The organism is Streptomyces sp. SM10 (genome assembly GCF_002910915.1).
Lineage (GTDB): Bacteria > Actinomycetota > Actinomycetes > Streptomycetales > Streptomycetaceae > Streptomyces.
The window spans coordinates 414-58,084 of sequence record NZ_NEUF01000153.1; the positions used below are offsets into that span (position 1 = coordinate 414).

The 57,671-nt window shown below is 71.3% G+C and carries 40 protein-coding genes and 1 riboswitch (1 of these 41 only partly in view); of the genes, 14 read left to right on the forward strand and 26 right to left on the reverse strand.

What is annotated here, in order from left to right:
• The 9 genes from B9S57_RS24100 to B9S57_RS24145 all read right to left on the reverse strand — a co-directional run.
• Positions 1-1,463, reverse strand: a 1,463-nt coding sequence (locus B9S57_RS24100; RefSeq protein WP_374935980.1) for a type I polyketide synthase, incomplete at its 3' end; no start/stop codon positions are given.
• 237 nt (positions 1,464-1,700) lie between these two features.
• Positions 1,701-2,591, reverse strand: coding sequence for an ROK family protein (locus B9S57_RS24105; protein ID WP_103517695.1), 891 nt, complete (start codon positions 2,589-2,591; stop codon positions 1,701-1,703).
• Positions 2,588-3,127, reverse strand: coding sequence for a YceI family protein (locus tag B9S57_RS24110; protein ID WP_103517696.1), 540 nt, complete (start codon positions 3,125-3,127; stop codon positions 2,588-2,590). The genes B9S57_RS24105 and B9S57_RS24110 overlap by 4 nt, the downstream gene beginning before the upstream one ends.
• 45 nt (positions 3,128-3,172) lie before the next feature.
• Positions 3,173-6,025 (reverse strand): LuxR family transcriptional regulator, encoded by a 2,853-nt coding sequence (locus B9S57_RS24115; protein ID WP_103517697.1) that lies wholly within the window; start codon positions 6,023-6,025, stop codon positions 3,173-3,175.
• Between the two features lie 62 nt (positions 6,026-6,087).
• Positions 6,088-6,981 carry a cyclopropane-fatty-acyl-phospholipid synthase family protein gene (locus B9S57_RS24120; RefSeq protein ID WP_103517698.1) on the reverse strand — a complete coding sequence of 298 codons (894 nt, stop codon included), beginning with the start codon at positions 6,979-6,981 and terminating at the stop codon, positions 6,088-6,090.
• A 34-nt stretch (positions 6,982-7,015) separates the two neighbouring features.
• Entirely contained in the window at positions 7,016-8,635 is a 1,620-nt protein-coding gene (locus tag B9S57_RS24125) for a bifunctional 3-(3-hydroxy-phenyl)propionate/3-hydroxycinnamic acid hydroxylase (RefSeq protein ID WP_103517699.1), read from the reverse strand.
• A gap of 43 nt (positions 8,636-8,678) precedes the next feature.
• On the reverse strand, positions 8,679-21,869 hold the full coding sequence (locus B9S57_RS35740) for a type I polyketide synthase (RefSeq protein ID WP_103517700.1): 13,191 nt from the start codon (positions 21,867-21,869) through the stop codon (positions 8,679-8,681).
• Between the two features lie 283 nt (positions 21,870-22,152).
• The gene (locus B9S57_RS36275) at positions 22,153-23,937 is read right to left on the reverse strand and encodes an HAD-IA family hydrolase (protein ID WP_308457416.1); all 1,785 of its coding nucleotides are present in this window, start codon (positions 23,935-23,937) and stop codon (positions 22,153-22,155) included.
• The gene (locus B9S57_RS24145; protein WP_103517701.1) at positions 23,934-25,097 is read right to left on the reverse strand and encodes a DegT/DnrJ/EryC1/StrS family aminotransferase; all 1,164 of its coding nucleotides are present in this window, start codon (positions 25,095-25,097) and stop codon (positions 23,934-23,936) included. Before B9S57_RS24145 ends, B9S57_RS36275 begins: the two co-directional genes overlap by 4 nt.
• 297 nt (positions 25,098-25,394) lie before the next feature.
• Between B9S57_RS24145 and B9S57_RS24150 the strand changes: the two genes are divergently transcribed.
• The 5 genes from B9S57_RS24150 to B9S57_RS24170 all read left to right on the forward strand — a co-directional run bounded on the left by B9S57_RS24150 (position 25,395) and on the right by B9S57_RS24170 (position 29,881).
• Positions 25,395-25,667 (forward strand): hypothetical protein, encoded by a 273-nt coding sequence (locus B9S57_RS24150; RefSeq protein WP_103517702.1) that lies wholly within the window; start codon positions 25,395-25,397, stop codon positions 25,665-25,667.
• 705 nt (positions 25,668-26,372) lie between these two features.
• The gene (locus B9S57_RS24155; RefSeq protein ID WP_181011449.1) at positions 26,373-27,278 is read left to right on the forward strand and encodes a DUF692 family multinuclear iron-containing protein; all 906 of its coding nucleotides are present in this window, start codon (positions 26,373-26,375) and stop codon (positions 27,276-27,278) included.
• Positions 27,272-28,090 carry a DUF692 family multinuclear iron-containing protein gene (locus B9S57_RS24160; RefSeq protein ID WP_103517704.1) on the forward strand — a complete coding sequence of 273 codons (819 nt, stop codon included), beginning with the start codon at positions 27,272-27,274 and terminating at the stop codon, positions 28,088-28,090. Before B9S57_RS24155 ends, B9S57_RS24160 begins: the two co-directional genes overlap by 7 nt.
• Positions 28,041-28,571 (forward strand): hypothetical protein, encoded by a 531-nt coding sequence (locus B9S57_RS24165; RefSeq protein WP_103517705.1) that lies wholly within the window; start codon positions 28,041-28,043, stop codon positions 28,569-28,571. The genes B9S57_RS24160 and B9S57_RS24165 overlap by 50 nt, the downstream gene beginning before the upstream one ends.
• Positions 28,556-29,881: an MATE family efflux transporter gene (locus B9S57_RS24170; protein ID WP_103517706.1), complete on the forward strand. Its 1,326-nt coding sequence runs from the start codon at positions 28,556-28,558 to the stop codon at positions 29,879-29,881. Before B9S57_RS24165 ends, B9S57_RS24170 begins: the two co-directional genes overlap by 16 nt.
• A gap of 256 nt (positions 29,882-30,137) precedes the next feature.
• On the opposite strand, the gene B9S57_RS24175 is transcribed toward B9S57_RS24170, so the two are convergent.
• Together B9S57_RS24175 and B9S57_RS24180 are read right to left on the reverse strand one after the other, a co-directional pair.
• Entirely contained in the window at positions 30,138-31,334 is a 1,197-nt protein-coding gene (locus tag B9S57_RS24175) for an MBL fold metallo-hydrolase (protein ID WP_103517707.1), read from the reverse strand.
• Positions 31,335-31,457: 123 nt separating this feature from the next.
• Positions 31,458-31,898 (reverse strand): PPOX class F420-dependent oxidoreductase, encoded by a 441-nt coding sequence (locus tag B9S57_RS24180; protein ID WP_103517708.1) that lies wholly within the window; start codon positions 31,896-31,898, stop codon positions 31,458-31,460.
• 157 nt (positions 31,899-32,055) lie between these two features.
• On the opposite strand from B9S57_RS24180, the gene B9S57_RS24185 reads away from it, so the two are divergent.
• Positions 32,056-33,255 carry a Glu/Leu/Phe/Val dehydrogenase dimerization domain-containing protein gene (locus B9S57_RS24185; RefSeq protein ID WP_103517709.1) on the forward strand — a complete coding sequence of 400 codons (1,200 nt, stop codon included), beginning with the start codon at positions 32,056-32,058 and terminating at the stop codon, positions 33,253-33,255.
• Between the two features lie 69 nt (positions 33,256-33,324).
• Positions 33,325-33,915 carry a TetR/AcrR family transcriptional regulator gene (locus B9S57_RS24190; RefSeq protein ID WP_103517710.1) on the forward strand — a complete coding sequence of 197 codons (591 nt, stop codon included), beginning with the start codon at positions 33,325-33,327 and terminating at the stop codon, positions 33,913-33,915.
• 68 nt (positions 33,916-33,983) lie between these two features.
• Here the strand turns inward: B9S57_RS24190 and B9S57_RS24195 are convergent, their stop codons facing one another.
• Together B9S57_RS24195 and B9S57_RS24200 are read right to left on the reverse strand one after the other, a co-directional pair.
• Positions 33,984-34,985, reverse strand: coding sequence for a DUF6745 domain-containing protein (locus tag B9S57_RS24195; RefSeq protein WP_103517711.1), 1,002 nt, complete (start codon positions 34,983-34,985; stop codon positions 33,984-33,986).
• A gap of 82 nt (positions 34,986-35,067) precedes the next feature.
• A complete protein-coding gene (locus B9S57_RS24200) occupies positions 35,068-35,394 on the reverse strand; it encodes a hypothetical protein (RefSeq protein WP_103517712.1) in 327 nt (108 codons plus the stop codon).
• 228 nt (positions 35,395-35,622) lie between these two features.
• Here B9S57_RS24200 and B9S57_RS24205 point away from each other — a divergent pair, with 228 nt between their 5' ends.
• Genes B9S57_RS24205 through B9S57_RS24230 form a run of 6 tightly spaced genes read left to right on the forward strand, consistent with a single transcriptional unit; the run spans position 35,623 to position 41,883 of the window.
• Positions 35,623-36,582 carry an STM4015 family protein gene (locus tag B9S57_RS24205; RefSeq protein ID WP_103517713.1) on the forward strand — a complete coding sequence of 320 codons (960 nt, stop codon included), beginning with the start codon at positions 35,623-35,625 and terminating at the stop codon, positions 36,580-36,582.
• A gap of 7 nt (positions 36,583-36,589) precedes the next feature.
• On the forward strand, positions 36,590-37,552 hold the full coding sequence (locus B9S57_RS24210; protein WP_103517714.1) for an STM4015 family protein: 963 nt from the start codon (positions 36,590-36,592) through the stop codon (positions 37,550-37,552).
• The gene (locus tag B9S57_RS24215) at positions 37,533-38,741 is read left to right on the forward strand and encodes an STM4014 family protein (RefSeq protein WP_103517715.1); all 1,209 of its coding nucleotides are present in this window, start codon (positions 37,533-37,535) and stop codon (positions 38,739-38,741) included. The genes B9S57_RS24210 and B9S57_RS24215 overlap by 20 nt, the downstream gene beginning before the upstream one ends.
• A 37-nt stretch (positions 38,742-38,778) precedes the next feature.
• Positions 38,779-39,591 (forward strand): STM4013/SEN3800 family hydrolase, encoded by an 813-nt coding sequence (locus B9S57_RS24220; protein WP_103517716.1) that lies wholly within the window; start codon positions 38,779-38,781, stop codon positions 39,589-39,591.
• Entirely contained in the window at positions 39,588-40,952 is a 1,365-nt protein-coding gene (locus B9S57_RS24225) for an STM4012 family radical SAM protein (protein ID WP_103517717.1), read from the forward strand. Before B9S57_RS24220 ends, B9S57_RS24225 begins: the two co-directional genes overlap by 4 nt.
• 13 nt (positions 40,953-40,965) lie before the next feature.
• On the forward strand, positions 40,966-41,883 hold the full coding sequence (locus B9S57_RS24230; protein WP_103517718.1) for an STM4011 family radical SAM protein: 918 nt from the start codon (positions 40,966-40,968) through the stop codon (positions 41,881-41,883).
• 36 nt (positions 41,884-41,919) lie between these two features.
• Here B9S57_RS24230 and B9S57_RS24235 read toward each other — a convergent pair whose 3' ends face one another.
• Positions 41,920-42,747: an SGNH/GDSL hydrolase family protein gene (locus B9S57_RS24235; RefSeq protein ID WP_103517719.1), complete on the reverse strand. Its 828-nt coding sequence runs from the start codon at positions 42,745-42,747 to the stop codon at positions 41,920-41,922.
• A gap of 163 nt (positions 42,748-42,910) precedes the next feature.
• A complete protein-coding gene (locus B9S57_RS24240; RefSeq protein WP_103517720.1) occupies positions 42,911-43,813 on the reverse strand; it encodes a LysM peptidoglycan-binding domain-containing M23 family metallopeptidase in 903 nt (300 codons plus the stop codon).
• Between the two features lie 5 nt (positions 43,814-43,818).
• Positions 43,819-43,977: riboswitch (cyclic di-AMP (ydaO/yuaA leader) on the reverse strand.
• 415 nt (positions 43,978-44,392) lie between these two features.
• On the opposite strand from B9S57_RS24240, the gene B9S57_RS24245 reads away from it, so the two are divergent.
• Positions 44,393-45,217, forward strand: coding sequence for a tyrosine-protein phosphatase (locus B9S57_RS24245; protein WP_103517721.1), 825 nt, complete (start codon positions 44,393-44,395; stop codon positions 45,215-45,217).
• 41 nt (positions 45,218-45,258) lie between these two features.
• Here the strand turns inward: B9S57_RS24245 and B9S57_RS34595 are convergent, their stop codons facing one another.
• From B9S57_RS34595 to hpnC, 11 genes are all read right to left on the reverse strand, one after another.
• Positions 45,259-45,432, reverse strand: coding sequence for a DUF6126 family protein (locus B9S57_RS34595; protein WP_181011450.1), 174 nt, complete (start codon positions 45,430-45,432; stop codon positions 45,259-45,261).
• Positions 45,433-45,531: 99 nt separating this feature from the next.
• Positions 45,532-46,152 (reverse strand): helix-turn-helix domain-containing protein, encoded by a 621-nt coding sequence (locus B9S57_RS24250; protein ID WP_103517722.1) that lies wholly within the window; start codon positions 46,150-46,152, stop codon positions 45,532-45,534.
• Positions 46,153-46,216: 64 nt separating this feature from the next.
• Positions 46,217-47,611: an aspartate aminotransferase family protein gene (locus tag B9S57_RS24255; RefSeq protein WP_103517723.1), complete on the reverse strand. Its 1,395-nt coding sequence runs from the start codon at positions 47,609-47,611 to the stop codon at positions 46,217-46,219.
• Entirely contained in the window at positions 47,608-49,518 is a 1,911-nt protein-coding gene (gene dxs / locus B9S57_RS24260; protein WP_103517724.1) for a 1-deoxy-D-xylulose-5-phosphate synthase, read from the reverse strand. Before dxs ends, B9S57_RS24255 begins: the two co-directional genes overlap by 4 nt.
• A 189-nt stretch (positions 49,519-49,707) precedes the next feature.
• Positions 49,708-50,727, reverse strand: a complete 1,020-nt coding sequence (gene hpnH / locus B9S57_RS24265; protein ID WP_103517725.1) for an adenosyl-hopene transferase HpnH — start codon at positions 50,725-50,727, stop codon at positions 49,708-49,710.
• A gap of 6 nt (positions 50,728-50,733) precedes the next feature.
• Entirely contained in the window at positions 50,734-51,393 is a 660-nt protein-coding gene (locus B9S57_RS24270) for a 1-hydroxy-2-methyl-2-butenyl 4-diphosphate reductase (RefSeq protein ID WP_103517726.1), read from the reverse strand.
• A 4-nt stretch (positions 51,394-51,397) separates the two neighbouring features.
• Complete coding sequence (gene shc / locus B9S57_RS24275; protein WP_103517727.1) at positions 51,398-53,404, reverse strand: squalene--hopene cyclase; 2,007 nt, start codon at positions 53,402-53,404, stop codon at positions 51,398-51,400.
• Between the two features lie 104 nt (positions 53,405-53,508).
• Positions 53,509-54,612, reverse strand: coding sequence for a polyprenyl synthetase family protein (locus B9S57_RS24280; RefSeq protein WP_181011451.1), 1,104 nt, complete (start codon positions 54,610-54,612; stop codon positions 53,509-53,511).
• Positions 54,609-55,997, reverse strand: a complete 1,389-nt coding sequence (gene hpnE / locus B9S57_RS24285; protein ID WP_103517729.1) for a hydroxysqualene dehydroxylase HpnE — start codon at positions 55,995-55,997, stop codon at positions 54,609-54,611. Before hpnE ends, B9S57_RS24280 begins: the two co-directional genes overlap by 4 nt.
• 109 nt (positions 55,998-56,106) lie before the next feature.
• Positions 56,107-57,027 carry a presqualene diphosphate synthase HpnD gene (gene hpnD, locus B9S57_RS24290; protein ID WP_181011452.1) on the reverse strand — a complete coding sequence of 307 codons (921 nt, stop codon included), beginning with the start codon at positions 57,025-57,027 and terminating at the stop codon, positions 56,107-56,109.
• A gap of 29 nt (positions 57,028-57,056) precedes the next feature.
• Positions 57,057-57,671: the 3' portion of a squalene synthase HpnC gene (gene hpnC / locus B9S57_RS24295; protein ID WP_103517730.1), read on the reverse strand. The gene runs 306 nt beyond the window's last position; only the last 615 of its 921 coding nucleotides appear in the window; its start codon lies off the right edge, out of view — the gene reads right to left on this strand; the stop codon is at positions 57,057-57,059.

Below are 57,671 nucleotides of genomic sequence, written 5' to 3' on the forward strand. Positions count from 1 at the left end.
GCCTCGGCCGTCTTCGCCGACACCACCCACGGCACCACCGGCACCACGACGGGGCCCGAGGAAGCCACCTTCTCCGCTAGAGGCGCCTGCTCGAGGATCACGTGTGCATTCGTGCCGCTCACGCCGAACGACGAGACACCCGCCCGCCGACGCTCACCGGTCTCCGGCCACGCCACCTGCTCCGTCAGCAGCCGGACGTCACCGGATTCCCAGTCCACCTGAGGCGTCGGCTCGTCCACGTGCAGCGTCTGCGGCAGCACACCGTGCCGCATCGCCATCACCATCTTGATCACACCGGCCACACCGGCCGCGGCCTGGGTGTGACCGATGTTCGACTTGATCGACCCGAGCCACAGAGGCAAGTCGTCCGGACGTTCCTGCCCGTAGGTCTCCAGCAGCGCCTGCGCCTCGATCGGGTCACCCAGCGTCGTCCCCGTACCGTGCGCCTCCACCGCGTCGACTTGTGAGGCGTTCAGGCCCGCACTCGTCAATGCCTGCCGGATCACCCGCTGCTGGGACGGACCGTTCGGCGCGGTCAGACCGTTCGACGCACCGTCCTGGTTGATCGCAGAACCACGTACCACCGCCAGGACCTCATGGCCGTTGCGCCGTGCATCCGCCAACCGCTCCACCACCAGGACGCCGACACCCTCCGACCAGCCGGTCCCGTCGGCGGCCGACGAGAACGACTTGCATCGTCCGTCGCCTGCGAGGCCGCGCTGGCGGCTGAAGTCCACGAAGGTGCCTGGTGTCGCCATCACCGTCACACCACCGGCCAGGGCCATCGTGCACTCGCCCTTGCGCAGCGACTGCACCGCCAGGTGCAGGGCGACCAGTGACGACGAGCACGCCGTGTCAACCGTGACGGCGGGGCCCTCGAGTCCGAAGGTGTAGGCCACTCGGCCCGATACGACGCTGCCTGAGTTCCCGACGCCCAGGAACGCTTCCACGCCCTCGGGCACCGCCGCGAGACGGGCCGCGTAATCGTGGTACATCAGCCCGGCGAACACGCCCGTGCGGCTGCCGCGCAGCTCAGCGGGGTCGATGCCGGCCCGCTCGAACGCCTCCCACGAGGTCTCGAGCAGGAGTCGTTGCTGGGGGTCCATCGCCAGCGCCTCACGCGGCGAGATGCCGAAGAACCCGGCGTCGAACTCACCCGCGTCGTGGAGGAATCCGCCTTCTTCCGTGGCGGATTTGCCGTCCTGGCCGGAGTCGGCGTCATAAAGATTTCCGAGATCCCAGCCACGGTCGGCCGGGAATGCGGAGATGCTGTCGGTGCCGGCGGCCACGAGCTGCCAGAGGTCTTCGGGGCTCGCCACTCCACCTGGATACCGACAGCTCATTCCCACTATCGCAATGGGCTGCTGATCCTGGGCCTCGATGTCCCGGAGGCGCTGGCGCGTTCGGCGCAGATCTGCGGTCGTCCGCTTCAGGTACTCACGGAGCTTCTCTTCGTTGTCCACTCAACCCAACCCGTCGCGGCGGTCAGCAGGTGAATTTCGACCCACCGTCAAAGGTCCGTCAACACGGAAAATCGGCTCAGCAGTCAGCGCGTTTTCCTTACGGTTGATTCGCGGTGCCGCTACTCCGAAGCACTCCGCAGCATTCGAATTGTTTCCCCTTACTCGGGGAATCTACGGGGGGTCTGCAGAACCGGACAACCCCTAGGGGGTTGGCTCAGCCCCCTACCGCGAAGCCCCCTACCCGGGGTGTGTGCCCCGAGCGAGGAGTACGGCGCCGCGCAGGGAGGACAGGCCGCCGAGTGACGCGGCGCGTACGTGGGCAACGGGGTGTCCCGGCCTGGCGAGCGCGTGCGCTCTTCCGGCCACCGTGTCGACGAATCCGGGGAGCCCGTCGGCGAATCCGCCACCGATCAGGACCAGTGCGGGACGGACGAGTTCGTTGAGGTTGACGATCGCCACCGCGAGAGCGTCGCAGCTCTCTCCGATCGCTGTGACGGCCCAGTCCCGTTCGTGACGCAGGCCGTCCGCGAGCTGGGCGAACGTCACGGGCTCGCCTCGCAGGCGGCCGGCCCGGCGCAGGGTCGCAGGACCGGAGGCGACGGCTTGTACGCAGCCGCGCCGTCCGCAGTCGCACCGCGGGCCCTTGGGGTCGACGATCACATGGCCGACCTCGCACGAGCCTCGGGCTGTCCCGGGGCAGAGACGCCCGTCGAGGACGATGCCGCCGCCGACACCGGTGCCGACGCCGAGGTAGACGACGTCCTGGCAGTCCGCTTCGTCCGCCTCCGCGAGGGCCGCAAGGTCTCCGTCGTCCGCCCAGAGCACCGAGCTTCGGGGGAAGAGACAGCACAGCGCGGCTCGAAGGTCCAGTCCGGTCCAGCTGGGGCGGCCGGGCCAGGTGGTGACGAGGCCCTCCGGGCCGACGGTCGCAGGCATGGCGACGCCGACCGCCCGGACGGACTGCGTGGTGTCGTCGAGCAGCGCACGGACGTTCCTGGTGAGAGTCTCCAGGTCGTCCGCGACGCTGCTGGTCCGCGGCCACGGGAATACCGCGCTGCGTGGCGTTGCACCGCCGTCGGTCTGCAGGGCGACCTTCGTGCCACCGACGTCGATTCCCAGGTAGGTCACGCCGTCGAGGCGACGATGTCGAGCGTGAGGGTCAGGTAGCGGGCGGTCATGCCCTTGTCGGCGGTGATGCCGAAGGCGTACCGGTCGATCTTCGTGGTGGCCCGGAAGCTGATCTCTTCCGCCCCGCTCCTCGCCTCGCTCCTTGCCTCTTCGATGAGGAGTTCCACCGGCCGGGTCGTGGCACGGACGGTCAGTTCGCCGTGCAGGCTGTACGAGCCCTGCGACTCGCGTACTGCGTCCGAGGTGAACGAGATGTGGGGGTGTGCTGCGGTGGCCAGGTACTTGTCGGAGCGTACGACGTTGTCCCGTGTGTCGTTGCCCGTGGTGAAGCTGGCGGCGTCGATGACGGCCGTCGCGTCGGATTCCGCGGCCTCGGCCGCGATCCGGATCCGGCCGCTGAGGACGGAGAAGGAGCCGTCGACACCCGCGAGGCCGAAGACGTGCCGGGTTCGGAAGGTGATGGTGCTGCGGCCGGGGTCGATGGTGTAGGTGCCGGGGGCCGGCACGGTCAGGGAGTTCGCCGCTGTCTGTGACACGTTGCTACCTCTGTCGGGGGGCGGGGGCGTGCGGGGGAACGGAAGTCACCCGCAGTCGAGTTGGGCTCGTTCAGTCTTGACCAGATCACTGCGGAGATCCACAGGCAGGTCCTTCCGGCGTTTCACCTTGAGCTTCCGGTAGACGCGGGTGAGATGCTGCTCTACCGTGCTCGCGGTGATGTGGAGCTTGCTCGCGATCTCGCGGTTGGTGCAGCCCATGACGGCCAGCGAGGCGACGCGCCGTTCCGATCCGGTGAGTGAGGGGATCCCGTCGGTGCTGCCGGAAGCCGTGTCCGGGTTGTTGCAGTCACCGGACGCCGCGAGGAGTTCCTTCGCCAGCGGGCCGGCGTCGCACAGGTCGGCCACGTGCCACGCCCTTCGGAAGACCATGCGGGCCCGCCGGTACTCCTCGAGTTGGTAGTAGCTCCGGTTGAGGTCGACGAGGGCTCTCGCCTGCTCGTAGCGGTCGCCGCAGTCCTCCAGCAGATCGAGCGCCTCGGTGAGCAGGTCGGGGCGTCTGGCCATCGGGCCCGTCGCCGCGAGCAGGCGCAGCGCGGAGCCTCGGATGCGCGGCCTGTCCGCCCCCGCTGAGGTCAGCTGGTCGTGGAGGAGCCGCTTGGCCTGGTCCCGGTTGCCGAGCCGTAGCCAGGCTTCGGCCGCGCCGGTCCGCCAGGGCACGAGGGCTGCTGCGTCGAGGCCCCAGCTGCGCATGAGTTCGCCGCAGGAGATGAAGTCGGCGAGGGCGGCGTGCGGGTGATCGGTGGCGAGGTAGTAGTGGCCGCGGGCGTGGAGGTAGTGCAGCCCGTAGCGGCTCTGGAACATGCCGTCGGTCGCGGAGTACGTGAGGTGCTTCGCGGCTTCCTCGTAATCGCCCATCCTCGTCACGGCGAGGATGAGGCTGCCCAGCGGGAAGCCGATCGCGACGCCCCACGCCTGAGGTGGCAGCTGGGCCAGTGCCTGCCGGGCATATGCGGCTCCAGCCGCCAGGTCGCCCTGCCTGACAGCGATCTCCGCACGCGTCGCGGAGGCCATCGCCGACCAGACGGGGGCCTCCCGCGTGTCTGCCTCGGCCAGGAGCTTCTCGCACTGGTCGGCCGCGCTGCGCAGGCGTCCCGCACAGATCAGGCCGAGCAGGGCCAGCTGTACGGCTTCCTCGGTCCAGGGAGACGTACGGCCCAGGCCGAGACCGAGGCCGTCCAGGACTCGTTCCGCACGGTCCGCGGCGGGGTCGCCAGGCCCGTCGGTCAGCAGCCCTGCCAGTTCGGCGGCCGACCGCAACCACGGATCGCCGTGAGGATCGGCGAGGGTGGGTGGTCCTTCGCCGGCGGACGCGGGTCCCTGGTGTCTGCGGGCGAGCTGGGGGTGGGTGGCGGCCAGCCACAGTTCGGTGTTCCGCGTCGGTACGACGTGCGCGATCTCGCGCGTTTCGGTCCGGGCGTCACGGATTCGTTCGAGAACGGGTCTCGCCTCGCTCGTACGGCCGTGCCAGAGCAGGTGCCGGAGCAGGACCAGCAGGTCGCCGTGGGCCAGCTGGCCGGTGTCCGCCGCCGCGGCCAGCGGAGTGAGGTGCCGAGCGGCCGCGGAGGGGTTGAGTTCCCATTCGGCCTGGGCCAGCCGCGCCCTGATGCCCGGCCGTTCCTGCTCGTTGCCGCAGGATCTGTGGGCGAGCGCGAGGCATTCCGTCGCGAACCAGGTCCTGCCCCCGAGCAACGCCTGATCGGCGGCCTCCAGAAGCACCTGGACCGCCCACTGGCCCTGCGTGTGCTTGGACTCCACCAGGTGGTGGGCAACGGTCATGACAGCTGCGCCCCGTGCGTGCATGAGCTGTGCTGCGCGGCGGTGCAGGGCCGCCCGGTCCGGGGCCTGCAGGCCGTCGAGAATGGCCGAGCGGGCCACCGGATGGCGGAACACGCCGTTGTCGGTCAGACCGGCCGCTTCCATGTCGTGAAGGGCGCGGCCGACCGCCTCCGTATCGGTTCCGGCCAGTTGGGCCAGCGCCTTGACGTCTCCCTCCTGGTCGAGCACCGCCAGGGCGCGCGCCACGTAGGTGATGACGGGCTTGTCCCGGTACAGGCAGTTGAGCAGGGCCAACCCGTAGCCCTGGGGCCTTGCCTCTCCGGCGAGGTGGTGGTCCTCGATGAGGGCGTGCAGGAGCAGGGGGTTGCCGCCGCTGATCCGGAAGAAGTCGTCGACGCGCCAAGGGGCGGCCGGGCTGTCCGGCTGCTGCGGTGGCCCGTCCCCCAGCTCGACGGACGGGCCGGAGGGACGGTCACGGAGCACCTCGGCGACCCCCGCCCGGGTGAGCGGTGCGAGGCGCAGCCGGTGGAACTGCGACTGTCGCCGCAGTTCGGCGCGGAACGGGGAGTGCTGCGCTCCGAACTCCGCGTCCTCGGTCAGAACCGCCAGGATCCGCGCGGATCCGATCCTGCGCACGATGTGGAGCAGACAGTGCAGGGACGAGTCGTCGGCATGCTGCACGTCGTCGACGGCGATGAGCACCGGTGACTCCGAGGCGAGGTCGAGCAGTACGGCTCCGAGGCCCTGGAACAGCTGGACGGCTTCCGGCTCGACGGTGTCGTGGTGGGTCCGGGGCAGAGCGTCCGATGCGGCGCCCTCCTTCAGCAGCTGTGCCGCCCGGTCGGCGATGTCCAGGGGCAGGCTGGCGCTGTGCAGCAGCTGGGTGAGGACTCCGAGGGGCAGGGCGCGTTCCGCGCGCGAGCAGGTCGCGCGGAGCACGACGACGTCCGTCGAGGCACGCTCGGTGAACACGCGCAGAAGCTCTGTCTTGCCCGTGGTGACCGGGCCGTCGAGCACGACGACGTGTCCCCGTCTTCCACGGCACTCGTCCAGCAGCCCGTCCAGAGACCGCACGTGCTCGTCACGCTCGACCAAACGCACCCTTCCACCCCTGCCCTTGCACGGTTGTCACTGGCCCGGATGGTCCCGCATCCGGGTCATGCTCAGATCGTCGGCTTCTTGGCGACCGCGATCACGTAATCGATGGTGTCCAGCTCTTTCTTCAGTAGTTCCTGGTCACTCCAGTTCTGGCTTATTCCCTTGTACTGGGTGGGGGTGATCAGGTTCTTGTATTCGGTGCTCGCGATCTTCTCCACCATGAACGTGCGGTACTGCTCCCACACCCGGTCCCGGATCGAATCGACCCGGTTCTCCTCGAAGCCCGCCTTGGCCAGCTTGTCGGCGTAGACCCCCGAGGTGTACCAGTTCTCCTCGTCGTAACTGAGGAGAATCCAGCTGAGTGCGCGGGACTTGAGTTCCTTGCGCACCACTGTGTCGTGCGTCGGGAGGACGTCCGCGACGGCGAGTACACCGCCGGGCCGCAGCACTCTGAAGGCTTCTTCGAAGAACGCACTGCGCGGGTAGAAGTGGAATGCGGATTCGAGGGCGACGACTTTGTCGAAGGTGTTGTCCGGGAAAGGGATGTCCGTGGCGGAGCCCTGCTGGAATTCGAGTCGGTCCTCGAGCCCTTCCCTCTTGGCGCGAGCCTGTGCGGCCTCTATCTGGTGCGGGGTGATGTTCAGGCCGTGGATCTTCTTGGGCTGCCGGTTGCGGATCCAGGAGAAGTCCTGATCGCCGTAGCCGAAGCCCAGGTCCAGCACCGTGTCCCCGGCCTCGATGCCGGCTGCGGCACCCAGCCGGGTGGCGAGCTCCTCGGCGGCCTCGTCGAGGCTGTCGCATCCGTCGTTCCAGTAACCGAAGTTGCAGTACGTGGTGGTGCGGTCGACGAACTCGAAGCTGGGGGGCATGAACTGGTAGAGGCGCCGGGTCCGCTTGACGGGGTCACCCGTCGAGATCATCTGGATGAGCTTCCCGAACTGTTTGGCCGCTTCCAACATGGCGGTACTGCCTTTCGTGAGGTGGTGTAGGGGTTCAGAGCGTGGTACGGCCGAGACGGCCGCGCAGGTCGTCGATGAGCGCGGCCAGGTCGTCGGGACCATGTGCGGCTCCGAAGAGGTAGAAGTCCGGGCGTACGAGCATCCCGACGGCCCCGTCCGGTCCTGGGCCGGGCAGCCCGGCCAGATAGGGCAGGTACAGGTCCTCGGCGTCGACGACCGCGTGCCCCCCCGCCTTCTCCGGCGCGGTCTCCGCAGGCAGTACGTGCACGAGGTGGCACCCGAGGGTGTCGAGGAAGTCCAGGTCCGCCGAGTCGAGGAGCAGGCGCGGGTCCTCGGTGCAGAGCAGGGTGAAGCCGGTGCCGACGACGTCGTCGAGGAGTCCCCGGGAGCCGCCGCGTACCACCTCCGCCTGCGGTACGAGCTGGCCGGCCGACCGTGTCCCGTCGTCGGCGGCTGCGCCGGTACGGAGGAAACCGCCGCTGAGGGAGTCGGCCAGTTTGGGCCCGTCGGGGGTGGCCTGGTCCCGGCCGCCGCGGGCGCGCATACGGGCGGCGAGCATGAAGGCGTCGCGCCCGGCCGCGGCGGCGCGGTCGGTCTGGCAGATGACGTTGCCGAGCGCGATCGACGTCTCGATGGCAGGCCGTACGTGTGCGCTGCGTTCGACGGCGTAGGTGTCGAGTAGTTCCTCGTCCGCGAGGCCGCCCAGGACGAGGTTCAGCTTCCACGCCAGGTTGGCCGCGTCGCGGAAGCCCGAGCACATGCCCTGCCCTACGAAAGGCGGCATGACGTGTGCGGCGTCGCCCGCGACCAGCAGTCTTCCGGAGCGCCACTGGTCGGCGCAGGTGCCCCGCGTGGTGTAGACGGCGTGCCTCTCCAGAGTGGCGTTGTCCGGGGTGAGGTCGAACAGCCCCAGCAGCCGCCATACGGTCGCCTTCTGACCGAGTTCCTCGATCGTCTCACCGGGCATCCGCATGAACTCCCAGCGCCGGTGCCCCGGGCCTGCGGAGACGGCGGTCCTGGGCCGGGCGGGGTCGCAGATCTGCAGGTTGTTGGGCGTGTACTCGCGCTTGTCATGAGTCACGACGTCACAGATGAGCCAGTCGTGCGCGAACCCGTAGTCGGTGACGGTCGACTGGATGTGCCGTCCGACGAAGCTGTTGGCACCGTCGCAGCCGATGACCCAGCGGGCCCCGTACGTGTGCCGGTTGCCGTCCACGTCCTCCGCGACCACTTCGACGCGGTCCTCGTAGCGGGTCAGCTCGACCGCCGTCCGGCCGCGGTGCACGGTCACCCCGGGGAGTTCGGCGCCACGTGCGGCGAGGGCGGCCTCCAGACCGGGCTGGTACATCGAGGTCGACTCGGGCCAGCCCGAAGGGCTCTTCCCCGGCACCTCCATGTGGATGAGGGTCTGTCCGCGGGCGTTCTCCCAGACGTACTCACCGGTTGGTTCCCGGACGTCCTCGAGGCGGTCGGCGACACCCACGGCGGCGAGGATGCGGGCGGCCTCGCCGTCGTACGCGACTGCGCGGGGCATCGGATAGGGCTGCGGCCAGCGCTCGACCACGGTGACCGTGCGGCCGTGCTGGGCCAGCAGGATCGTCGCCAGTTGGCCGACCGGGCCGTATCCGACGATCAGCACATCGGAGTTCACCACGTCTGTATCTCCCTGAACTCTGCGGCGGGGACCCGAACGGTGTTCAGGACGACCCCAGTTCCTTGTCGATGAGTCCGAAGATCTCGTCGTCGGAGGCCGTATCGAAGTCGAATGCGTCCTCCTCGTCATCGATGCGGCCCGCGGGCCCCCAGGAGGCGGTCAGTGCTTCCAGCCTCGACAGCCGTGACATGAGATCCGCGCGCAGCGCCTCGTCGGGGTCCGCGTGTGCGAAGGCGGCTTCCAGCCGGTCGAGTTCGGTGGCCAGCACCAACGGCTGCGGGCCGGCGGCCCGCGCGTCGGCCGGTTCCGGGCGGAGCCGCTCGGCCAGGCAGCCCGCCAGCGCCAGGGGGGTCGGGTAGTCGAAGATCAACGTCGCCGGCAGCCGGACCCCGGTGGCGGCGACGAGACGGTTCCGGAGCTCGACGGCCGTGAGGGAGTCGAATCCGACGTCTTTGAACGCCTGCTCGGAGTCGACGCTGCCGGCGGTTCCGTGACCGAGCACGGTCGCCGCCTCGACGCGTACCAACTCCAGCAGCGCGGCCTCGCGCTCCGGCTCCTTCAAGCCGGCCAGCGCCTGTGCCGGCAGGTGCGCCGCGGGGGAGGCACTGCCTCGCGCGCTCGTACGGGTGACCCGGATCAGGCCGCGCAGCAGCGGGGGTACGGCCGCGGATTCCGTGCCGTACGTGCCGAGGCCGAGCTTGGCGGGCATCAGCTTCGCGTGTCCCAAACGCAGCGCGGTGTCCAGCAGTTCCATGCCCTCGCGTGAGCTCAGGGCGTCCATGCCGCCGCGCCGGCCGCGCTCCAGTTCCGCACTGCCGAGGCTGCCGGTCATGGCGGAGGCCTCGGCCCACAGTCCCCAGGCGAGGGACGTCGCGGGCAGCCCGTGGGTACGCCGGTGTGCGGCCAGACCGTCCAGGAATGCGTTGGAGGCGGCGTAGTTGGCCTGGCCGGGGGTCCCGAAGAGGCCGGAGGCCGACGAGAACAGCAGGAAGACGGCCAGGTCGGTGTCCCGGGTCAGCTCGTGCAGGTGCCAGGCCGCGTCGGCCTTGGGGCGCAGCACGGTGTCCAGACGCTCGGGGGTCAGAGCAGGAAGCACACCGTCGTCCAGCACACCCGCGGCGTGTACGACACCGGTGAGGGGCCGTTCGGCGGGGATCGTGTCGAGAACGGCGGCGAGCGCCCCGCGGTCGGCGACGTCGCAGGCGGCGAACGTCACGTCCGCGCCCAGTCCCGTCAGTTCGGCCTCGATGGCGCGGGCCCTGGTGCTTTCTCCCCCACTGCGGCTGACCAGCAGCACGCCGCGTACGCCGTGCTCGGCGACCAGGTGCCGGGCGACCAGTGCGCCCAGCGTTCCGGTACCGCCGGTGATCAGTACGGTGCCCTCCCGGTCCAGTGGCCTTCCCTCGGCCGGCGCCTCGGCGGGGACACGTGCCAGCCTCGGTACCCGCGCCTCACCGGCCCGGATGGCGAGCTGCGGCTCACCCGAGGCGACCGCCCGCGGCAGGGCGCGTCGTGATTCCTCCTCGGCGTCGATGTCGGCGAGGACGATGCGGTCCGGGTTCTCCGACTGAGCGGCACGCACCAGACCCCACACGGCGGCGGCCGCCGGATCGGTTCCGGGCAGGCACGCGTCACGTGTGAGTACCACCAGCCGTGCGGTGGCGGGCCGGTCCTCCTCCAGCCAGGACCGCACCGCGTGCAGGGCCCGGCCGAGCAGGTCCCGTACCCGGGCCGGGCCTTCCGCGTGCGACGCGCCGGTCAGGTCCGCGTACTCCACCTGCTGGGATCGGTCCGGGTGATCAGGCAGAGCGACGGCAGGCCAGTCCAGGTGGAACAGCTGGTCGTACGTCGCGGGCCCGGTCTGCAGCTGGTCGGCCGACACCGGGCGGAAGGCAAGGGACTCGACGGACATCACCGGTGCGCCGTCCGCGTCGGTGGCCTCGAGTGCAAAGGCGTCCGGGCCTGCCGGGGTCACCTTGACGCGCAGGGCGCAGGCGCCCGAAGCGTGCAGGGTGACGCCGGCCCACGCGAACGGCAGGAGGAGCTTCCCCTGTCCCATGCCGCCCAGGGCTCCGAAGCTCGCGGCGTGCAGCGCCGCGTCCAGCAGGGCGGGGTGGAGCCCGAACTGCCGTGCCTCGTGCTCGTGTTCCTCGGGCAGCGCGACCTCGGCGAAGATGTCCTCACCGCGGGTCCACACGGCCCTCAGGCCTCTGAAGACCGGACCGTACTCATAGCCCGCCTCCGACATGGAGGGGTAGAAGTGGTCGGAGTCGACCCGCCGGGCGCCGTGTGGCGGCCATGCCCCGGATCCGGGCAGCGGCGCGGTACCGCCGGCGGCCAGCAGGCCTCCCGCGTGCCTGGTCCAGGGCGCGTCGGGGTCCGTGCCGGCAGGACGGGAGTGGATGCCCACAGGGCGGCGGCCGGTCGCGTCCGGCGCGGACACGGCTACCTGCAGCTGTACGGCGGCGTGGCCGGGCAGTACCAGGGGGGCTTCGATGACGAGTTCGTCGAGGACCGGGTACCCGGCCTCGTCGCCCGCCCGCACGACCGCCTCCACGAGCGCGGTACCCGGCACCAGCACCTGCCCGCCCACCGTGTGGTCGGCGAGCCAGCCGTGGGTGGCCACGGACAGCCTGCCGGTGGCGAGCACCCCGTCGCTGTCCGGCAGTGTGACGGTGCCGCGCAGCAGCGGGTGAGCGGCATCGGTGAGACCGGCCGCACCCGCGTCCGCGGTCGTACCGGTCGGGTCCAGCCAGTAGCGCCGACGCTGGAAGGCGTACGTGGGCAGGTCGACCTTCTGTGAGCCGCTGCCCTCGAACAGGGCCGCCCAGTCCGCCGGGACGCCCCGGACATGGAGCCGCGCGAGCGCGGAGACGACCGCTTGCGGTTCGGATCTGTCACGTCGCAAGGTCGGGACGGCGGCGATGGTCTGCGCGACGTCGCTGAGGCAGTCCTGCACCATCGCGGTCAGGACACCGCCCGGGCCCAGCTCGAGGAAAGTGCTGACGCCCTGACTGTGCAGGGTGCGTACCGCGTCGTGGAACCGCACGGGCCGCCGCACCTGTTCGGTCCAGTGGTCCGGGCTGCGCAGCACGTCGGCGCCGACCGCTTCGGGGTCGCTGGTCGACACGACGTGGATGCGCGGCGCCCGGAAGTCGAGCTGCTCCACCACGGCGCGGAACGCGCCGAGCATCGGGTCCATGAGCGGGGAGTGGAAGGCGTGGCTGACCCGGAGCCGCCTGGTCTCGGTGCCTCGCCCGGCGAACTCCGCGGCAAGCTCCTGAACGGCCTGCTCGTCACCCGAGAGCACCACGGCGGCCGGTCCGTTGACTGCCGCGATGCTGACCCGGTCCTCCAAGCCGGCGAGCAGGGGCAGCACCTCCTCCTCGGACGAGGCGACGGCGATCATGGAGCCTCCCGCGGGCAGGGCCTGCATGAGTGCGCCACGGGCGGCGACCAGCGTGCAGGCGTCGGCCAGCGACAGCACTCCGGCGACGTGCGCGGCGGCGATCTCACCGACCGAGTGTCCGGCGACGGCGTCGGGCCGTACGCCCCAGGACTCCATCAGACGGAACAGGGCCACCTCGACGCTGAACAGGGCCGCCTGGGCCATCGCCGTCTGCTCGAGCGGTGCGGGGTCGCTGCCCAGGAGCACGCTGTGCAGGGACCGCCCCAGGCGCGGGTCGAGTTCCGCGCACACCGTGTCGAAGGCTTCTGCGAACACGGGGTAGCAGTCGTACAGTTCGCGCCCCATGCCGAGGCGCTGCGCACCCTGGCCGGTGAACAGGACGGCGGTCCGGCCGCCCGCGCGTGTGCCTTGCACGAGGGTGGCGGCTGCCTCGCCGTGCGCGAGGGCGCGCAATCCCGTCAGCGGGTCCTCGCCGTCCCCGGTGACGAGGACCGCGCGGTGTTCCAGGTTCGACCGTGCGGTGAGGGAGTACGCGACGTCGGCGGGCCCGGGGCCGTCCGACCGCTCCAGGACGGCCACAAGGCGGGCGGCCTGGGCGGACAGCGCCTCCGGGGTGCGTGCGGAGAGGAGCCACGGGACGGCGGGCGGGGTCCTGCGCGCCTCGGGAGCGACAGGCCCGTCGAGGGGCGGTTGCTCGAGGATGACGTGGCCGTTGGTGCCACTGATCCCGAAGGACGACACCCCGGCACGCCGGGGCCGGTCCAGGGCGGGCCAGTCCCGGGCCTCGGTCAGCAGCTCCACCGCGCCCGACGCCCAGTCGATGTGGGGAGAGGGTTCGTCGACGTGCAGGGTCCGGGGCAGCACGCCGTGGCGCATCGCCATCACCATCTTGATCACACCGGCCACACCGGCTGCGGCCTGAGTGTGACCGATGTTGGACTTGAGGGAGCCCAGCCACAGCGGCCTGTCCTCCGGCCGGTTGCGGCCGTAGGCCGCCAGCACCGCGTGTGCCTCGATCGGGTCGCCCAATACCGTGCCCGTGCCGTGGGCCTCCACGACGTCCACGTCCGGCGCGGTGAGGCCTGCGTCGGCGAGGGCCTGACGGATGACCCGTTGCTGGGACGTCCCGTTGGGCGCGGTCAGTCCGTTGCTCGCACCGTCCTGGTTGATCGCGGTGCCGCGCACGACGGCCAGGACGGGGTGTCCGTTGCGGCGGGCGTCGGACAGCCTCTCGACCAGCAGGAGCCCGGCCCCTTCGGACCAGCCGGTACCGTCCGCGGAGGCCGCGAAGGCACGGCATCTGCCGTCCGTCGAGAGTCCGCGCTGGCGGGAGAACTCGACGAAGCCGTCAGGAGTGGCCATCACGGTCACTCCGCCGGCCATCGCCAGGTCGCATTCCCCGGAGCGCAGTGCCTGGGCGGCCATGTGGAGAGCGACCAGCGAGGAGGAGCAAGCGGTGTCCACGGTGACGGCAGGGCCTTCGAGGCCGAGGCTGTAGGCGACCCGCCCGGACAGCACGCTGGAGGCGTTTCCGGTGACGAAGTACCCCTCGGCTCCGCGACGGGCGGGGCTCTGCCCCGTGCCGTAGTCCTGGTGCATGGCGCCGACGAAGACACCTGTGCGGGTGCCGTGCAGGGTGGCGGCGTCGATGCCTGCCCGCTCCACGACCTCCCAGGCCGTCTCCAGCAGGACGCGTTGCTGCGGGTCCATGGCCAGCGCCTCGCGCGGCGAGATCCCGAAGAACGCGGCGTCGAAGTCCCCGGCGTCGTACAGGAAGCTGCCGTGCCGCACGTAGGACTTGCCGGTCTGCTCAGGGTCCGGGTCGAAGAGGTTCTCGACGTCCCAGCCACGGTCGGTGGGGAAGCCGGACACCGCGTCGACGCCGTCCTCGACGAGTCTCCACAGGTCTTCCGGCGAGGCGACGCCACCCGGCAGCCGGGCACTCATGGCGACGATCACGATCGGGTCGTCATCGCGTGCGGCGCCGTGGACGGGTGCCGAGGTGACGGCCTGTTCCCCGAGCAGCAGGCCGCGCAGACGGACGGCGAGGGCGGTGGGGGTGGGATGGTCGAAGACGATCGTGGACGGCAGTGCGACGCCGGCCTCGGCGGCCAGGCGGTTGCGAAGGTCGAGTGCGGTCATGGAGTCGAAGCCCTGGTCACGGAAGGCGCGGGTCGCATCGACCGCGGCTGCCCCTGAGTGACCGAGCACGGCGGCGGACTGGGCCAGGACCAGGTCGAGCAGGATCCTGTCGCACTCGGGGCCGTCGAGCCCGACGAGACGCCCGGCCGGTGCCGGGACGTCGGACTTCTCCTCCCCGTCCGCCCCCGCGGCCCGGACCCCGGGGACCTCGGCGATGAGCGGGCTGGGGCGGGCCATGGTGAACGCGGCACCGAACCGCTGCCAGTCCATGCGCGTCACCGACACGCAGGTGTCGTCGTGCTCGACGGCTCGTATCAGCGCCGAGACGGCGGTACCGGGCTCCATCTCGAGTACGCCCGCCCGGCGGAGCCGTTCGGACGCCCCTTCGCGCGCTCCGAGTCCGATACCGCCGCCCCAGGCGCCCCAGGCGACGGAGGTCGCCGTGCGGCCTCGGGCACGGCGCCGCTCCGCGAGGGCGTCCAGGTAGGCGTTCGCCGCGGCATAGGCGCTCTGCCCGCCGCCGCCCCAGACCCCGGAGTTGGACGACATCAGGACGAACGCGTCCAGGTCTGCGTCTCCGAGGAGTTCGTCGAGATGCGCGGCGCCGGCCGCCTTGCCCGCGAGGATGCCGGCGAACTCGTCGGGTGCGGTGTCCGCCAGCAGGCTGTTCTGTCCCACGCCCGCGGCGTGCACCACCGCGGTGAGCGGCCCCGGCAGTGACGCGAGGAGATCGCGCACCGCCTCCCGGTCGGCGACGTCGCACGCGCGGACGGTCACCTCCGCCCCCGAGGCACGTATCTCGTCGGCCAGTTGCTCCGCTCCTGGAGCCCGCGGACCGCGCCGGCCGGTCAGGACCAGATGAGCGGCGCCGTCGGACGCGAGCCGGCGGGCCACCTCCGCGCCGACTCCCCCGGTTCCGCCGGTCACCAGGACGGTGCCGCGGGGATGCCAGCGGCGCGCGGCGGCAGCGCCGCGCGTGGGCGCCGGTACGAGACGCCGGGCGAGGACGCCGGTCGGACGGACGGCCAGCTGGTCCTCACCGTCCGTACCGCTCAGCGCGCTGGACAGCCGGCGCAGCGCACGTTCGTCGAGGGTGTCAGGCAGGTCCACCAGCCCGCCCCAGCGGCTGGGCGATTCCAGTGCCACTACTCTGCCGAGTCCCCATACCATCGCCTGCGCCGGGCTGGGTTCCGGGCTGCCGGGCCCCGTCGCGACCGCCCCGCATGTGAGCGTCCAGAGCGGGGCGTCGACATCGGTCGCCTCGAGCGCCGCCACGAGGGCGACTGTGGCGGCGAGGCCTGCGGTGTGTGCGGGGGCTCCCGGCACGGGCCGTTCGTCGAAGGCCAGCAGGGACAGCACGCCACTGAGGTCGCCGGGCTGCCCGGCCTCTTCCCGGATGCGGGCGGCGAGCTCGCCCGCATCGGCTTCCCGGGCGTTCACGTCCATCCGTACGCACTCGGAGCCACGGGACCGCAGCCCGTCGAGCACCCTGTCGGCAAGGCCGCCGCTCGCGTCGTACGCGGTGGGCATCATCACGAGCCATCTGCGGGGCAGTTCATCGCGTCCGGCGCCGGCCATGCGCTTCCACGTCACCCGGTATCGCCAGCTGTCGCCGGCGGACCTCTCGCGGTACCGCCGGCGCCAGTCGGCCAGCACCGGCAGCGCTTCGGCGACCGCTCCGAGCCCGTCGGCGTCCTCCCTGCCACCCGCCGTCAGGGAAGCTGCCAGGCCCTCCAGGTCCTCGCTGTCGACGGCCTTCCAGAACGAAGCCTCGACCGGATCCGCCGGTGTCGCGACCCCGTGAGCGCTGCGGTCCGATGACGCCTGGAGCCAGAAGCGGCGGCGCTGGAACGCATACGTGGGCAGGTCGGCGCCCGCACGCTCGGGCGGGGTGGGCCAGTCGACGGCCAGACCGCGCACCCAGGCCCCGGCGAGCGAGGTGAGCAGCCGCCGTGTGCCGCCGTCGTCCCGGCGCAGCGTGCCGACCACGGTCACCGCGCCGCCGACCGCGTCCTCGGCGGTTGCCTGCACCGCCGGAACAAGGACGGGGTGTGAGCTGACCTCCACGAAGAACCCGAAGCCCTGTGCCAGGAGGGCTCGTACGGCCTCCTCCATGCGTACGGTCCCACGGAGGTTGCGGTACCAGTAGTCCGCGTCCAGCTCGTGCGTGTCCATCCAGCGGTCGTGGACGGTGGAGTAGAAGGGGATGTCCGAGCGGCGGGGGCTGATGGGAGCCAGTGCGCTCGCGAGATCGGCCTCGATGCGCTCGACCTGCGCTGAGTGGGACGCGTAGTCCACGGGGATCCTGCGTACCCGGACACCCTCGGAGGTCAGTTCGCCGGCCATGGCGTCCAGCGCTTCGGGCGTTCCGGCGAGGACCACGGACGAGGGCCCGTTGACGGCCGCCAGGGAGAGGTGTTCCCCGTCCGAGGAGCCGTTCAGCCGTCTGCCCGCCTCCTGCGCGGTCAGGGCGACCGACATCATGCCGCCCCGGCCGGCCAGGTGCTGGGCGATGGCGCGGCTGCGCAGTGCCACGACTCGTGCCGCGTCCCGCAGGGAGAGCGCACCGGCGATGCAGGCCGCGGCGATCTCCCCCTGCGAGTGACCGACGACCGCGTCGGGCTCGACGCCGTTGGACCGCCATACCTGTGCGAGCGAGACCATGACGGCGAAGGACACGGGCTGCACGACGTCGACCCGGTCGAGAGTGGGGGCTCCGGGAACCTGCCGGACCACGTCGGACAGCGACCAGTCGACGTGTGGTGCGAGAGCCTCGGAGCACAGGGCCATGTGCTGGGCGAACACCGGCGACACGTCGAGCAGTTCGGCGCCCATCCCGGCCCACTGGGAGCCCTGTCCGGGCAGCACGAAGACCACCTTGCCCTCGGTGTCGGCGCTGCCCGAGACCACGGACGTCGTGGGGCGGCCGGCAGCCAACGCGTCCAGGGCGGACCGTGCCTCCTCGATGTCGTCGGCCACCACGACGGCCCGCTGTTCCAGTGCGGACCGGGTGGTCGCCAGGGCGTGGGCGACGTCGCCGAGTTCGAGTCGCGGGTGGGCCGCGAGATGTTCGCCTAGGCGTGCGGCCTGTGCGGCGAGGGCCTGCCCCCCGCGCCCGGAGACCAGGAGCGGCTGTGTCCCGTGTCCGCCGCCCGTCGGCTCCCGTTCACTCCCGCGCGGCGTCTCGGGAACGTGCTCCAGGATGACGTGGGCGTTCGTGCCGCTGACCCCGAACGAGGACACCGCGGACCGGCGCGGCCGGCCCGTCTCGGGCCAGTCGCGGGCCTCGGTCAGCAGTTCCACCGCGCCGGACGCCCAGTCGACGTGCGGGGACGGTGCGTCGACGTGCAGGGTCCCCGGCAGCACGCCGTGCCGCATCGCCATCACCATCTTGATCACGCCCGCCACACCCGCAGCGGCTTGGGCGTGCCCGATGTTCGACTTCAGCGAGCCCAGCCACAACGGCCGGTCCGGGGAGCGGTCCTGACCGTAGGTCGCCAGCAGGGCCTGCGCCTCGATCGGGTCGCCCAGGGTGGTGCCTGTCCCATGCGCCTCGACCGCGTCCACCTGATGGCCTGCCAGGCGGGCGTTGGCCAGTGCCTGGCGGATGACCCGGCGCTGCGCGGGCCCGCTGGGAGCGGTCAGGCCGTTGCTCGCGCCGTCCTGGTTGACCGCCGACCCGCGCAGGAGCGCCAGCACCCGGTGCCCGTTGCGCTTGGCGTCCGAGAGGCGTTCCAGGAGCAGTACGCCGACACCCTCGGACCAGGAGGTACCGTCCGCGGACGCCGCGAAGGCCTTGCACCTGCTGTCCGGTGCGAGCGCACGCTGTCGGGAGAACTCGATGAAGGAGCCGGGCTTGGCCATGACCGCCGCCCCTCCGGCCAGCGCCATCGAGCATTCGCCGGACCGCAGGGCCTGCGAGGCCAGGTGCAGTGCCACCAGTGAGGAGGAGCACGCGGTGTCCACCGTGATGGCGGGTCCTTCGAGACCGAGGGTGTAGGCAACCCGGCCGGAGACGACGCTGCCTGCGGTACCCGTGCCGATGTAGCCGCCGACACCCTCGGGGGCATCGGCGGCGTCGGTCCCGTAGTCGTGGTGCATGAGCCCGGAGAACACGCCGATGTTCTCTCCGCGCAGCGAGGTCGGGTCGATGCCCGCGCGCTCGAAGACCTCCCACGACGTCTCGAGGAGCAGCCGCTGCTGCGGGTCCATCGCCAGCGCCTCACGCGGCGAGATCCCGAAGAAGTCGGCGTCGAAGTCTCCGGCGTCGTGGAGGAATCCGCCTTCGCGGACGTACGTGGTGCCCTGCCTGTCCGGGTCGGGGTCGTACAGCGACGCGATGTCCCAGCCGCGGTCGTCGGGAAACGCGGTGACTCCGTCCAGGCCGAGTTCGACGAGTCGCCACAGCTCCTCCGGAGAGGTGACTCCGCCGGGCAGCCGGCAGCCCATGGCGACGATGGCGACCGGTTCGTCGGACGCCGCTGTGGAGGGCGTGGACGGGGTGACGTCCGGGTCGTCGTCGAGGAGCAGGGCGCGCAGGTGACGGGCCAGGGCCGTGGGTGTCGGATGGTCGAAGGCAGCGGTCGCCGACATGCGCAGGCCGGTAGCCCCGGTCAGGGCGCTCCGCAGGGCGACGGCGGCGACGGAGGTGAATCCGAGTTCCTTGAACGCCCTGTCCGCACCGACGGTGGCGCCCTCCGGCAGGTCCAGCACACGGGCCGCACGGGTGCGTACGAGCTCCAGCAGCATCCGTTCCCGCTCGTCGGCCGGGGCGGAGAGCAGCTGTGCGCGCAGTGCGGCGCTGCCGGCCTCGTCCGGCGCGGGCGCACGGGGCGTCACCTCGATGACACCGCGCAGCGGCGCGGGGACGTCGTCGGTGTGCAGCGTCCCGGAGTCCAGCCTCATGGGCACCAGGACCGCGTGGTCCACGGTCCGGGCGGCGTCGAACATGGCGCGGCGGTCGTGCGCCGTCAGACGGCCGACACCGGCCGGTGCCGGCGTCCCCGTGTCGCCTCCGGGCTCGTCCGAGGGCCCCCAGGCCAGGGACAGAGCGGCGTGTCCTGCGACACGGCGGTTCTGTGCCAATCCGTCGAGGAAGGCGGCGACAGCACCGTGTCCGGGCGGGGCGGCCGCCCCGAGCAGACCGGCCGCCGAGGAGTTGAGGACGAAGGCGTCGAGGCCCGCGTCCAGGGTCAGCTCGTGCAGGTTCAGGGCCTGGAGCACCGCCGGGCGCAGGGGGTCCTCCCCGGCCCCGGCGACCGCCCCGGGGGTGTGCACCACAGCGGTGAGGGGACGGCGGATCCGGGTCAGTACGTCGGCGAGCGCAGCGCGCTCCGTGAGGTCGCAGGCCGCCAGCACGACCCGGGCCCCGGCTCGGGTCAGCTCGTCCTCGAGCTCGGCCGCGGCTCGGTCGCGCGGGCCCCCTTCGCTGACCAGCATCACGTGGCGGACACCGTGCCCGATGACCAGGTGCCGTGCTGCTGCCGCTGCTGCGGCTCCGTCGGCGCCGGTGATGAGGACGGTCCGCCGGGGGTCCGGCGCCGGTTCCCGCTCTCCCGGTGCGGGGGCGGCGGCACGGGTCAGCCTGGGCAGCAGCGTGATGCCGGAACGGACCGCGGACTGCGGTTCGCCGCCGGGCAGCAGGGTGGGCAGTACCGCACCCGCCTGCGCGTCGGGAACGTCCAGGTCGACGAGGACCATCCGCCCGGGGTGCTGTCTCTGGAGGTCGCGCAGACCGCCCCACAGTGCGGCCTGCCACAGGTCAGGGATCTTTTCGTCGGACGCGGTGGCGACCGCCCGGCTGGTCGTGAGCAGCAACTGCCCGCCGTTGAAGAGGTCGTCGGCCAGCCATGCGGCGGCCACGCCGGTCAGCTCGTGCACCGCCCCGCCATCGGCGGAGCCCGCGACGGGGGCGAGCACCGTGACGTCCGGCACCGCTCCCCCGGCGGCGGACACGGCGTCCCGCAGCGCCGCCGGGTCAAGGTGGTACGACACGTGCATGCCGTGGTCGAGCAGCCCCTGTGTCAGTTCTTCCGTACCCGGGCCGACCAGTGCCCACCGGCCGGGGACCACGGGCGGCGGCGGCACCGAGGGCAGCGGAATCCAGTCCAGCCGGAACAGTGACTCGTAGTGGCTGGCACCGGCAGCACGCAGACGGGCGGGCTGTTCGAGGAGGACGTGCCTGGTGATCTTGCCGGACGCCGTACGGGGCACCTGCGCGATCTCGTAGAGCTCCTCGGGCACCTTGTAGTACGAGAGCTCCTCGCGGCAGGCCGCGAACAGAGCCTGCGGGTCCAGCCCTTCGGGCCCGGGGACCAGACAGGCCACCGGCACCTCACCGAGCGTCTCGTGCGGGCGTCCGACCACGGCCACGTCGGCCACGCCCGGGACCCGCCGCAGGACCTCCTCGATCTCGCCGGGGTGGATGTTCTCCCCGCCGCGGATGATGAGCTCCTTGATGCGTCCGGTCACGGTGAAGTAGCCGTCGGCGTCGCGCCTGGCCAGGTCGCCGGTGCGGTACCAGCCGTGCCGGATCGCCTCGGCGGTGGCCTCAGGCTGGTTGTGGTAGCCGGCCATCACGCTGGGCCCGCTCACCCAGACCTCGCCCTCGCGCTCCGCGGGGACGTCCTCGCCGGTCTCCGGGTCCACGAGACGGACTCCGAGACCGGGCACCGGAAGTCCGCAGGAGCCCTCGACCCGGGCGCCGGTCGGCCAGTTGATCGTGATGGAACCGCACGTCTCGGTGGATCCGTACGCGTCGAGCAGCGGCGCGCCGAAGGCCTCTTCGAACGAGCGGCGCAGAGACGCTGTGGTGATGGCACCGCCCACGAGGCACATCCGCAGGTGGGGTGCCTTGAAGCCCTGCCGGCGCGCGGCACGCACCAGGTAGTGGTACATGGTGGGCACACCGGCCAGGAAGGTCGCCGAGTCCTCGCGCAGCGCGTCCAGGACCTCATCGGCCTCGAACCCGTCCACGATCCGGGCCGTCGCTCCGACCGCGGTGACGCCGAGTACGCACGCGATGTGGGACAGGCTGTGGAACAGCGGCAGGGGCCACACCACCCTGTCCTCGGAGTTCAGCCCCGGTACGGGTGCGTAGCAGGCGGCCACCGACCACAGGCAGTTGCGCTGTGTGGACAGGACGCCCTTCGGCCGGCCCGTGGTTCCCGAGGTGTAGAGCATCCACGCGAGGTCGTCGAGTCCCAGGTCGTCCCGCGGCCCGACAGCCGGTTCCGTGCCCGCGAGAGTCTCGAAGCTCAAGGCCCCTGAGGGCGCGTTGCCCGTGATGACGACACGCACGTCACTCCGGTCGGCGAGGACCCGCCCGAGCTGGTCGGCGTGGGCCGCGTCGGTGATGACGACGCGCGCGTTGCTGTCCTCGAGCAGGTACGAGAGTTCGGCATCGGTGGCGCGGGGATTGAACGGCGAGCCGATGGCGCCGGCCCTGACGACGGCCAGGTAACTCTCGATGACCTCTACGCAGTTGCCGAGGTAGATCGCCACGCAGTCACCCGGTTGCAGCCTCATCTGAGCGAGGTGACCGGCGATCCTTCCCGAGCGGCGCTCCAGCTCGGCGTAGGTCACACTGCGGCGGGCGTCCCGGAAGGCCACCTTGTCCCCGAACCGGTCGGCGTGCGCCTTGAGGAGTTCGGGCAGCGGCCGTATCAGTTCGGTACGCAGCATCTCACCACTCCGTCGGCCGGCGAGGCGCCTCGCACGGGCCGGTATCGGTTGCCGCCCACGGCAGTGGGCGAGTCACTGCTCAGTCTCGGGCGCGCCCACCCCGCGCCCTACCCCTACCGGCCCCCTAGGGCATCCCTAACTCCGCAGGCTTCTGGGCCACCCGAAACCGAACCGGTCCGGCTGGAGCGTGCGCTCCGTCCTGTGCGGCGGGACCGGAGAGCGGGGACGCCGCCGTGGGCCGGTCGGCCGGCCACCGCGCGGTGCCGGCCGACCCGGGGACACGTCAGCCGACAGCTGCGGCCGGCCACAGCGCCAGCAGGTCACTCGGCTTCTGGAGTACGGCATCAGGCGAAGCGGCGAGCAACGCCGGTTCGTCCGTCTCGCCCCACAGTGCCGCCAACGCGGCCACTCCCGCACCGTGCGCACTCGCTATGTCGGTCACCGCGTCTCCGACCATCACCGCACTGTCGGGCTCGGCCCCGAGCAGTTCCAGAGCCTTCAGCACGATGTCAGGAGCGGGTTTCGGGCGAGCGATCTCGTCCGACCCGATCACGTGATCGAAGAGCTCCAGCACTCCCAGCTGCGACAGCAGCGAACGCGCCCTCGGCCCGCTCTTTCCCGTTGCCACGGCGAGCCGGATACCCCGCTCGCGCAGGGTGTGCAGCATCTCGGGCACCCCGTCGAACAGGGGCACCAGATGAGCCATCCGATAGCTCTCCCTGACGAAGGGCTCCTCCATCGCGAGAGGCAGGTCCATGATCCGCATGATGTCGGGGAAGTACCGGCCCAGATGCCGGTTGTACTCCGCGAACGGCGCCGGCCCTTCTCCCACGACCTCGGCGTACGCGATCGAGAACGCCTCGCGCATCACCTCGGTGCTGTCCACCAGCACCCCGTCGAGATCGAACACGACCACACTTCTGGGGTGCTCCAGCGGGCCGACGGCGGGCCTGCTTCCGGTGAGACCCGTTATGCGCCTGTCCATCTGGTGCTCCCTGGTCGTGTCATGTGCCGGAACGTGCCTCCGGGCGCAGGCGTAGAGACGCTCGATGATCCCGATGTTGCGGCGTGCGTCGGCCACCGCCCGCCCGGCCATGGCTGGTTGGTCCAGCAGCCCGGGCAACCCGTCGAGCTGGCGGTCGTACTCCGCACCGATCCGCTCGGCCTCGAACGGCACCTGCGTCGTCTCGCCGTCACTGGTGAACGTGAGGTCGGAACCGTCCTCGCGGTTGGGGCTGAAGCCGAACGTGCAGCGCAGAGAGGCCACACCCGCGCTGCCCTCGACCGTGATCAGCGTGACGTCGCGCGATTCGTGCGACGCCCAGCTCGCGCGCAGCGCCACCGAGACGCCTTCCTCCGTGACCAGGAATCCCCGGACGGTGTCCTCGACGTCACCGCCTCCCGCACCGGCGCCCGCCGCCTCGGGGGCGTCGCGCCAGCCGGCCCTGGCAGCAGACGTGTTGACGAAGTCGTCGGACAGCGTGCCGACCACCTGCGTCAGGGCGGCCGGCCCCAGGATCGGCGCGATGCTGTCCAGCAGGTGCCACCCGAGGTCCACCAGTGCGCCTCCGCCGGCGAGTTGCGCCTGTGTGAACCATCCTCCCGAGTCCGGAACGCCACGGGCCCGCACCCAGGACACGTCGATGTGCCGGATCTGTCCGACCGCCGGCGTCCGCTCGTAGAGCGCCCGGACGTCGGCCCGGTACCGCGCCGCGCTGCCGGCCAGCAGTACCGCGCCTCCGGCGCGTTCCGCCTCCGCGAGACGGTCGGCCTCCGAGGACGTGAGGCACACCGGCTTCTCGAGGAACACGGGGATGCCCCGGAGCAGCAGCTCCTCGGCGATGTCGGCGTGCAGATGGTTCGGCACGGCGACGACTGCGAGGTCGACCGTCCCGGGCTCGATCTCCGCGACGTCACCCAGCAGCGGAACCCCCGGGTCCGCCGGGCCTGCCACGGGATCCACCACAGCGATGACGTCGTAGGCGTGATGCTCCTTCAGCCGTGGGAGCCAGATCTCGCGGCCCGCCCAGCCCATCCCGACGACCACGACACGGACGGGCCCGTTCACGCCTTGGCCATGCTTTCCGCGATGACGGCTGCGATGTCGTGCATCTGCTGCTCGGTGCCCAGCAGCGTCCGGTGGTGCAGCCAGACGGAGTCCCTGGTGAGTGCCTCGGAGTTCGGGCAGCGGCGGGCGATGTCCTCCACGGACTCGTCCGGAGCGGAGGACTCCCAGAAGCCGTCGCTGCGGTAGATGGCGCGGAACCCGACGAAGGCCGGCAGCCCCTGCTCGATCAGGGTGTCCACGAGGGCGTTGCGGCGCTCCTCACCGAGTCCCGGGACCCGGAACATGGCCATGTAGTGCGGATTGCGGTCGTTGCGTTCGTCCCTGCCCTGCGGTACGACGCCGGGGATCTCGGCGAGCAGGCTCGCCAACAGCGGCCAGCGCTCCTCACGTGTGTCGATCTGCCCTGCCAGCCGATCCAGTTGGGCCCGGAGGACCGAGGCGCTGAACTCGTTCATCCGGAAGTTGGAGCCCGAGGTGTTGTGGAAGTACTTGCGGTCCGTCGGGGGGCGCCCGCAACTGTGCCGCAGGAACGCGCTGTCGTACAGCTCACGGGTCGGGAAGGTCACCGCACCGCCCTCGCCCGCGGTCATGAGCTTGCCGTTCTGGAAGCTGAAGGCGGCCACGGAGCCGAGTTCGCCGACCTTCTTCCCCTGCCACCGTGCACCATGGGCATGCGCCGCGTCCTGCAGGATCGGCACGCCCGCGTCCGCGGTCAGCTTCTCCAGCGCGTCCATGTCCGCCACCTGGCCCGCCATGTGGACCGGCATGACGGCCTTGGTCCGGGGCCCCATCGCAGCGGCGACGGCGGCAGGGTCGATGCAGTACGTCTCCGCGTCGACGTCCACCGGAACGGCCACCGCGCCCAGCCGCTGCGCTGCCTGCGAGGAAGAAATGAAGGTGAACGCGGGAACAATGACTTCCGAGCCGGGGCCGACCCCGAGGACCTGCAGGGCGAGCTCCAGCGCATGCGTCCCGTTGGTCACCGCGAGCGCGTACGGTGCGCCGTGGTAATCGGCGAACTCCTCCTCGAAGGTGTCGACCTCACTCCCTCCGATGCGCCACCACTGCCCCTGGTCGAGAGCACGGTGCAGAGCCATCCGCTCCGCGTCGCCGTACTGCGGCCAGGCAGGGAACTCAAATGACTGCGGCGAACGTCCCATGGATTACACACTTTCTCGGTGAAGTGAATCGGTGCGGGCCGTGACGCTATCGCAGCAATTCGTTACGCCCTCCCCCTTCACGTTCCCCTAACACCCCCCTATCCAGATACTTCACGACGCATCGAGGGATGGAATTCCGACCTCGTGGACACGCGTGCCCGAACCTCCGGTGACCGACGGGGTCCCCGGCAGCGCGCCGACGCCGGCGCCGCCACCGTGCGGGGCACCTCGACCGGGGGCGGGCGCCGGCGTGGGCCGGATGGTTCCCGCCGACAACCCGTAGCTCTGCTCGGCGACTTGGACCCCGACTCCAACCCCAACCGAGACGAACTGCGCAAGCGCAGGATCCTGCCCGCCACATCCAGCAAGGGCTGCCCGAACATCAAGGACCTGGGCAAGCTCCGGTACGTCGTCGAGCAGGCCCGCCCCTCATCGCGCTACGAGCCCTTGGGGATGCCGAGCCACGTGGGCGACCGGGCGGCCGGGGTCCCGCACTTCACGCACGGCCCATTCACACAAGCCATCCCACTCCTGGGCATCACCAACAACGGAACCGTCCGGGGAACTTGATCACGCCCTGGGAGCGAGGTGTTCACCGAGGCGGCTGCCCGACGTCGGTAGCCCCACCACCGGACGTGTGCGCCGATTTCCTCCCCAACGCCCCGCTTTACCTACCGCCCATATGGTCGAAAGATCGGGCTGAGTCACCGATCAGGCGAATGGCCCGATGATTCACCTCTGCCCCACCACTGACCCACTTTGACCCTATCGAAGATCAGCCCTTGACCTTCCTGCGAATGCCTTGTGTACGCCAAGTCACTCAGCTATGGTTACGCCGCCCAAGAAGATCACCCCAAGGAGGCCGCAATGATTGACATTGAAGAGATCGAGGTTGTCGCCGAAGCTCTCACCTGCGGTGACTACATCCGCTAAAGGGCGTGGGATGCGCCGGACAAAACCGGCGCATCCACGTTTTCCATTCCTTCGGAACAATGAAGGAATGCCCGAACGGCGCCATGGCGGAAAGGGGCGGATTCCGTGAACGGATCGGCCGGTACGGCAGACATTCGCGTCGGCGGGGCTTTTACGCCCGGGCTGTTGAATCCCGATGTCGGCCGCAGGATTTCCCTGCACGGCGAGAATCCTTACGTCGAATTCGGATTTCCCGAGTGGCGACGCTGGGAATCACTCGATGATGCACCCGCCATTCCTGACTTCTCCTTGCACCTGAGCCGAACCGCGATCTGCGAGAGTCATTCCCGGCAGGACGCCTTCGTGGGCCATCTCCTCGACGAGGCCGCCGCCCGGACGACCGCCCCCGTGTCGGTCGGAGTGCACGTCACCGGTGACCGGGCCGTCGGCGGCGGCTCCTTCGGACTGCACTCGCATTTCACCGGGACCGAGGAGGAGGAGAGCCGCGCCGTCCGTTTCCTGACCCGCCTCGGACGCGAATCCGGACTCCCGGTCTGGATCGAGAATGCGAACTGCTATTCCGCGGGCGCCCGCGGAATCCTCGACACCTGGCGCTGTGTCTCACGCATATGCGAAGCCACCGGTACCGGGCTCATCGTCGATCTGGCCCACTTGTACATCGACGCGGTCAACTGCCGCGTACCGGAAGAACTCCTGCTGGGCGCGGTGCCCTGGAGCGAGGTCGCCGAAGTGCATCTCTCCGGTGTCCGTACGGGCCGGGACGGCACCCTGCACGACGGCCACTCGGAAGCGGTCCACGAAGGCGTCTGGGCCCTGCTGGACACCGTGGTGGACCAGCGGCTGCTGCCCGAGGGGCGCCCGGTGCAGATCGTGGTGGAGCACGCCGACGCCCGCTGGACCGACCAGCAGGACCTGTACTACGCCGACTTCGCGAGGGCCGCCGCCGTCGCCGCGAGCGCCTCGGCGCCGGGAAGCGGTACCGGCGGCCCCCACGACTACGGCGCCGAGCACTGCCGGGGCTATCTGCGTCAGTTGTGTCGCACCTGGATCCCCAAGCTCCCCGAGGCGAGCGAGCAGCGCGGGCTGCCCTACGCCGTCATGTTCGACGAGTGGGTCGCCGACGTACGGGCCCGGGGCAAGCGCATCGTGCTCAGCCTCGAGGAGGTCCCCGTGTCCGAGCGGGACGGCGTGGTGGTGGCCAAGTACGACCTGCTCGGCTTCGCGAAGGAGAGACTCGCCGCATGCTGATCGGCGTCAACGTCACCTCGCCGGAGACCCTCGAACTGGCCTGTTCCCTCAAGGACTCGGGCCACATCGACTTCGTCGAGGTCCTGGTGGACGGCTTCGCCCACATCGATCCCGCCGCGTTCCGGGAGGTCATCGGCGACCTTCCGGTGGGCTGCCACATCATGCTGTCGCGCTTCCTCGACCCCGAGCCGGAGCGCCTGGACTTCTACGCCGGACTGGTCGCGCGCTGGCAGCGCGCATGCGGCTTCCTCTACGTGAGCGACCACATCGCACACTTCGTCCACCGCGGCCGGCCGCTGCCGACCTCGCACGAGGCCGACTACGGCGACTGGGAGCCGGTGATTGCCCGCGCGCGGGAGTGGCGCGAGCGACTGGGCTGCCCGCTGGCGCTGGAGAACTTCCCCTCGAAGGCCCCCGGGATCCGGCCGCAGGCCGAGGCGTACGCCGAACTGGTCGAGCGGTCGGGGTGCGAGGTGCTGCTGGACCTCTCCAACGCCGTCGTTGCAGAGCTGAACACGGGCGAGCCCGCGGACGCGTGGCCGACCCTGCCCGGTGTCGGGGGGCGGTACCACCTGGCGGGATACCGGGAGTCGCCTGTGGACCCGTCGCTGATCATAGACAGCCACGACGTGGAACTGAGCGCCCGCACCCTGGACCTCCTCGCCCGCGCGGCGTCGACGGCCCGGTCGGACGCCACACTGGTGGTCGAACGGGACGCCAACCACGTGCCGGACGAATGGAGAGCGGACATTGAGCGAGCGCGTGCGGCCGTCAGCGCTGCTGGACGCCTACCTCAGCCCCGCGGCGCGTGACGCGCTGCCGGTGGGTGGCCGGGCCCGCCTGATCGCCCAGGAGGCTCTGCGCATCCGGTGGCACCAGCTCTTCGACCGCGTCCCCGCGCTCACGGCGCGCCTGGGCGACACCGTGAGGGTGTACGACGACTTCCTGGAGTGGGCCGACGCCGGGGACAGGGTGCTGGACTGGCGGATGCACCTGCACTTCCTCGATCGCCTCACGGAACGCGGGGTGCCGCTGAACGAGGCCGACCACACCGAGCTGCTCGCCGCAACGGCCGCGCGGTGGTTCGCCGCCTCCGGGTACAGCGAGCGCGGGCTGGCGCTGACCAGCGAGCTGCTCGCTTCCAAGGTCGTCGTCGGCGTCAAGGGCGCGGGCCCGCTGGACCGGGCTCGGGTCAAGCTGGCACGCGTTCCCGGGCTCGAAGCGGAGCAGGGGGTGCGCTGGTGCCTGTCGTCCTGCGGCGACTTCGGGGAGTTCGTGTGGCGGACGGAGTGAACGCCCCCGGCATCCCGCTCGACCGCCGCCTGCTGTCCCTGATGGGGCCGATCATGCTCGCGTCGGTCATGGGCCAGACGATCGCGCAGACCGACCTGTGGGTCGTCAGCCGGCTCGGCGAGGACGCCGTCGCCGCTGCGGCACTGCCGGCGCGGCTGCTACTGGTGGACTCGCTCACCGCGATGGCCATGGGCCCCGTAGTGGGGCTGCTCGTCGCGGGCGCCGCCACCGCCCGGGCCCGCCGCCGCGCGGTACAGGGCGGCCTGGCCGGCGCAACGCTGCTGGGCGCCGTGATCGGCGCGCTCGGGCTGGTGCTGATGCCTTGGGTGGCCGACGTCCTGATCGCCTCGCCCGCCGTCCGGGACCACGCAGGAGCCGCGCTGTTCTGGCTGCTGGTCGCCACGCCGTTCCGACTGGCGCAGTTCGTGGGCGCCATGGTGCTCTTCGCGCTGCGGCGCGGACGTCCGCTGCTACGGCTGTACGCGGCCGCCGTGGTGCTGAATGCGCTGCTGGACGTCTGGTTCGTGCACGGCCTCGGGCTCGGGTTCGCGGGCGTGTACGCGTCCACTTGCACCATCGCGGTCCTGGAGTGGATGGTCACGGTATGGCTGCTGCGGGACCATCTGGCGGTGCGCACCCGGGCGGCCGAGATCCTGCGATGGCTGCGTCAGGCCGCCCGGAACATGGCAACGGAGTGGGTGAACGCCCTGTCCCGCTTCGGCTTCGAACTCTTCCTGGTCGCCCTGCTGGCCGCACGGGCCGCATGGTCCGGACAGCTCGCGGGCTTCTCCGCCGGGCTGGTACTGGTGGCCGCGATGCTGCTTCCAGTGGGTGCTCTGGCCAACGCCACAGGGATGGTCGCGGCCGCGGGCGAAGCGTCCGCGCGGGAGTGGGCGGTGCTGCGCCGCCGGTCTGCCCTGGTGTCCTCGACTGTCACCTCGGTCCTGCTCGTCGCGGCCCTCGGCCCCGGCGCCTGGCTGTACGGCCTCCGGGGCGAGGCGGCGCACTGGCTGGGGGCGCTGATCGCCTGCCAGGCGGTGGCACTGCCGTTCCGCATGCTCGCGGCCATCTCCGAGGGCCGGCACAAGGCCGCCGGCCGGTTCGGCACCGTCCTGCGCGGCCGCCTCATCCAGGAGTTCGCCCTGGCTCTGCCACTGTTCGTCGTGGGTCTCCTGGTGGACAGCGCCGTCCTGGCGTGCAGCGGTGTGGCACTCGGCTGCGCGGTCAACGAGCGGCTGCTCCACCGCTCGCTGAGAGAGCGGAAACCGCCCGTGCAGGAGCCGGATGCCACACCGGTCGTCTCCACCTGACCCCCGGCCGCGGCCGCCCGGCACCCCAGCACGCGGGCCACGTGCGGCATCGTACCCATGGCACAGCCATATCTGCCGACGCCCGAAGCCGGGGTCGCCACACTCCGCGCGGCGAGGCCTTCCCCTGGGTCGACTGGTTCCACCTCCAACGCCTCCACACTGCGAACGGCGACCCCACGCACATGACCAACTGCTCAGGGCAAGCGGCGGCACCACCCGCCCGTCGATCGCCGCTCGAGGTCCCCGTCGCCCTCCGTCACCGCTCTCCCGCGAGGTCGACCTCTTCCCGGTGCGCCGGTGCCGTGTCCATCACCTCGGAAAGCTGCCACGGGCGCGTGATCGGGTGGGCCACCGCCCGCCACCAGGGCTCGGTGGGGACGTCGCCGGAGGGCTCGAAGGGCTCACCGGGCCGAGGAAGGGCCACCGTCTGGCCCGCCTCGTCGGCGACGTCCTTCATCCACTCCCCGGGCTCCGACCACGGGTGCGGGGCGAGGTTGAAGGTGCCCCAGTGGATGGGCAGCAGCGCGCCGTGCGGCCTGCCGCCCTGGAGGTCCAGGTGCGCCCGCAGGCCCTCGGCCGGTGTCATGTGGATGTCCGGCCAGTACTCCGAATAGGCACCGACCTGGATCATCGTCGCGTCGAAGGGACCGTGCTCGGCCCCGATGTCCTGGAAGCCGGAGAAGTAGCCGGTGTCCCCGCTGTGGTAGACGCGGTGCTCCGGGCCCGCGACGACCCACGACGCCCAGAGCGTGTGCTGCTGGTTGCGCAGCCCCCGCCCGCAGAAGTGGCGCGCGGGGGTGGCGGTCAGGCCGACGCCTGCGACCTGCACGGTCTCGTTCCAGTCGAGCTCGTGGATCCGGTCCACGGGCACGCCCCACCGCTCGAGGTGGGCGCCGACACCGAGCGGCACCGCGAAGACCGTGTCCGTGCCCGCCAGGGCCTTGATGGTGGGCAGGTCGAGGTGGTCGTAGTGGTCGTGGGAGATCACGATGGCGTCGACGGGCCCGAGCGAGGCCAGCGGCAGCGGCGCGGGGTGCAGCCGCTTGGGGCCGGCGAAGGCGAAGGGGGAGCAGCGCTCGCCCCAGACCGGGTCGAAGAGCACCCGGCGGCCGTCGATCTCGGTGAGAACGCTGGAGTGTCCCAGCCAGGTCACCCGGAGGCCCGTCGCAGGCGGCGTGGCCAGGTCGGCCAGGGTCGTGGCGTGGACGGGCACGGTGCCGACCGGGGACCGGCGGACCCGCTCCTCCTTGTGGAAGTAGACCTTGGCGAATTCGAGCATGGAGCCGGACGGTCTGGTCCGCGCCCCTTCCGGGTTCTGGAACACTCCGTCGGCGAAATTGGGTGAGCGGCGGATCCGCTCCATCCGGGCCCCTGCCGGGTCCGCCCCGAAGGCGTCCGGGCGCAACGAGCGCAGTCGGGTACGGAGCGAGGGCTGGTGGTCGGCGCCGGTCACAACATCTCCTGGGGGAGTCGGTGTCGTCTCATTATGGTCGGGAGGTACGGCGGGGCGAGAGCTCGGCGGTGAACGGAGCACGGTCCCGCACTTCCCCGGACCCGAGTGGCGGGCGGTGCCGCTTCAGGCACGGGGCTGGCCGTAGACGTGGCCGACGCGCAGCGTGAGGACGACCCTGCCGTCCTGGACCATCACCCGGCGGTATTCGTCCCAGTCGGGGTGCTCGCCCTTGACGTCCCGGTAGAGAGTGACCAACTGCTCCACCACCGCGTCGTGCGGGTCCGCGGCAGGCGGGGTGAGCTCGGCTGTGACGTCGGCGGCGGTCCAGGCCCAGCGGTCGTCGCTGGTCACGTGGTAGACGGCGCGCGGGTCCCGGCGGAGGTTGCGGGTCTTGGCCCGGCCCTCGGTGACGGACACACGGAGCACCCCTTCGTCGGGGTAGTACGCGTGGTTCACGTTGGACAGCTGGGGCGTGCCGTCTCGTTTGAGGGTGACCAGCACACCGCCGTCGTACTCACCGAGGAGTCGGAGCAGCGCCTCACGCCCCGGTTCGAAGTCAGTCATGCCGAATCCAACGTCCGTACCCCCCGCAGGATTCCGCATCTGGCGTACGGACGCGTCACATCGGGGCGGACCGCGCGCGTTGACAGCTGTCGCCACACCTCCTGATACTGACTCGCTGTTCAGTAAATCTCTCCAGGTGATCCGCAGGAGCCGCCCTATGACGTCCCCCTTCCCCGCCCCGCTCATCTCCCTGACCTGGACGGACCATGTCACCGGCGCCGAGGGGTACCTCGTCGTCGACCGACTGGTGCGTGGTGTGTCGAGCGGTGGTCTGCGGATGAGGAAGGGGTGCACCCTCGCGGAGGTCGCGGGCCTGGCGAGGGGCATGACGATGAAGGAGGCCCTGCACTTCGACGCCGAGGACACACAGGCGCGCTACATCCCGCTGGGCGGAGCCAAGGGAGGCATCGACTGCGACCCTCGCGATCCGGCCGCGTACGGGGTGCTCGTCCGCTTCCTGCGGGCGGTTCGACCGTACGTGGAGAGCGTCTGGACGACCGGGGAGGATCTCGGGCTCAGCCAGGACCTCGTCGACCGGGCAGCCGCGGAGGCCGGACTCGTCTCCACGGTCCAGGCGGTCTTCCCCCTGCTGGACGACGAGGAGGGGGCTCGGCGGCGACTGGCGGACGCCTTCGCCGTCACGGTGGACGGGCTCGGGCTGGACGAGCTGGTCGGTGGCTGCGGTGTCGCGGAATCCGTACTCGCCGCTCTGGACCGGGCGGGTGTGGCGCACGCCGGCACCCGGGTGTCCCTGCAGGGGTTCGGCACCATGGGCGGGGCGACGGCACGCTTCCTCTCCCGGGCCGGGCTGGCCGTCGTCGCCATCGCCGACGTGAAGGGAACGATCGCCGATCCGTCCGGCCTGGACGTCGAGGCGTTGCTGGCCGCGCGGGACGCCCATGGGGCGGTGGACCGCGGGGCCCTGCGGAAGGGCGAGGAGGAGCTGCCGGCGGACGCCTGGCTGGCGGCGGACGCGGAGGTGCTGGTCCCGGCCGCCGTGTCGTACGCCGTGGACGCCGTGAACCAGGCTTCGGTGAGGGCCCGTTGGGTGGTGGAAGCGGCGAACATGCCGGTGCTTCCCGAAGCGGAGACGCTGCTCGCCGCCCGGGGCATCACGGTGCTGCCCGACGTGGTGGTCAACTCCGGTACGAACGCCTGGTGGTGGTGGACGTTGTTCGGGGACGTCGAGGCCGATGCCGAGGAGGCCTTCGGTCATACCCGCCGGGCGATGCGTGCCCTCGTCGGCCAGGTCCTGGACCGGGCGGCGGCCGACGGATGCACGCCACGGGCGGCCGCGCACGCGCTCGCCGCGGACCGGCTTCCGGTGATGGCGGAGCGGTTCGGCTGGTACCGGTAGGGCACCGGGGCCGGATGCCCGGGCAGGCGCGTTGGTTAGGGTGACCGCGTGACGAGAGTACGGCTGAGCGTGGCGGAGCGACGTGAGGAACTCCTGCGCGCTGCCGTCGAACAGATCGAGGTCCGGGGTGTGTCCTCCGTCCGGATCGCCGACGTGGCCGCTGTTCTCGGGGTGAGCAACGCACTGGTGCTGTACCACTTCTCGTCCAAGGAGAAATTGGTGTCCGCCGCCTTCGCCTACGCCGCGGAGGCCGATCTCGCCCATCTGCGCAAGCTGCTCACCCGCCGCACCAGCGCGGTCCGCCGACTCCGGGCCGCCGTCCGCTGGTACGCGCCGACCGGCCGCGCCAAGGGCTGGCGGCTGTGGATCGAGGGCTGGGCCTCCTCGCTGCGCGATCCGGTGTTGCGCGAGGTGGCCGGCGATCTCGACCAGCAGTGGAAGGCGGAGCTGGCCGAGGTCATCGAGGAGGGGGCCGCGGCCGGTGAGTTCCACTGCGAGGACCCGATGTCCGTCGCCTGGCGGCTGACCGCCCTGCTGGACGGGCTGGCCGTCCAGATGACGTCCTACGCGGGTCCGCTGTCCCGGGCCACCATGCTGCAGTGGACCGAAGAGGCGCTCGCCCGCGAACTCGGCATCGACCACGGGGCACTGACCGCCTGAGCGTGCTGGTCGCGGCGGGCCCGCGAGGGCCGTTCGCGGGGCGGCCCCGGAGGCCGCCGGCCGCCCGGTCAGGTCTGGCGCACCGGGGCGTAGACGTCCCCGTCGAGCCCGAAGGTCCAGGCGACGCCTCCCTTCGCGGTCCGGGTCCTGGGCGGCACCCTCAGCCAGTAGGTGCGGTGCGTCCCGTCCGGCTCGGGGGTGGAGTTGACGACCTCGACCATCACGACGTCCTCGTCCCCCTCCATCGCGATGCGCCAGAGGATGCCGGTCTCGTCCCGGTGCACCGGCTCCGCGCCCGATTCGGCCAGGTAGCGGTCGTAGCCGTAGTACTCGAGCATCACACGGCGCAGCTCCGCATTCTCCTCGGCCCGTATCCGCTCCGGAGTCAGGCTCGCCAGGCCGTCCAGGAAGGCGGCGGGCACGGGCATGCCGCGCCACGCGTGCAGGGCGAATCCGTCCGGGTAGGCGAGGGCCGGGCCGTCCGCCCGGTCGAGCCGTCCTGCCTCGTCTCGGTGGAGCGCCTCGGGCCGTTCGCAGATCACCACGGCGTGCTCGTAGGGCCACCACCAGCCGGCGTTCCTGGCGACCTCCGCCAGCCCGGTCAGCCGGTCGCCGCGTCCGTCGAAGGCCGAGAGCCAGGCCGCGTCGTGCTGGCCGAGGACCGCGTCGAGCAGGACGAGCCGGACGCCGGACTCGTCCTCGGGCCGCGGGGCCAGCTCCGCGACGACTCCCGTCCGTATCCGGTCGGCCAGTGCTGCCGTGGTCTCCCACAGCTGGGCCCCGGTGGCGGACCACAGGGCGGACCAGCCGGCCGGGCCCAGATCGTCGTAGACCCTGCGGCGTTCCTCCGCCCAGGGGCGGGTACGGACCTCCTCGCGCACGGAGCGGCCCGCGCCGGACAACTTCTCCACGACGCCGACGGCCGCCCGGGGCGAGTCCACCCAGATGACGCGCTCCGGCTCCGCGAGCCCCGCGGACCGGTAGGCGTGCCGCACCCCGTCCTCGGCCGCTCCCCGGTCGGCCCCGCCCGTCGCCGCCGCAACGGCCCGCCACGCGTTCACGTACTGCATCGGTATTCCCCGTCCCCTGTTCCTGATTCCTGACCGCTCATCACCGGACCGCCCCCGGCACCCGCCGCTCACCGCGGACGGCTCAGTCCGCGACGATCCGGACCGCTCCCGGGGTGTACTCGCGCTGGCGCACCACACGGAACCATCCCTTCGGCAGAGCGATCGCGGCGTGTTCCTCGTGCACCACACGCCCACCCTCCGGGAGATGGAGCAGCATCGGACCGAACGGCCCCGCCTCCCTCATCAGGCGGCCCGGCCCCCGCACCGCGTGGGCGTGACCCGTGACCTCGCCCAGCGCCAGGACCAGCCTCCCCCGGCCGTCGCGCAGTTCACCGGGTGCGTCGAGGAGGCGCGCGGGCACCTCCGACTCCTCCAGCGCCACCATCAGTACGTCGCCCTGCCGGTACACAGACGCCTCCCCTCCGTCCCGGCACCCGTCGTGCCGGCCTCGAGGAAAACGCTACGAGAGGGGTCTGACAGTCATGCCTGGCTCCGCGTGCGCCGGCCGACCCGGAACCGCCGCCGGCGCGGGCGGAGCCGCGGCGGCACCGGTCCGGTCGCACGGTTGTATCAATGTCAGTGGCGCCTGATAGACCTTGCGGACATCAGTCGTCCTCATTCTCAGGAGCTCGGTGCCATGTCCGACGCGGACCGTCTGCACGAGTGGCTCGGCCTTCAGGCCGTCGATTTCCAGCGCGGGGCCGAGGGGCCGGCCCGTCCCGCGGCCGACGCCGCCGCGTGGCGCATCAGCGTCGACCCCTACGGTTCGGATGAGGCGGACGTCAGTTGGGAGGAGGAGTTCGACGCCTTCCTCGCAGCCGTCGATCCGTCACGCGTCAAGGCCCTGATCATCGGGCAGTGGGGCGAATCGTACGAGGAGAAGTCCTCCTATCCCATCGGTCTCGTCGTCGCCGCGGCCGACCGGCTGACCTCCCTCAGGGCCGTCTTCGTCGGGGACCTGATAGCGGAGGAGGCCGAGATCTCGTGGATCGAGCAGTCGGACGTCACCGCGCTCCTCACCGCTTTCCCCGCGCTCACCCACCTCGGTGTACGCGGCGGCACGGAGCTGGAGTTCCCGCCCATCAGGCACGAGGCCCTGCGTGAACTCACCATCGAGAGCGGCGGTCTCCCGGCGGAGGCGGTGCGCGGCGTGCTCGACAGTGAGCTGCCCGCGCTGGAGCGACTGGACCTCTGGCTCGGCGTGTCCGCGTACGGGGGTGACGTCGTCCTCCCTGATCTGGCGCCGCTGCTGGCCGGCACCCGTTTCCCCCGGCTGCACCATCTGGGCCTGCGCAACAGCGAGTTGCAGAACGAGATAGCTGTCGCCCTCGGCTCGGCGCCGGTCCTCGCGCAGCTGCGCACCCTCGACCTGTCGAACGGCACGCTAAGCGACGAGGGTGCAGCCGCCCTGCTCGAAGGGCAGCCCCTCACGCATCTCGTCTCGCTCGACCTCCACCACCACTTCCTGACCGAGCCGATGGAACGCCGTGTCTCCGAGGCCCTGGAGCCGCACGGTGTGTCGGTCGATCTGTCCGGGCGCTGCGAGCCGTGGGACAACCGCGGTGCCGAAGGGCGTTACACCGCGGTGGCGGAGTGAGGACACGATGACCGACATCTCCCACCCCGAGACCTTTCACGACCTGCCGGTCTACACGCTCCCCCTGCCCCGCCCGGCCGGGACACGAGCGCTCCCTCCGGCCGACTCCGTGGCATGGCGACTGGACTGCCAGTACGAGCTGACGTTCGAAGAGATCTGGCAGGACTTCCTCGCCGAGGTCGACGCCGCCCGCGTCCGCGCGCTGCTGATCGGCCCGTGGTGGAAGGGGGAGTACGTCTCCCTGGGCCCGGTCGTCGACTCGATCGTCTCCGACGCAGACCGCTTCCCTTCCCTGCGCGCGCTGTTCCTCGCCGATGTGGAGAGCGAGCAGTGCGAGTTGTCCTGGCTGGAGATGTGCGACATCACTCCGGTGCTGGAAGCGCTCCCTCTCCTGGAGGAGCTGGGTGTGCGCGGATGCGGTGACCCGGTGGCCGGGCAGGAGCATCTCCGACTGCGGCCGGTCCGGCACGAAGCCCTGAGGTCGCTGCGGTTCGAGTCGGGCGGGCTGCCGGGGCATGTCGTGCGCGCGGTGGCAGCGTCCGGACTTCCCGCCCTCGAACATCTGGAGCTCTGGTTCGGCTCGGCCTGGTACGGCGGCGACGCCACGGTCGCGGATCTGTCACCCGTGCTCTCCGGTGCCGCTTTCCCGGGCCTGCGCCGTCTGGGACTGCAGAACAGCGAGATCCAGGACGAGATCGCCACCGCGGTCGCTTCGGCACCGGTGGTCGCACGGCTCGACTCGTTGTCCCTGGCCATGGGAACGCTCAGCGACGCCGGAGCGCAAGCGCTCCTCGACGGACAGCCACTCACGCATCTCTCCTCTCTGGACCTGCACCACCACTACCTCTCGGAGCCGTTCGTCTCCCGGATCGGTGATCTGTGCGCCCGGGCCGGCGTCCGGGTCGATCTCACCAGGGTGGACGACCGGGAGCTGGAGGAAGACACGCGCTATGTCGCTGTCAGCGAGTAGCCCGCCGCCGCGTCTCGCTGTGGTCGGCATTCCCTCCAACCGCAGGGTCGGGCTCTTCCAGGACGCGGTGCGTGCCGCCGGGCTGCCCGCCGCGCGCACGGTGTCCTGGCTGGAGGTCCTGCGAGGGGAGGCGGCCTTCCTTCCCGGGGAGACCGTGCGTGTCGACTCGCCCGGTGAGGACGCCGAGGTGGACCACCTGCTCCGTGGCGCCGGCGATCCGACGAGGGTGGAGGGATCGGGCCGATGGTACGCGCGCTTCACGTCGGCCGTCCGGGAGGTGGCGCGGGCTGCCGAGGCTGTCGGCGCGGTGCTGCTGGACGGTCCCCGGGACATCGCGGTGATGTTCGACAAGCGGCTCTGCCACGGTGTGCTGGACGCCGCAGGGGTGCCGGTTCCGGACTCCCCCACCTCGGGGCCCGACGCGGCACCGGTGCGGGGGTGGTCCGACGTGCGGGCGCTGATGGCGGACCACCGCATGCCGAGGGTCTTCCTGAAGCCCGCGCACGGCTCCTCCGCGTCCGGGGTGATCGCCCTGGAGACGGCCGGCCCGGCCAGGATCCGGGCGTCCACATCCGTGGAACGGGACGTGAAGGGACGGCTGTTCAACTCGCTGCGGGTATGCCGCCTCACGACGGAGGGAGAGGTGGCCGCCCTCGTCGACGCACTCGCCCCGGACGGACTCCACATCGAGCGCTGGCTGCCCAAGGCGTCCCAGCGGGGACGGGCCGCCGACCTCCGGGTCGTGGTCGTCGGGGGCCGGGCGACCCACGCCGTCGTGCGGACCAGCAGGTCCCCGATGACCAATCTGCATCTGGGCGGGGCGCGCGGTGATCTGGACGGGGTGCGGGCGGCCGTCGAGGCGGCGGGCGGCAGTTGGAGGGCCGCTCTGGCCGTGTGCGAGCGGGCCGCGGCCTGTTTTCCGGACACGCTGAGCGTGGGGGTCGACCTGCTGCCCTCGACGGGCTGGCGGCGCTTCGCCGTCGGCGAGGTGAACGCCTTCGGGGACCTGCTGCCACGTCTGACCGGGCTTCCGGGGAGCGGGGCGGAGGGTCTGGACACCTACGGCGCGCAGATCGCCGCCGTCCTGGCCCGGCCCCCGCACGGCGGCCGGGCCGCCGGGGACCGCCGGGGTCCCGGCTCCACGGACAACGACCACGCGAGGAACGACCGTGCCATCGACACCCTCTGATCCCCCGTCCTGCGACACGCGGCCGGGGAACCCCGACATGAACGCGATCGTCGGGAGCCACGACCTCCTGCTCGTCACCCTGGACACCCTGCGGTTCGACGTGGCCGAGGAACTGGCCGCTGCGGGGCGCCTCCCGAATCTCGTCCGTCACCTGCCCGGGGGCGTCTGGGAGAAGAGGCACGCACCGGGAAGCTTCACCTACGCCTCCCACCAGGCGATCTTCGCGGGCTTCCTGCCGACGCCCGCGGTACCCGGCCCTCACCCGCGGCTGTTCGCCGCGCGCTTCGCGGGGAGCGAGTCGACCGCGGACGGCACGTTCGTCCACGACACACCCGACATCCTGTCCGGTCTCGCCGCCGTGGGCTACCGGACGGTGTGTGTCGGCGGCGTGGGCTTCTTCAACCGCCGCCCGCCACTGGGTTCCGTCCTGCCCGGCATGTTCCAGGAGAGCCACTGGGAGCCGGAGTTCGGAGTCGCGTCTCCGACATCCTTCGAGTCGCAGGTCTCTCGCGCCGAGCAGGTGGTCCGGGAGCTCCCTGCGGACCGGCCGCTGTTCCTCTTCGTCAATGTGTCGGCCCTGCACCAGCCGAACTGGTTCCATCATCCCGGTGCCACCGCCGAGGCGGGCGACTCCAGGGCCACCCACGCCGCGGCCCTGGAGTACGTGGACCGGCACATCGGACGCCTCTTCGCGGCCGCGAGCAGCCGCCGCAGGTGTTTCGCCATCGTCTGCTCCGATCACGGCACGGCCTACGGCGACGACGGCTACACGGGTCACCGGCTCGGCCACGAAGCCGTATGGACCGTGCCCTACGCCCAATTCTTCCTCGAACAGGGGGCACCCCTATGACCGGCAGCACCGACAGCAACGACACCGGTCCGTACCGCAGCTACGTCTACGCCTACCCGCACAAGACCGCCTACCGGCCCCTCGGCGAGCACCCCTCCGGGCGTCCGTTGCTGAGCGACCTCTGGGCGGCCGAGCCGAAGGACGCCCTCTCCCTCTACCTCCACATACCCTTCTGCGAGGTCCGCTGCGGCTTCTGCAACCTCTTCACCCGCATCGGCGCCCCCGACGAACTGACCACGCGATACCTCGACGCCCTCGACCGGCAGGCCACGGCCGTCCGCGATGCGCTGGGCGACGACGGACCGGTGCGCTTCGCGGCCGCCGCCTTCGGTGGCGGTACTCCGACCTTCCTCACCGCCGGCGAGCTGGAGCGCCTCTGCGACATCGCCGAGAAGAGGATGGGCGCCGGCCTGGGAGCGGTGCCCCTGTCGGTCGAGACCTCGCCGTCGACGGCGACGGCGGACCGGCTGAACGTGCTGGCCGACCGGGGCACCACCCGGATCAGCATCGGTGTGCAGAGCTTCGTGGACGCCGAGGCCCGCGCCGCGGTCCGCCCGCAGCACCGCTCCGAGGTGGAGGCGGCGCTCGGGCGGATACGCGACGCCCGCATCCCGGTCCTCAACATCGACCTGATCTACGGCATCGAGGGCCAGACCGGGAAGAGCTGGCGCACCTCCCTGGACGCCGCCCTGGCCTGGCGCCCGGAGGAGCTGTATCTCTACCCGCTCTACGTGCGCCCGCTGACCGGCCTCGGGCGGCTCGGCGGCGCGGCCGGGGGCCCGGACACCGCCTGGGACGAACAGCGGCTGCGGCTGTACCGCACCGGCCGCGACCATCTGCTGGCCCACGGCTACGAGCAGGTGTCGATGCGGATGTTCCGCCGCGCGGACGCCCCTCGCACGGGCCCCGACGACCACGCCTGCCAGACCGACGGGATGATCGGGCTCGGCTGCGGCGCCCGCTCCTACACCTCGTCGCTCCACTACTCCTTCGACTACGCGGTGGAGATGCGGGAGGTCCGGGGCATCATCGACGGCTTCACCTCCACCGAGGACTTCTCCCGTGCCGAGGTCGGCCGGTACGTCGACGAGGGCGAGGCGCGCCGCCGCCACCTCCTGCAGTCGCTCCTCCAAGCCGACGGCCTCCGTCCCTCCGAGTACCGGGGGCGGTTCGGTACCCATCCGCACGAGGACTTCCCCGAGGAGCTGGAGCGCTTCTCGGCGCGGGGCTGGCTGGACGGTTCGGCGGGAGGGGGCCTGCTGCGCCTCTCCCCCGAGGGCCTGGCCCACTCCGACGCGCTGGGCCCGGAGCTGTTCTCCCCTGCGGTGCGGGCAGCGATGGCCGCCTACGAAGCCAAGTGAGAGGGCGCTCCCCATGGACCTGACGATTCTCTACCGGGGCCCACTGGCCTCGTGCGATTACGACTGTCCCTACTGTCCCTTCGCCAAGCGGCGGGACAGCGTCGACCAGCTCCGCTCCGACCGTGCGGCCCTGGAACGGTTCACCGCGTGGGCCGCCGCGCAGACCGGGGACCGGCTGTCGGTGCTGTTCACACCCTGGGGCGAGGGCCTGGTGCGTTCCTGGTACCGGAGGGCGCTGGTCGGGCTCTCGAAGCTTCCGCACATCGATCGGGTCGCCGTCCAGACCAACCTGAGCGGCCGTACCGGCTGGCTGGAGGAGGCGCGACGCGACAAGGTCGCCCTGTGGTGCACGTACCACCCGGGCCAGACGCCGTACGAACGGTTCCTCGGCCGGTGCCGGGAGCTGACGGCCCTGGGGGTGCGTCACAGCGTCGGGGTCGTCGGCCTGGACGAACACCTGGAGGAAGCCCGCCGGCTGCGGTCGGCACTGCCGCCCGAGGTGTACCTCTGGATCAACGCCGCCGAGGGGCACACGTACACGGACGAACAGGCTGACCGGTGGACGGAGCTGGACCCGCTGTTCCCCTACAGCCGGCACCCTCACCGCTCGGCCGGGCTCCCCTGCCGGACGGGCAGGTCGGTGATCTCGGTGGACGGTGACGGGACGGTGCGCCGCTGTCACTTCGTCCGCGCCGAGCTGGGCAATCTGTACGACGGCAGCTATCGGAGCGCGCTCGGTCCGCGCGGTTGCCCGCTCGGCGTGTGCGACTGCCACATCGGCTATGTGCACCTGGAGACACTGCCGTTGTACGACGTGTTCGCGGGCGGGGTGCTGGAGCGGATACCCGCCCGTCCGACGCGGACACCCGCCCCGGACGGGCTCGTGTTCCCGGATCCGGCCCGGCGCCCGCTCCCCGTCGTCAGCCGCTGACGACGGGAGCGGCCGACGTGCCGTCGGTGACCGGAGTCAGAGCGGCAGGAGGTCGGGGCGCTTGGCCGCGACGTGGTCCCCGGAGGACTCACCACGCAGTCGTCGCCCGATCCACGGGACCAGGTACTCGCGCGCCCACTGGATGTCGTCGCGTCGCACCTCGAAGGCCCCTCGGTGTGCCTGCGGAGGCCACACCTGGTCGGGGTCGGCCGGCACCTCGAGACCGAGGACCTGGGCGGCGCGCAGCGCGACCCGGGTGTGCCCCTCGGGCGAGAGGTGCAGCCGGTCGTTGTCCCAGGCCCGCCGGTCCTGCACGGACCGCAGCGACCACAGGTCCAGCACCGGGCAGTCGTAGCGGTCGGCGATGGACCGGACGTGCGCGGTGTACATGGCGATCTTGCCCCGCAGATGCCTGAGCACCGGGATGCTGCGGGTGTCGAAGCCGGTGGTGACCATGACGGTGCCGACCGTCTGCGTCAGCTCGGCGACCGCACGCTCGAAGCGTTCCGCCACGTCGTCCGGGTCCGAACCGGGGCGGAGGATGTCGTTGCCGCCGGCGCAGAAGCTCACCAGATCAGGTGCCAGCTCCTTGGCCCGGGGGACCTGTTCCTCGACTATCTGGTCGAGGAGGCGTCCGCGTACGGCGAGATTGGCGTACCGGAAGCTCCCGTGGGGGCCGTCCGCGCGGCCGGCCACAGCCAGGGGCGCGGGGAGCTGGTCCGCGAGGAGGACCGCGAACCGGTCCGCCCAGCCGACGAGCGACCCGTCGGGGCCGGGGTCGCCGACGCCCTCGGTGAAGCTGTCGCCGATCGCCGCGTACGACCCGATGATGCCTCGTCTTTTGTTTCTCGAATCGTCTGCCACAAGGGCCTATCCTGCACCTTCGATTGTGACCTACGCGACCGTAATAAGGGGTTGACGGGTGGTGAGATAGACCACCCGGTCAGTTTTTGGTAAAGCAGGAATAAGGAGAGGGGCGGTGCGCCGTGGCGCACCGCCCCTCTCCCCGGCCTTCAGGTGTCGTGCCTCAGATGGAGACACCGTGCGAACGCAGGTAGGCGATCGGGTCGACGTCCGAGCCGTAGCTCGGGCCGGTCCGGACCTCGAAGTGGAGGTGCGGGCCGGTGGAGTTGCCGGTGGAACCGGAGAGGCCGATCTGCTGTCCGCCGGTCACGGTCTGGCCGGCCGAGACCTCGAGCGAGGACAGGTGCGCGTACTGGGAGTACATGCCGTCGCTGTGCTGGATGACGATCTCGTTGCCGTACGCGCCACCCGAGCCGGCGGAGACCACGGTGCCCGGACCGATGGACCGGACGCTGGTGCCGGAGGCGGCCTGGAAGTCCGAACCGGTGTGGTAGCCGCTGGACCAGCTGGCACCGGAAGCGCGGTACTGGGTGGTGACGTTGGGGTTCTCGACCGGAGCGGCGTAGCCGGAGCTGTTGCTCTCCGGGGCACCGGAGTCGGCGGTCTTCGCGGCCGTCTCCTCGGCCGGAGCGGCCGTCTTCTCCGCGGGGGCGGAGGTCTTGGCCTCTGGAGCGGCCTTCGAGGGCGCGGCCTCGGCGGAACCGGACGCCTTGGCGCCGAGCGTGAGCTTCATGCCCGGGTGGATCAGGGCCGGGTTCTCGCCGACGACGTCCCGGTTCTCCTGGTAGAGCTCCTGCCAGCCGCCCTTGACCTTCTTGTCGGCCGCGATCTTGGCCAGGTAGTCCCCGGCGACCACGGAGTAGGTCTTCGGGGAGCCCTTGGCGGCCGACGCGGGCGCACTGTGGGGGGCGGCGGGCTTGGCGGCCGGTGCGGCCTGCTCGGCCGCGTGGGCGCCGGTGGCGCCGATCAGCGGGAGCGCGAGAACGGCGCCACCGGCACCCGCGGCAAGGACGCCTCGGGAGATCGGGCCGGTCTTCGTACGACGGTGCTTGCCTTTTGCGGGCATGGGGGATTTCCTCTCCGGCGCCTGCGAGGTGAGCTGTCGGGTGCGGACTGGAGATGCCCGGCCGCGCAGTGCGCGACTTGACCCCGAGCCGTACCGGATCTCTCCGGACGGCGGCCTACCTGGTTCCCCCGCTCCTGCCACACGTGGGTCGGTGCGGATTCCGGGCGGCGGCAGGATTAGGCGTTCCGTCCGGATTGACCGTGACCGTAAGCGAGGCGGGACGCCGGGAACAAGCCATGGATTGCGGACCGGAATCCGCGCTTCATTTCCGATGCGGAATTCCCGTCACACTCCGTGGATCAGGGATCTTGGCTTTCCGCGCGGCGTCAGGAATACCCGTCGGGATTTCCGCCACGCACCGTCACGGATATGATCCCGCTCACCCGCCTCATCTCATCTCCCGTACAAGCGGGGCATGTTCTGCTAAATGCGCCAATACGGACATGTCGCAGCCATCATCGCCGCGGGCGGGCCGAGACCGCGGCGGCCGAGACGGTTGCCCGATGCAGCCATGTCGTATCGTCGCGGGCGTGCACCCGTCGGCGAGCGGCGCCGACGCCAGACACCCCAGGAGCCCTTGTGACGCAGCTGCCAGAGGTCCCGCCGGCCGGCCCCGAGCCGACGGACGTCGACCTGACCGGTGTCCGCAACTTCCGTGATGTCGGCGGACTTCCGACCGCGGACGGCCGCACCGTGCGCTACGGGCGCCTCTACCGCAGCGGACATCTCGCCCACGCCACCGAGGCCGACGCCGCCTTCCTCGCCGGGCTCGGCCTGCATACGATCTTCGACTTCCGCAACGCGGCCGACCACAAGCTCGACGGTCTCGACGTGGAGCTGCCCGGCGTCCGGAATGTGAGCATTCCGCTCTCCGACCCGGCCGACGGCGCGGAGTTCTGGCGCCTGGTGCGCGACGGGAACATCCAGCAGCTGCGGTCGATCCTGGCCGACGGCAAAGGCACCGACCGCATGGTCGCCTCGTACCGGTCGATCATCAAGGACCGCACCGCGGAGCACAGCCGCGTGCTGCACGCACTGGCGGAGGACAGCGTGCCTGCCCTGATGCACTGCGCGGCGGGCAAGGACAGGGCCGGCCTGTCGGTCGCGATCTCCCTCCTCGCCGTCGGAGTCGAGAAGGAGGCCATCGAGGCCGACTACCTCAAGTCGAACGACGCGCACCGCCGCTACAAGGTGCAGCGCAGCGACTCCTCGCCGGCGGGGATGTCCGACGAGGTGATGGAGCTGCTCAACCCCCTCTTCGGCGCCCACGCCGACTACCTGGACGCAGCGTTCGCCACGATCGAGGAGATCTGGGGCGGCACGGACCGCTACTTCCTCGAAGGTCTCAAGATCACCCCCGAGACGCGCGAGAAGCTGCGGGAGCGCCTCGTCGAGGGTGCGTGACGACAGGGTTCAGCCTTCCCCCGCCACCGTGACGCCGAGCGTCAGCCCTTGCCCGCCACCGTGAAGAGAAGGAAGAGGAAGGCCGCGACGACGTGTCCGGCCACCAGGTAGGCGAAGAGCCGGATCACGACGCCGCGGGGCATCCGCCTCTCCTGTGTGTCCACGCTCTTCGTCCTGCGGGGGGTCAGTGGATCGTAGTGCTCCGAATCGGACATGGCAGTCCTCTCTCTACCGGCCGATCGGGCCGGTGTGGCGAACGGTGCGGGCGTGCGGTGCGGGCGGGCGTGCAGGCCGGGCGTACGGGGCCGGCGGGATCAGAGTCGGTGGATCCCGCCACCCAGGCACAGCTCGGCGGCGGGGCTCTGCAGCAGCGTGTGGACGAAGAGCAGGCGCGCCCCGCCGGCGTCGAGCGCCGCGATCCGGTGCGGCGTGAGCGAGTCGAAGTGCGCGCTGTCGCCGGGACCGAGGTCGTGCACGGTCTCTCCGAGCACGACGCGGAGCCTGCCGTCGAGGACGTACAGCCACTCCTCGCCGGGGTGGACGCGCACGAGATCGCCTTCGGCGCCGTACGGGACGTGGACCCGCAGGGCCTGCATCGCACGGCCTGATCCGCCGGCCTGCCGGTAGGCCCAGCCGTCCGCTTCCGTGCCGCGCGGGACGTCCTCGACCGGACCGCCGCGGACGATCGCGTCACGTTCGGGCGGCATCTCCCCCAAGAGCTCGGAGACGGTCGTACCGTAGACACGGGCGAGTCCGAGCAGCATCGGGAGCGAGGGCTGCCTGCGGCCCGTCTCCAGCCGCGAGAGGTGGGCCGGGGAGAGCCCGGCCCGTCCGGCCGCCGCCTCCAGGGTGAGGCCGCGGCTGCGGCGCAGGTCGCGGAGGCGGGGCGCGACACCGGGGAGCTCGTCGGCCACCCCTCCGTCAGGAGGATTCATGCCTCCATTGAGCCAGCACCTTTCCTCCGGGGCAAATTTATTGCCTCGGAGGCAAAAGGCGCCCTCAGCGGTTGGCGACGGCCTGCTTCACCAGGGTCCGGCCGAAGTCCCACATCAGCCCGCTCCCGCTGTGCGCGTCGTCCATGACGGCGGTGAACGCCCTGACGAAACGGTCGACCTCGGGCTCCCCGATGACCAGCGGCGGAATCAGTTTGATCACCTCGAGGTGATCGCCTGAGACCTGGGTGAGGATCCGGTGCTTCTGCAGCAGCGGCACCACCACCATCTGCGCGAAGAGCCCCTTGCGGGCGGCCTGCAACATCGTCCAGCGGCTGCGGAGCCCGAGGGAGGACGGCCGACCGAACTCGATGCCGATCATCAGCCCTCGCCCGCGCACCTCGTGCAACAGCTCGTAGCGGCCGACGAGGGCGGCGAGCCGTTCGCGTAGCAGGTCACCGGTGCGGCGGGCGTTCGCCACGGTCTCCTCCTGCTCCATGACGGCGAGGACGGCGAGCCCGGCGGCCATGGCCTGGGCGTTCGATCCGAAGCTCGCGGAGTGGACGAGGACCCGGTCCATGGAGGAGTAGACGCGCTTGAAGATCCAGTCCTTGCCGAGCGTGGCGCCGACCGGGACGTACCCGCCGGAGAGCGCCTTGGCGATACAGAGCAGATCGGGCTCGACCCCCTCCTCGTGCTGGTAGGCGTAGAAGTCGCCCGTCCTGCCGAGGCCGGTCTGCACCTCGTCGGCGATGAGCACGGCCTTGTGCCGGTGGAGCAGTTCCTGCGCCTCCCGCAGGAAGCCCGGGGGTGCGGCGTGGACGCCCTTGCCCTGGATCGGCTCCACGACCAGCCCGGCCACGTCTCCGCGCTTCAGTTCACGCCGCAGGGCGTCGAGGTCGCCGAGCGCGATGGACGTGTCGGGGAGCAGGGGCGCGAACCCGTCGCGGAAGCCCTTCTCGCCGTTGACGGAGAGCGAGCCGGTGGTCAGCCCGTGGAAGGCGTGGTCGCAGTAGAGGATCCGCGGCTTGCCGGTGGCGTAACGGGCGAACTTCAGCGCGGTCTCGACCGCCTCCGTACCGCTGTTACCGAAGAACACGCGGTCCAGGTGCGGGCTGTGGGCCAGGAGCTTCTCGGCGAGCAGCCCGGGCAGCGGCTGGCAGTCGAAGCGCGTGAGGTCGGCGAGCGAGGCGTCCAGGACGTCGTGGAGCGCCTTGCGAACGACGGGGTGGTGCCTGCCGAGCCCCATCACGCCGAAGCCGGCGAGCATGTCGAGGTAGTCGTTGCCCTCCGCGTCCCAGAAGTGCGCGCCCTCGGCCCTCTCGTAGACCTTGTCGAAACCGAGGGTGTGAAGCATCCGCGGCAACTGGTGGTTGAGGTGGCGGGCGTGCAACTCGTAGCGTTCAGGACCTCGCTCCGCGAGGAGCCGCCCAAGATCGAAGCCAGGCCGTTCGTCCTTCATACCTCGTTCTCCTTCGGCACGTTCCGCTCCTCCACCGTCGTGCGGCGCTCCAGCGCCGCGCCGATGCGTCCGGCGACCTCCACCGGGGTGAGTCCGATCTCCGCGAGTACCTCACCGCGCCCGGCGTGCGCGAGGAACTGCCCGGGAATGCCGAACGTCCGCAGGGGTACGTCGACGTCCGCGTCCCGCAGGGCCTGTCCGACGGCCCAGCCGACCCCGCCGGCCCTGCTGTTGTCCTCGACGACCGCCACCAGCCGGTGCTGCGCGGCGAGCGCGGGCAGGTGCCCGTCCACCGGTTTCACCCAGCGCGGGTCGACGACCGTGCAGCGGATTCCGGATCCGGCGAGCAGGTCGGCGGCCTGCAGACAGAGCGGGGCGAGCGCCCCGACGGCCACCAGCAGGACATCCGGGTCCGGCGCCCGGTGCAGGAGGTCCATACCGCCGATCCTTCCGACGGCCGGGACGGGCTCCCCCACCGACTCCTTCGGGAACCGGATCACCGTCGGTGCGTCATCGATGCTGACGGCCTCGCGCAGTTCCTCGCGCAGGCGGTCGGCGTCGCGCGGGGCCGCGATCCGGAGCCCGGGGACGACCTGGAGGACGGACATGTCCCACATGCCGTTGTGCGAGGGGCCGTCGACCCCGGTGACCCCGGCCCGGTCGAGGACGAAGGTCACCCCGCACCGGTGCAGGGCGACGTCCATCAGGAGTTGGTCGAAAGCCCGGTTGAGGAAGGTCGCGTAGACGGCGACGACCGGGTGCAGACCGCCGGTGGCCAGCCCCGCGGCGGAGACCGCGGCATGCTGCTCGGCGATCCCGACGTCCCAGATCCGGTCGGGGAACCGCGCCGCGAAGCGGGTCAGCCCGACCGGGTGCAGCATGGCCGCGGTGATCGCGACCACGTCAGGGCGCTCGGCCCCGATCTCCGCGATCTCGTCGCCGAACACCGAGGTCCAGGACGGCGCGGCGGGGACGACGAGGGGTTCGCAGGTCAGGGGGTCCATCCTGCCGACGGTGTGGAAGCGGTCGGCGTCGTCGGCCAGGGCGGGTGCATAGCCGCGGCCCTTCTCGGTGATGCAGTGCACCAGCACCGGACCGTGGAAGCGCCTGGCCCGCTGCAGTGCGGACTCGACCGCTGCGGTGTCGTGCCCGTCGACCGGTCCGACGTACTTCAGACCCAGGTCCTCGAACAGGCCCTGGGGGGCGAACGTGTCCTTGAAGCCCTTCTTCGCGCCGTGAAGCGATCCGTACAACGGCGGTCCGATGACCGGTGTCTGCTGGAGCACCCCCTTGCCCCAGGACAGGAAGCGCTCGTAGCCGTCGGTCGTACGGAGGGTGGCGAGATGGTTCGCGAGACCGCCGATGGTCGGAGCATACGACCGCTCGTTGTCGTTGACGACGATGATCAGCGGGCGGTCACCGGCCGCCGCGATGTTGTTGAGGGCCTCCCAGGCCATGCCGCCGGTGAGTGCCCCGTCGCCGATGACCGCCACGACATGGCGGGCACGGCCCAGCACCTCGTCGGCCTTGACGAGGCCGTCCGCCCAGCCGAGCACGGTGGAGGCGTGGGAGTTCTCGATGACGTCGTGCTCGGACTCCTCGCGGGAGGGGTAACCGGAGAGACCGTCCTTGCCGCGCAGCTTGGAGAAGTCCTGGCGGCCCGTCAGGAGCTTGTGCACATACGTCTGGTGCCCGGTGTCCCACAGGATGCGGTCCACGGGCGAGTCGAAGACCCGGTGCAGGGCGACGGTGAGTTCGACCACTCCGAGGTTGGGTCCGAGATGACCGCCCGTCCTCGTCACGGCCCGGATGAGGAACTCCCTGATCTCCTGGGCGAGCTCTCCGACCTCCTGCCGGCTCAGCGCCTTGAGGTCCGGCGGCCCTTTGATGGATTCCAGCAGCGTCACGCTCGGGCCCCTCTCTGGTCCTGTCATCGGCTCACGGTCACATCGACCGCACCGGCACCGGCGCGCACCGGGCGACCGCCACCGGCCCGGCCGGATGCGCCGCGAGGGGCGGCACACCAGGAGCAGCCGGGCCGGCAGCCGGGGAAGACACCGGTGCGACCGGCTCCCGGCTCCCCTGCGGTCATGACCTCAGCGGTTCCCGCCGATCGTCTCCCGTGCCGCTCGCAGGGATTCCTTCAGCGACCCCATGGTGGCGAGCACCGCGGTGGGCTCGTAGCCGCAGTGCGCCATGCAGTTGGCGCAGCGCGGGTCCTTGCCACGGCCGTACTTGTCCCAGTCCGTGTCCTCGATGAGCTCCCGGTAGGTCGGCACGTACCCGTCGCTCATCAGGTAGCAGGGCCGCTGCCAGCCGAAGAGCGAGTAGTTGGGGATCGCCCAGGCCGTGCACGGGAAGTCGGCCTTGCCTTCGAGGAAGTCCAGGAAGAGCGGCGAGTGGTTGAGCCTCCAGCGGCCGCGGTTGCCGCCGGCGAACGACTTCTTGAACAGCTCACGGGTCTGCTCGACGCCCAGGAAGTGCTCCTGGTCGGGCGCCTTCTCGTAGGCGTAGGCGGGCGAGATCATCATCTCGTCGACCTTCATCTCGTCATTGAGGAAGTTGAGCACCTCGATGACGGTCTGCGGGGTGTCCGTGTTGAAGAAGGTGGAGTTGGTCGTGACCCGGAAGCCGCGCCGCTTGGCCTCCTTCATCGCCTCCACCGCTTCGTCGAAGACGCCTTCCTTCGCGACCGATTCGTCGTGCCGCTCACGCAGTCCGTCGATGTGCACCGCGAAGGCGAAGTAGCGGGAAGGGGTGAACTTGTCGAGCTTCTTGCGCATCAGCATGGCGTTGGTGCAGAGGAAGACGTACTTCTTCTTCGCCACCAGCTGGCGCACGATCTCGTCGATCTGAGGGTGCATCAGAGGTTCGCCGCCGGCGATGGAGACCATCGGGGCACCTGATTCCAGCACCGCCCCGACGGCCTGTGCGACCGGCATGCGCTGCTTGAGCACTCCGGCCGGGTGCTGGATCTTGCCGCAGCCCTCGCACGCCAGATTGCAGGCGAACAAGGGCTCCAGCTCGACGATCAGCGGAAACTTCTCCCGCTTGCGGAGCTTCTGTTCGAAGAGATACGTCGCAACCTTGATGGACTGACGGAGCGGCATGGCCATCTGGGCTCACCTCCTGGGGAGCAGCAAAGATCGGTGCCATTCATGAAAAGCCGGAAGGACGGCACGGAGAACACGGAATGCCGATATTCCACCGCGGACCGTGCCGATACGGACGAGCTCATGCTCTGGAGCGTCCACGACCACCCGTACGGCCGCAACCGGGCGTGGCCCCGTGCGTACGGCGGTGCGGAGCGTGGCGGCGGACTCCATGTCCACCGCGATGGCACCGGTGGCCCGGAGGCCGGCCCGCTCCGGGCCCCGGACGACATGCCCGGAGCCGGCCAGCGGGCCGGTGTGGACCGTGCGTCCGGGCACCACCCTGACCAGCGCGTCGACCAGCAGGCCCGTACCGCTGCAGGGCGTCGTACCGCCGGAGTCCCGGGTCTCCTCGGCCACCACGAGGTCGCCCGGGTGCATGCCGGGCTCCAGCCCGGCACAGAAGCCGGAGGCGATGACCGCCGTCCCTCCGGCCCCGCCCAGTCCCAGTGCGTCCCGGACGGCGTCCTCCGCAGCCCGGGGGCCCATCCCGGACCGGATGATGCTCACCGGTCCGGGGCCGGGAAGGCCGCTCCTCCTGCCGGTGCGCAGGGCGAGGCGCTCGATGCCGAGCGCGCAGGCGATCAGCAGCGGCGTGGTGGGACCGGGCGGCTCCGGTGCACCACCCATGGACTCAGGCCCCCTTACCGCTGCCGCTGCCGGCAGCGGTGGCGAAGGGGTCGCCGTACACGTACCGCCCCAGGGCGGTGAGCGGGAAGACCTGCCGGTAGAGGTGGTAGTTGATCGAGAAGTCCCAGGGGAAGCCCGTGCCGGTGAAGTGCGGCTCGTCCCAGGAGCCGTCCGCCTGCTGGGTCTCCGCGAGCCAGGCGACGCCCCGCTCCACGGACCTGCTCTCCCGCTCCCCCGCCGCCAGGAGCGCGAGCAGCGCCCATGCCGTCTGGGAGGCCGTCGAGCTGCCGTGCCCGATCCACTTCTCCTCGCGGTAGGAGCGCAGGTCCTCGCCCCAGCCCCCGTCGTCGTTCTGGACGGACTTCAGCCAGTCGCAGGCCCGTCTCACCGAGGGATGCGCGGCGGGCAGCCCGGCCGCGATCAGCGCGGGCACCACAGAGCCCGTTCCGTAGATGTAGTTGACGCCCCAGCGGCCGAACCAGGCCCCTGTGGCCTCCTGTTCGGCGAGCAGCCAGTCGACGCCCCGGCGGGTACGGGGGTCGCTCGACCGGCCCTCGACGGCGAGCATCTCCACCACGTGTCCGGTGACGTCGGCCGACGGCGGGTCGATGACCTCACCGAAGTCACAGAACGGCAGCCGGTTGGGGAAGGGGCTGGTGTTGTCCGCGTCGAAGGCTCCCCAGGCGCCGTCGCGCGACTGCATGCCGAGACTCCAGCGCACCCCTCGCTCGATGGCCGCCTCGATCCTCGCGGGGTCGGGGTGGCGGACGCGGCGCAGTGCCAGGACGACTTCGGCGGTGTCGTCGATGTCGGGGTAGTTGCTGTTGTGGAACTCGAACGCCCAGCCACCCGGGGCGAGTTCGGGCCTGCGTACCGACCAGTCCCCGGGCCGTACGATCTCCTCACCGAGCATCCAGTCGGCTGCCCTCACGAGCGCCGGGTGGTCGGGGCTCACCCCCGCGTCGGCGAGGGCGATGGTGGCGAGGCAGGTGTCCCAGACCGGTGACTGGCAGGCCTCGACCATGCGGGCGCCGTCCTCGCGCCACACGGTGAACCGGTCGAGCGACTCGAGTCCGGCCCGCATGACCGGGTGGTCGAGGTCGTAGCCCAGCAGGTGCAGGGCGATGACGGAGTACACGGCGGGCGGCTGGATCCCGCCCCAGCAGCCGTCGTTCTCCTGGCGCTCGATGATCCAGCGGGCGGCCGCGTTCATGGCCATGCCGCGCAGCCGGCGCGGAGCCACCTTGTGATAGAGGTGCAGCGCCTTGTCGAGCCGCTGGAAGACTCCGTCCCAACTGTTCGCGGAGGCGGTGGGTTTGGGCGGATTGGGGCACGTCGGATCGGTGTGCAGTTCGTCGAGGGCGAAGGGGGCCGGGCGCACGGGCCGCTTCGCGGACACGATGGTGAGCGGCACGATGGTCTGGCGGGCCCAGCAGCCGAAGTCGTAGATGTTGAGCGGGACCCACTTCGGGAAGAACATCAGCTCGGGCGGGAGTTCCGGCAGGTCGTCCCACTTCCACCAGCCGAAGAGCGCGAGCCAGATCCGGGTGAAGACCCGGGACTCCGCGATGCCGCCCTGTTCCCTGACCCAGCCTGCGGCCCGGATCATGTGGGGGTCGCTCGGCCGGTCCCCGGCCAGCCGCAGGGCGACGTAGGCCTCGATGGTGGCGGAGAGGTCGGGCGGTCCTTCGTAGAAGGTGTTCCAGGTGCCGTCGCCGAGCTGTTCGCCCCGGATGAAGCGGGCGGCGGCCTTGACGGTGTCCGGGTCCTGGATGCCGAGGAACTGACGGAGCAGCAGGTCCTCCGCGTCCATGGTGACGTTGGTGGCGAGGTCGCCCTTCCACCAGCCCTGCTCGTCCTGTCTGCCGAGGAGGTGCTCCACCGAGCGTTCCGCGGCCAGCCGCGCGACGGCGAACATGTCGTCCGCGGCGGTGATTGATTCGGTCGGATCGCTGGCCGAGGCTGCGCGGAGGTTCGCGGCCCCGGTGCTTCCGTCGGTCGTCGCTGTCATGGCTTCCCCTTCGTGCAGTCTTGTCCTCTGCTGTGCTGGGGTCTCCGTCGGCGGGCGCCCCGTGGGGCGCCCGCCGGCGACTGCGAGTCATATCTGGATGGTGATCATCTCTTTCGTACGACCACGAAGTCGGCGAGCTCGGTGAGCTGCGCCCGCACTCGTTCCGGCATGTCGACGCCGTGCAGCGCCTCGATGGCTACCGCGTGCTGACGGCGGGCTTCCTGGGCGGTCCACTCGCGGCCGCCCGCCTCCTCGATGAGCGCCGCACGCGCGGCGAACTCCTCTTCGGAGAAGCTGTCGAAGTCGCTGCTCTTGGCGTCGGCGGCGAGCAGCTCGCCCAGACGCTCCGAGGCGGGCCCGCCCGCGGCGAGCGCGGCAACGACGGGCAGGGACTTCTTGCGCTGGCGCAGGTCGCTCCAGGTCTGCTTGCCCGTGGACTCCGGGTCGCCCCAGATGCCGAGCAGGTCGTCGACCGCCTGGAAGGCGAGGCCGAGGTGGTAGCCGTACGCCTCCAGGGTGTCGGCGGTACGGTCGTCGGCTCCGCCGAGCACGGCGCCGATGGAGACGGCGCAGGCGAGCAGGGCGCCCGTCTTGTTGCCCTCCATCTCCAGGCACTCCTCGACGGTGACCCGCTCGCGGTGCTCGTAGGAGATGTCCTGGGCCTGGCCGTCGATCAGCTTACGGCTGGCCGTGGTCAGCCGACGGGCCGCCCGGCCGGCCTCGACCGTGCCGAGTTCCAGCAGGATCTCGTTGGCCAGCGCGAAGAGCGCGTCGCCGACGAGGATCGCCTGCGCGGGGCCGTGCACCTTCCATACGGTGTCGCGGTGACGGCGCTGCTCGTCGCCGTCCATCAGGTCGTCGTGCAGCAGCGAGAAGTTGTGCACGAGTTCGACGGCCACGGCGCCGGGGATGCCGGCCTCCGCCGGGGCTCCCGCCGCTTCCGCGGACAGCAGGGCCAGCGCCGGACGCACGGCCTTGCCGCCGTCGCCGTCGGCAGGCCGGCCCTGGGCGTCGATCCAGCCGAAGTGGTAGGCCGCGACGGTGTCCATGGGCGGCGCCAGCCGGGCCACGGCAGCTCGCAGCACCGGCGCTGACAGGGCCCTTCCGCGCTCCAGAAGCGCGGTGACGTCCGTGGTCTCCACCACGGTGTCGTAAGCCGGATTCGCCGGGGTCACAGACTCTCCTCTTGTTCCGGTGGTACTGCTCATGCCGCCTCCTGCAGCGGATGTTCGTGGGGCCGGCCGAGGGCCTGGAGCGCGGCGTCCGCGGCACTGAAGCCGCTGCGGACGGCGCCCTCCATGGTGGCGGGCCAGCCGGTGGCGGTCCATGCTCCCGCCAGGTGGAGCCCGGGCGCGCGGGTGTGCGTGCCCGGCCTCAGGCGTGCCACGCCGGGCATGGGCGCGAAGGTCGCGGTGCGTTCCCGGGTGACGAAGAAGTCGCGGATCCCGGCACCTCGCGCCGCCGGGAGGAGCCGTTCGAGCTCGGGTACGTAGCGCTTGCGCAGCTCGGCGACGGGCAGGTCGATCTCGTCCTGCGCCGCGGACTGGGAGACGGCGAGGTACTGGCCGCCGCCCTGGAGGCCGGAGGACGCCGTACGGTCGAAGACCCACTGGACGGGTGAGCCGAGGGCGGCGAAGAACGGCCTGCGCAGCACCGTGCGGTCGTAGACTACGTGCACGTTCAGGATCGGTGCGTCGGTGAGGTCGAGCAGCCGGCCGGGGTCGTCGAGCGCGCCTTCGGGCAGCAGCCGGTGCGTCTCCCCCTGCGGTACGGCGAGGACGACGGTGTCGGCCTCGATCCGCTCGCCGTCGGTCCCGACGGCCCAGCGCCCGTCCTCGCCACGGGTGAGGGAGGTCGCCCGGGTTCGCAGGTGGATCCCGGCGCCGGCCGATTCGAGCGCCTTGCGGGCCAGGGTGTCGTGGAGGTCCCCGAGCGGCACCGCGGCCCAGCCGATGTCGGCGGCACCGGCTTCGGAGAGGAGCCCCGTCTTGAAGACCTTCGCGGCCAGCGCCATGGAGGCGTTCGGCGCGGTGGCGTTGAGCGTGGCCACTCCGACGAGGTCCCAGAGTGCCTCGATGGTGCGCTGCGACTGCCCGTGGCGCCTGAGCCAGGTGGCGAAGTCGATGCCGTCGAGCGCGGGGTCGGCGGGGTCGAGCCGGCCCAGGGCCAGGGCGGCGCGGGCGACGCCCGCCTTGTCCGCGAGCGAGAGGTGCGGGTAGGCGGCGAGTCCGCCGGCGAGGTGCAGGGGTACGGGCAGCGCGGTGCGGCGCAGCCGGCCCAGCCTCGGCCCGGCGGGCCGCCCCACGTCCAGCACGGGGACGTCGAGGCGGTCCTGGAGAGGGGCCAGGTGAGCCCCCTCGATCCGGTCCAGGAACCAGCGGTAGCCCGTGCAGCAGCGGAGGTAGACGTGCTGGCCGTTGTCGACGGAGAGGTCGCCGCGCCGGAAGGAGAAGGCGAGCCCGCCGAGCCGGGGGCGCCCTTCGAGCAGGGTGACGCCCAGCCCCGCGTCGGCGAGCCGCAGTGCCGCGGTGACGCCCGCGAGGCCGCCGCCGATGACCACGGCGCGGGAGGAACGAGGGCTCCGGCCGCTCATGCCCGCTCCCTTCGCCGTGTCGCCGCGGTCTCCACTTCACGCCGCGTCGCAGACTGGGACGCACCGAGGACCCCGGGGGTTGCCCGCCCCGCGCGGATCGGACGCGTCATCAGACCCTCCCCCTGGCAGTCCGGCGCGAGATGTACCGGGCGTCGAGCCCGGACAGCCCGCGCACCGCAACGTACGCCTTCTCGTGGCCGGGCAGCGAGACCCTGCCGCGCAGGACCGCCTCGGGATCGCGTTCGATCCGGTCCAGGAGCCGGCGGTAGATGCCGGCCATGGCCGCCACGCAGGCACCGCTGCGCCGGTCCAGCATGGGCAGCAGCCGGTAGCCCTCGGCGAAGAGGGCCCGGGCGCGCCGGACCTCGAAGTGCACCAGGCCGGCGAAGTCGGACCCGGGGGGCGGCGTGGCCCGCTGAAAGCCGGCGGAGCAGCCGAACTTCGCGAGGTCGTCGGCGGGCAGGTAGGTGCGCCCGTTGCCCGCGTCCTCGCGGACGTCACGCAGGATGTTGGTGAGCTGGAGTGCGAGGCCGAGGGTGTCGGCGTACTCCGCGGCCCGTTCCGCGCCTGGTGCTCCCGCTTCCGTCCCGAAGACACCGAGGCTGAGGCGTCCGATGGCACCGGCGACGCACCGGCAGTACGTCTTCAGGTCGTCCCAGGTCTCGTAGGTCGCGCCGCGGACATCCATCAGGACGCCGTCGATGAGCTCGTCCAGGCCGCCGAGCGGCAGCGGGAAGCGGTGGGCGGCGTCGGCGAGCGCGACCGCGACCGGGTCGGTGTCGTCCTCGTCGACCGCGCCGTCACTGATCCGGCCGAGCAGCTTCCGGGTGTCCTCCAGCCGGGCGTGCTTGGTCGCGGGATCCAGCTCGCCGTCGCCGATGTCGTCGACACGACGGGAGAAGGCGTACAGCGCCGACATGGCCTGCCGCTTCTCGTACGGCAGCAGCCGGATGCCGTACGCGAAATTGCGGGCCTGCTGTCCGGTGACGGCCTCGCAGTAGCTGTATGCGGCCTGTACCGGTGCCGACATGTACGTCGTCTGTCCCTCCACGGTCCGGCTCACCCCTCTCTGTGCGCTCTTCGCAGGACGTCTCCCACTTCGCGCAGCAGTCTGGGCGCGGTGGGCTTGGGCGGTCCGGGCAGTACGTCGAAACCGGCGGCCGAGACCGCGCCGAGGGCGGCTCGTCCTCCGCCGACGAATCCGGCGAGCAGCAGCCTCAGGCGGCCTCGGACACTGCCCACCAGGGGGATGCCCTCGTCGAGCAGGTCGCGGGCGCGCTCCGCCTCGAACGCGATCAGCGATCGCACCGCCGAGCCGGCTGACGGGGCGGCCAGGTCGGATTCGCCGACGTGGAACCGGGCCATGTCCTCGGCGGGAAGATAGATCCGGTCGCGGCCGAGGTCCTCGGCAACGTCCTGGAGGTGCTCGGCGATCTGCAGTGCGGTGCAGACGGCGTCCGAGCGGCGGATCCGTTCGGGGCTCGCGGTGCCGGTGATCTGCAGGACGAGGCGGCCGACGGGGTTGGCGGAGAGCTCGCAGTAGGCCAGTAGCTCCCCGTAGGTCCCGTAGCGGCGGACCTTCTGGTCCTGTCGGTTGGCCTCGACGAGCCCGAGGAAGGGCTCGGGGGTGAGCGCGCAGCGCCGCACGGTGGGGCGCAGTCCACGCATCAGGGG

Coding starts and splice junctions, on each gene's coding strand:
- B9S57_RS24120 (WP_103517698.1), bottom strand. CDS start 6,981: ATGTTGGAAGCGGCCAAACAGTTCGGGAAGCTCATCCAGATGATCTCG.
- B9S57_RS35740 (WP_103517700.1), bottom strand. CDS start 21,869: ATGCTGCGTACCGAACTGATACGGCCGCTGCCCGAACTCCTCAAGGCG.
- B9S57_RS24145 (WP_103517701.1), bottom strand. CDS start 25,097: ATGGGACGTTCGCCGCAGTCATTTGAGTTCCCTGCCTGGCCGCAGTAC.
- B9S57_RS24160 (WP_103517704.1), top strand. CDS start 27,272: ATGCTGATCGGCGTCAACGTCACCTCGCCGGAGACCCTCGAACTGGCC.
- B9S57_RS24180 (WP_103517708.1), bottom strand. CDS start 31,898: ATGACTGACTTCGAACCGGGGCGTGAGGCGCTGCTCCGACTCCTCGGT.
- B9S57_RS24185 (WP_103517709.1), top strand. CDS start 32,056: ATGACGTCCCCCTTCCCCGCCCCGCTCATCTCCCTGACCTGGACGGAC.
- B9S57_RS24195 (WP_103517711.1), bottom strand. CDS start 34,985: ATGCAGTACGTGAACGCGTGGCGGGCCGTTGCGGCGGCGACGGGCGGG.
- B9S57_RS24205 (WP_103517713.1), top strand. CDS start 35,623: ATGTCCGACGCGGACCGTCTGCACGAGTGGCTCGGCCTTCAGGCCGTC.
- B9S57_RS24210 (WP_103517714.1), top strand. CDS start 36,590: ATGACCGACATCTCCCACCCCGAGACCTTTCACGACCTGCCGGTCTAC.
- B9S57_RS24215 (WP_103517715.1), top strand. CDS start 37,533: ATGTCGCTGTCAGCGAGTAGCCCGCCGCCGCGTCTCGCTGTGGTCGGC.
- B9S57_RS24220 (WP_103517716.1), top strand. CDS start 38,779: ATGAACGCGATCGTCGGGAGCCACGACCTCCTGCTCGTCACCCTGGAC.
- B9S57_RS24225 (WP_103517717.1), top strand. CDS start 39,588: ATGACCGGCAGCACCGACAGCAACGACACCGGTCCGTACCGCAGCTAC.
- B9S57_RS24230 (WP_103517718.1), top strand. CDS start 40,966: ATGGACCTGACGATTCTCTACCGGGGCCCACTGGCCTCGTGCGATTAC.
- B9S57_RS24240 (WP_103517720.1), bottom strand. CDS start 43,813: ATGCCCGCAAAAGGCAAGCACCGTCGTACGAAGACCGGCCCGATCTCC.
- B9S57_RS34595 (WP_181011450.1), bottom strand. CDS start 45,432: ATGTCCGATTCGGAGCACTACGATCCACTGACCCCCCGCAGGACGAAG.
- B9S57_RS24250 (WP_103517722.1), bottom strand. CDS start 46,152: ATGAATCCTCCTGACGGAGGGGTGGCCGACGAGCTCCCCGGTGTCGCG.
- B9S57_RS24255 (WP_103517723.1), bottom strand. CDS start 47,611: ATGAAGGACGAACGGCCTGGCTTCGATCTTGGGCGGCTCCTCGCGGAG.
- hpnH (WP_103517725.1), bottom strand. CDS start 50,727: ATGGCCATGCCGCTCCGTCAGTCCATCAAGGTTGCGACGTATCTCTTC.
- B9S57_RS24270 (WP_103517726.1), bottom strand. CDS start 51,393: ATGGGTGGTGCACCGGAGCCGCCCGGTCCCACCACGCCGCTGCTGATC.
- shc (WP_103517727.1), bottom strand. CDS start 53,404: ATGACAGCGACGACCGACGGAAGCACCGGGGCCGCGAACCTCCGCGCA.
- B9S57_RS24280 (WP_181011451.1), bottom strand. CDS start 54,612: ATGAGCAGTACCACCGGAACAAGAGGAGAGTCTGTGACCCCGGCGAAT.
- hpnE (WP_103517729.1), bottom strand. CDS start 55,997: ATGAGCGGCCGGAGCCCTCGTTCCTCCCGCGCCGTGGTCATCGGCGGC.
- hpnD (WP_181011452.1), bottom strand. CDS start 57,027: ATGTCGGCACCGGTACAGGCCGCATACAGCTACTGCGAGGCCGTCACC.